The sequence below is a fragment of the Luteimonas huabeiensis HB2 genome, assembly GCF_000559025.1.
GTDB lineage: Bacteria > Pseudomonadota > Gammaproteobacteria > Xanthomonadales > Xanthomonadaceae > Luteimonas > Luteimonas huabeiensis.
Genome location: NZ_JAAN01000022.1, coordinates 1 through 56,664, shown reverse-complemented (window position 1 = coordinate 56,664; position 56,664 = coordinate 1). Strand labels below are relative to the sequence as shown.

Sequence of the window (56,664 nt, the reverse complement as noted above, 5' to 3'; positions counted from 1 at the left end):
GAAGCCAGCGCCGGGCAGCTGCGGCTGCCCGCCGGCGCCACCCTGGTGCGCGAAGGCACCCCCAGGCGCGAGGTCTACACCATGACCCACGGCATGATGCGGCGGGTGCGCCTGCTGCCCGACGGCCGCCGCCTGGTGGCCGGCTTCCTGATGCCCGGCGATTTCATCGGCCTGACCGGCGATTCCCACCACCGGCATACGCTGGAGGCGGTGACCGACTGCGCGATGTGCGTGTTCTCGCTGACGGACATGCGCGCACTGTGCGAGCGTCACCCCGAGCTGGAATCCGGCCTGCTGGGCCAGGCCTGCAGCGAGCTCGACGCCGCGCGCTCCTCGCTGATGAGCCTGGCGCGGATGACGCCGCTCGAGCGCCTGGCCGGGTTCCTGCTGGACATGTCGCAGCGGCAGCGCCAGCGCGGCGGCGAGCCGTCGCGGGTCGAGCTGCCGATGACGCGCGCCGACATCGCCGATCACCTGGGCCTGACGGTGGAGACCGTCAGCCGCAGCTTCACCCGGCTCAAGCGCGAGGACGTGGTGCGCTTCGAGGACCCGCACCATATCGAGCTGCACGCCCCGGACCGGCTGCGGCTGCTGGCGGGTTTCGCCGCCGCCTGATCCATCCGTGCCGCGGCGCCGGCCGCCGCGCGAGCGCCTATTCCTCCGCGAGCCGGCCGTCGCGCAGGCGGTAGCGCGCGTGCACCAGGCCCGGCGGCAGCGCGTCGTGGCTGATCAATAGCAGGCTGCGGCCTTCGGCCAGGCGCGCGACGTCGCGCAGCAGCGCGTGCGCGGTATCGACGTCCAGGCCCTCGGTGGGCTCGTCCAGCAGCAGGATCGGCGCATCGCGCAACAGCGCGCGCGCCAGCGCCAGGCGCCGCGCCTGGCCGCCGGACAGGCTGGCGCCGCTCTCGCCGATCCAGCCGTCGAGGCCGCCGGGCAGGGCGCGCACCGTATCCGCCAGCCGCACGGCCTCCAGCACCGCCCACAGCCGCGCGTCGTCGGCGGCCGGATCGCCCAGGCGCAGGTTCTCGCGCACGCTGCCGGCGAACACCGGCGCATCCTGCGGCAGCCAGGCCAGGCGCCGGTGCCAGTCGGCGCTGGCCGCCTCGCGCAGGTCCACGCCGCCGAAGGCGATGCGGCCGCCGTCCGGGTCGCGCAGGCGCAGCAGCAGCGCCAGCAGCGAGGACTTGCCGGCGCCGCTGTCGCCGGCGATGGCGATCCGGCGGCCGGGCGGCAGCGCCAGGTCGATGCCGTCGAGCACCGCGCGCGGCGCCGCGCCGCCCCAGTCGAAGCGCACGCCCGACAGTGCCAGCGTGCCGTCGGCCGGCAGCGCGACCGGGGCCTCCGGCTCGGCCGCGGCCGGCGCGCGCAGGGCGATGTCGTCGAGCCGGCGCAGCGATGCACGCGCCGAACGCAGCGACTGCCAGGCCAGGCCGGCGCCGGCGGCGGCTTCCAGCAGCGCGATGCCGGCGAACAGCACCGCGGCCGCGGCCGGCGCGCCGATCGCGCCGGCGTGGTGGGCGTCGAACAGCAGCCACAGCAGGAGCGGCAGCGTCGCGGCGGCGACCAGGCCATGCACCAGGCCCGCCCAGGACAGCCGCCGCTGCAACCGCGATTCGCACCCGGCCAGGGCGCCCGAATCCGCGTCCAGGCGCGCCAGCCGGTCGCCCACGGCGTCCAGCGCGAGGAGGTCGGCCGCGCCGTCGAGATCCTCCTGCAGGCCCTGGCGGAAGACCGAGCGCGCCCGCGCCCGCGCGCGCTCGGCCCCGCGCGCGCCCCAACCGATGGCCAGCGGCACGCCGGCGCCGATCGCCAGCGCCGCGAGCGCCAAGCACAGCGCGGCGGCCGGCAGCACGAAGGCGATCGCGACCAGCGTGCCGGCGGCGAGCAGCATCAGCGCCAGCAGCGGGCCCAGGGCGCGTACCAGCAGGCCATCGGCGGCCTCGATGTCGGCGACCAGCCGCGCCAGCAGGTCGCCGGTGCGCTCGCGGCCCAGGCCGAGCGGGGCCAGCGGCAGCGCGCGGGCGAAGAACCACGCGCGCAGGTCGCGCGCCACCCGCAGGGTCACGTCGTGGCCGAACAGCTTCTCGCCGTAGCGCGAGGCGATGCGGGCGAAGGTCAGTGCGCGGATGCCGGCCGAAGGGCCGAAGAAGTCGAAGCCGGCCAGCCCCGCCGCCAGCGCCGCGGCGGTCAGGAAGTGGCCCGACAGCGCGAGCAGGCCGCTGCCGGCGGCGAGCGTCAGGCACAGCAGCGCCACCGCCAGCGCGATCGCGCCGCGGTGCCGTGCGAACACGCCGAGGGCGCCCGTCGCGGCGCGGCTCATGGCGGCGCTCCGTGCGCAGTCGCCGCCGGCAACGTCGCCACGCGCGTGGCGATGGCGAGCGCCGCCGCGCTGTGGGTCGCCATCAGCACCGTGCGCCCGCGCGCGAACGCGGCCAGCGCCTCCAGCACGCACCGCTCGGTCTCCGGATCGAGGAAGGCGGTCGGCTCGTCGAGCAGCAACAGCGCGGGATCGCGCAGGAACACGCGCGCCAGCGCGATGCGTCGCGCCTCGCCGCCGGACAGGCCGAAGCCGCGCTCGCCGACCACGGTGTCGAGGCCGGCCGGCAGGCGCTCGGCGAAGCGCATGACCTGCGCGGCCTCGGCGGCGGCGCGCACCGCCGCGTCGTCGGCATCGGGCCGGGCGAGGCGCAGGTTGTCGGCGATGCTGCCGTGGAACAGGAACGGCCGCTGCGGCACGTAGCCGATCCGCGCGTCGGCCGGCGCGATCTCGATGCGCCCGCTCCGCGGCGGCAGCCAGCCGGCGATGGCTTCCAGTAGCGTGCTCTTGCCGCAGCCGCTGGGGCCGACCAGGGCGACGCACTCGCCGGCGGCGATGTCGAGCGACAGGCCGGCCACCGCATCGCGTTCGGCGCCGGCGTGGCGCAGCGACAGCCCGTCGATGCGCACCGCCGGCGCCGCGCGGCCGGCGCCTTGCGCGCGCGCGGCGTCCTGGGCCCCGGCGTCGTCGCCGGCCTCCAGTGCGGCGTCGATCTCCTCCAGCGCCGCCAGCGCCGCGGCGCGGTCGTGGTAGTGCGCGGCCAGGCGCCGCAGCGGCGCGTGGACCTCCGGCGCGAGCAGCAGCAGGAACAGCCCGGCGCCCAGCGTGGGCGGCGCGTCGCGCAGCGCGATCATGCCCAGGTACGACAGGCCCAGGTACAGCGCGACCACGGCCACGCTGACCGAGGCGAAGAACTCCAGCACCGTCGACGACAGGAAGGCGATCCGCAGCACCTTCATGCTGCGCTCGCGCAGCCCTTCGGCGGCTTCGCGCACGCCGGCCAGCTCGGCGTCGCCGCGGCCGTAGACGCGGATCAGGCCCAGGCCGCGCAGGCGGTCGGCGAAATGCCCGCCCATGCGCGACAGCGCGCGCAGCTGGCGCCGGCTGGCGGCCTCGGCGCTCCAGCCCACCAGCATCATGAACAGCGGGATCAGCGGCAGCGTCAGCAGCAGTACCAGGCCGACGATCGGGTCCACCCAGAACGCGGCCAGCAGCATCGCCGGCGGCACCAGCAGCGTTTCCGCGCGCGCCAGCCGGTAGCCGCCGAAGTAGCCGTCGAGCGCATCGACGTGGGCGCCGGTGAGTTCGCCGAGCGCACCGCTGCGCTGGCGCCGCAGCCAGGGCGCGCCGGCGGCGAACAGGCGGCGCGCGATCCGGCGCCGCAGCGCGTCGCGCAGCGCGGTCGTGGCGGCATCCGCAGCGCGGCGCGCCGCGAACGCGAGACCCGCGCGCAGCGTGCCCACCGCCGCGAGCGCGGCCAGCGCCGGCAGCGCGAGCGCGGGATCGGCGCCGTCCGCCAGCACCCGCTGCACCGCCCAGGCGATCGCGCCGGCCTGCGCGATCAGCAGCCAGCCGGCGACCGCGGTGCAGGCGCCGGCCAGGCGCAACCGCCCGCGCACCGGCGCGGCCAGCGCGTCGAGCCGGCGCAGGCGCACCGCGCGCGGCGCGGCGGGGGGCGGCAGCGAATCGGCCGCGACGGAAGAGGACATGGCGATCGGGCGGGCAGGCGGGGCGCGGCGGGCTCGCGAACGCCGCATTGTAGGCCGCGCCGGCCGCTCGCGGCCGCGCACGGCCGTGCGCGCGCGGCGTTCCTCACGCGGTGCCCGCACGCGGGGCGGCACTGTGCGGCCAGTTTCCGCAGGAGGCCATCGACATGGGCAAGCATCCGCCCCCCGCGCCGGCGCGCGGCCCGCTGGAGAAGACGCGTGCGCCGGACGTGCCGCGCGCACCGGGCGAATATCCCGGCAAGCGCGATCAGGACGAGCGCAACGATCCCGAGGCGCAGCCGGGCGCGGCGGAAGGCAACCCGGCCCGGCGCGGCACCGACGATGCGAGCGGCCGCGCGCCGCCGGAGACCTGATCGCCGACGCAGTCGCGCATCGCGCCCGCCGGCGCGCACGCGGCGGGCGACGGCCGCGACGCCGGCACCGATCGGCCGGCCGTCCCGATGCATCGCAACGCCGGCGCCAAACGAAAAAACCCCGCCTGAGCGGGGTTCTTCGTGTTGCCGGCAGTTGCGTGAACCGCCTTCGTATCGCGTGGTGCCCAGGAGAGGACTCGAACCTCCACGGAGTTGCCCCCGCTAGCACCTGAAGCTAGTGCGTCTACCAATTCCGCCACCTGGGCATCGGGGCAGGCGCGTATGTTGCGTTGCGTCCCGGACCTTGTCAACGCTTTTTTACGCCGCGCACGACAACCGCATCACTCCGATGCGCGCGGCCGACCTGTACCATCTGCGGCCATGGCGAAAACACCCAGCAAGCGCGGCGGTCGCCGCGACCAGGCGCCGGCCAAGCCCGGCAAGTCTTCCACCCCTCAACGCGCATCGAAGGCATCGGCCGGCAAGGCGCGCGGCCGCGGCGATGCGCCGCCGCCGTGGATGCCGGAGCCGCCGCGCGCGGCCGGCCGCGGCGCGGCCGAGCACGAGGCGCCGCGGCGCTCGCGCAAGTCCGCGGCGCCCGTCTTCCACGATCCGCAGGCCGAGCGCGAGGCCGACCGCTACGCCAATCCGATCGCCAGCCGCGAGGCGATCCTGTTGTGGCTGGCCGAGAGCGACGGCCCGCAGACCGCCGAGGCGATCGCCGACCACTTCGGGCTTACCGCCCCGGACCGCTTCGACGCGCTGGGCAAGCGCCTGGGCGCGATGGTGCGCGACGGCCAACTGCTGCAGAACCGCCGCGGCGGTTTCGTGCCGGTCGAGCGCGCGGACCTGATCGCCGGCACGGTGATCGCCAATCCCGACGGCTTCGGCTTCCTGCGCCCGGACACCGGCGCCGGCGACGACCTGTTCCTGCCGCCGAGCGAGATGCGCAAGGTCATGCACGGCGACCGCGCGATGGCCAGCGTGACCGGGCTGGACCGCCGCGGCCGCCGCGAGGGCGCGATCGTCGAGGTGCTGGAGCGGCGCCTCAACCGCCTGATCGGCCGCTACACGGTCGAGTCGGGGATCAGCTTCGTGGTGCCCGACGACCGCCGCATCCAGCGCAACATCCAGGTGCCGCAGGACGCGCGCAACGGCGCCGAGCACGGGCAGCTGGTGGTCTGCGAGATCGCCCAGCCCGGCGACGCGCGCCGGCCGCCGATCGGCCGCGTGCTGGCGGTGCTGGGCGATGCGCTGACGCCGTCGCTGGTGGTCGAGGCGGCCATCCACGGCCACGAGCTGCCGCACGAGTTCCCGCAGGCGGTGCTCGACCAGGCCACCGCGATCCCGCTGGAGGTCGACGCCAGGGCCGCCGCCGGCCGCCGCGACCTGCGCGCGCTGCCGCTGGTGACCATCGACGGCGAGGACGCCAAGGACTTCGACGACGCGGTGTGGTGCGAGCCCAACCGCGACGGCTTCCGGCTGATCGTGGCGATCGCCGACGTCTCGCACTACGTGCAGCCGGGCACGCCGCCCGACGACGAGGCGCAACTGCGCGCGACCAGCGTGTACTTCCCCGGCTTCGTGGTGCCGATGCTGCCGGAGACGCTGTCCAACGGCATCTGCTCGCTGCGGCCGAAGGTGGACCGGCTGTGCTTCGTGTGCGACATGCAGGTCGGTCGCGACGGCACCGTGCGCGAGGCCGAGTTCTACGAGGCGGTGATGCACTCGCACGCGCGCCTGACCTACACCCAGGTCTGGCAGGCGGTGGGCGAGGGCGACCCCGAGGCGCAGGCCCAGGTCGGCGCGCTGATGCCGCAGCTGCGGCACCTGCACCAGCTCTACAAGGTGCTGGCCAAGGCCCGCGCCAAGCGCGGCGCGATCGAGTTCGAGACCTCGGAGGTGCGCTTCGTCCTGGACAACCGCGGCGAGGTGGTGCAGGCCGGCATGCTGCTGCGCAACGACGCCCACAAGCTGATCGAGGAATGCATGATCGCGGCCAACGTGGAGGCGGCCAGGTTCCTGCTCGCCTCCGGCGTGCCGGGTCTGTACCGCATCCACGACAAGCCGCCGGAGTCCAAGTACGCCGACCTGCTGGAGTTCCTGAAGGAGTTCAACCTGCGCATGCCGGCCTGGGGCCGGGTGCGGCCGAAGGACTTCACCCAGTTGCTGGCCAAGGTGCGCGAGCGGCCCGATGCCGCGCTGCTGGAATCGGTCCTGCTGCGCAGCCAGAGCCTGGCGGTGTACTCGGCCGAGAACATCGGCCACTTCGGGCTGGCGCTGGAGGCGTATTCGCACTTCACCTCGCCGATCCGCCGCTACCCGGACCTGCTGGTGCACCGCGCGATCAAGCACGCGCTGGCGCGCGGCAAGCCGGGCGCGTTCCGCTACTCGGCCAACGACATGGCCGCGCTCGCCCTGCAGTGCTCCGAGCGCGAGCGGCGCGCCGACGAGGCCGAGCGCGAGGTGGACGAGCGCTACCGCGCGGCGTGGATGGAGCAGCACGTCGGCGGCGAATTCGAGGGCGTGATCAGCGGCGTGACCAGCTTCGGTCTGTTCGTGGAGCTCGACCAGTCCAAGGTCAACGGGCTGATCCACGTGACCCAGCTGCCGCGCGATTTCTACCGCTTCGATCCGGTGCGCAAGACCCTGGCCGGCGAGCGCGGCGGGCGCGAGTTCCGGCTCGGCGACCGCCTGCGCGTGCGCGTGCTCAAGGCCAGCCTCGAGGAGCGCAAGATCGATTTCGGCCTGGCCGAGGAGGCGCGCGGACCGAAGCCGCCGCCGCCGCGCGGGCGCCCGGCGAAGCGGGACAAGCGGGCGTACTGAAGAGAGCGGTCGGCGCCGGCCTACAATGGTCGGCCCCGCCCGAGTCCCGTCCGGCCCCGATGAGCAAGCAGACTTCCTGGATCGCCGGCATCAACGCCGTCGCCGCCGCCGTCGAGCACGACGCCGACAACGTGCGCGAGGTGCTGCTGGAAGCCGGGGCGCGCAATCCGCGCCTGGCCGCGATCGAGACCGAGGCCAGGCGCCGCGGCATCGACGTGCGCCGGGTCGCCCAGCAGGCGCTGGACGGCGTGGCCGGCGGCCTGCGCCACCAGGGCGCCGCCGCGCGTTACGCCGCGGCCAAGACCTGGGGCGAGCACGATCTCGCGCCGCTGATCGAGGCCGCCGGCGGCCGTGCGCTGGTGCTGGTGCTCGACGGCGTGCAGGACCCGCACAACCTCGGCGCCTGCCTGCGCAGCGCCGCCGCCGCCGGCGCCACCGCGGTGGTGATCCCGAAGGACAAGGCCGTGCAGGTCAACGCCACCGTGCGCAAGACCTCCGCCGGCGCCGCTGATACCGTGCCGGTGATCCGCGCCACCAATCTCGCCCGCACCCTGCGCGAACTGCAGAAGCAGGGCGTCTGGATCTACGGCCTGGCCGGCGATGCGACGGGTTCGCTGTACGGCCTGGACCTGGCCGGCAACGTCGCCCTGGTGCTCGGCGGCGAGGCCGACGGCCTGCGCCGGCTCACGCGCGAGCACTGCGACGGGCTCGCGCGCATCCCGATGCCTGGCGGCTTCGAGAGCCTCAACGTGTCCGTCGCCGCCGGCGTTGCGCTGTTCGAGGCGGTCCGCCAGCGCCAGGCGTCCTGACCGCAGGCCGCGGCGGCCATGTTCGCGCCCTGGATCGCGAAGCACGCGACCCGCCGGCGTGCCGCGTTCCGGCGGCGCGCCGCCGCCGCGGCTGCGCCCGCGCGGCCGGCCGGCCGGCTCCGGACGCCGCGCCCGCGTGCCTACGTCGACTGGCTGGGCCGCCATCTGCTGTACGGCCTGCTGTTGGCGCTGGGCGGGCTGGCGGACGCCTGGGCCGCGGCGCCGCCGCTGCGCGACTACGCGATCGACCGCTGGACCACCCGCGACGGCCTGCCGCACAACTCCCTGCGCGACATCGCGCAGACGCCGGACGGCTACCTGTGGTTCGCGACCTGGGAGGGCCTGGTCCGCTACAGCGGCCTGGACTTCACCGTCTACGACCGCGGCACCCGCGATCCGGCGTTGCCCGACAACGGCGTCGGCGCGCTGTACGTCGATCGCGAGGGCGCGCTGTGGACCAGCGACTCGCGCGGCAACCTGGGCCGGCGCGGCGCGGACGGCGCGTGGCGTTTCTGGGAGTCCGCCGGCCGCTGGCCGGAGGTGCTGATCCATGCCATGGCGATGGACGGGGAAGGGCGGATGTGGCTGCTGTTCGAGGGCCGCGGGCTCGGCTGCCTGCATCCCGACGACCGCTTCGAGTACTTCGAGGCGCCCGAGGGCGTGCCGCTGGCGCTGAGCTACCCGCGCATGGCCATCGACGCCCGGTCGCGGATCTGGATCGGCGGCATGGACGGGCTGATCGTGCGCGAGGCCGACGGCACGCTGCGCCGCGCGCCCGAATCCTTCGGGCTGGCGCCCGGGTTGGCGTGGCCGTACCAGGGGCCGGACGGCGGGATCTGGCTGGTCTCGGGCGAGCGCATCCACCGCCTGCAGGGCGATCGCGCGCCGGTCGCCCACCACGCGCCCGGCCAGGGCGACTTCACCGCCATGCTGCAGGACCGCCACGGCGACCTGTGGCTGGGCAGCGAGAACCGCGGCCTGCTGCGCCTCGGGCCGCATGGCCTGGAGCACCCGCCGGCAGGCGAGGTACGTCCGCCCGGGCGCATCGTGCAACTGCTGGAGGACGCCGAGGGCAGCATCTGGGCGGGCGCCAACGGCGGCCTGTTCCGCCTGCGCGAGACGCTGTTCACCCGCTGGACCGAGCGCGACGGGCTCAGCAGCGACTACGTCCGCGCGCTGCTGGAGGACCGCCGCGGTGCGCTGTGGATCGGCGGCGCGGGCGGGCTCGACCGGCTCGGCGACGACGGCGTTCCGGCGCCGGTCGCGCTGCAGCCGGGCGTGCCGCCGTCGGTGCTCAGCCTGGCCGAGGACGTCGCCGGCGACCTCTGGGTCGGCGCCTTCGGCGGCCGGGTGTTCCAGTTGCGCGACGGCCGCGTGCTGCGGCGCTACGACGGCGACGACGGCCTGCCCCCCGGCCACGTGCGCGCGATCGCGCCGGACCCGGCGGGCGGCGTCTGGGTCGCCACCCATCGCGGTCCGGCGCGGATCCTCGACGGGCGCATCTCCGTGCCGCGCATCGAGGGGCTGCCCGAGGCGCTGGTCACCGCGCTGGCGAACATCGACGGTGCGCTGTGGGTGGGTTCGGTGGCCGGCGTCAGCGTGGTGCGCGACGGCCGCGCGCGACGGCTGCCGCTGGAGCGGCTGAGCGGCGCGCGCTCGGTGTTCGGCTTCGAGCGCGTCGGCGGCGACGTCTGGATCGCCACCGACCGCGGGCTCTACCGCGAGCGCGGCGGCGCGCTCGCGCGGGTGGGGCTGGAGCAGGGCCTGCCGGTGGACACCGTGTTCCAGCTCGTGCGCGACCGCCTCGGCAACGCCTGGATCGGCAGCAATCGCGGCATGCTGCGCGCGCGCATGGACGCGCTGAACGCGGTGGCCGACGGGCGCGAGGAGCGGCTCGCGCTGGAGCGCTACGACGAGACCGACGGCATGTCCAGTTCGCAGGGCAACGGCAGTTCCTCGCCCTCGTCGATCCTGCGCGCCGACGGCAGCGTGTGGATGGCCACCGCCGGCGGCATCAGCGTGGTCGATCCGCGCCGCTGGCAGGGGTTTCGCCGCCGCCCGCCGCCGCTGCCGCGGATCGAGTCGGTGCGCCTGGACGGCCATCCGCTGGCCTGGCGCGACGGCGCCCGCGTGCCGGGCGGCGCGCGCATCTCGGTGTCCTACGTCGGGCTGAGCTTCCTGCTCTCCGAGCGCATCCGGTTCCGGACCCGGCTGGACGGCTACGACGAACGCTGGATCGACCACGGCCGCCAGCGCAGCGTCGATTTCGTCGGCCTGCCGCCCGGCGACTACACCCTGCGCGTGTCGGCGGCGCACCCGGAGGGCGGCTGGAGCGCGCAGGAGGCGCGCTGGCGCTTCACGGTGGCGCCGTCCTGGTGGCAGCATCGCGGCGTGCAGGCGGCCATGGCGGCGTTCGCGCTGCTGGCGATGCTGTTGCTCTATCGCCTGCGCATCCGCCGCTACGAGGCCGCCCATGCGCGCCTGGCCCGCCTGGTGGACGAGCGCACCCGCGCGCTGCAGCGGCAGACCGACCAGTTGCTGCGCGCCGACAACGAGAAGACGGAGCTGCTGCAGCGGTTGCGCCGGCAGGCCGAGACCTTCGAGCGCCAGGCCTACGAGGACGCGCTGACCGGGCTGCCGAACCGGCGCAGCTTCGACGAGGCCCTGCAGCGCGAGTTCGCGCGCGCCTGGCGCAAGGGCCACCCGCTGTGCCTGGTGGTGCTCGACCTGGATCGCTTCAAGGCGATCAACGACGCCCACTCGCACGCCGTCGGCGATGCGGTGCTGCGCCAGGTCGGCGGCTTGCTGGCCTCGGTGTGCCGCGGCTCGGACATCGCCGCGCGCATCGGCGGCGAGGAGTTCGCGCTGATCCTCGTCGATGCCGGCCTGGACGACGCCGAGGCGCTCTATGCGCGCCTGCGCGCGCGCTTCGCCGCGCAGACGACCTGGGGCGGGCTGCCCGAACTGCGCGTCACCATCAGCGCCGGCGCCACCCTGCGCGATCCCGGCGACGCTTCCCCGGCGCAGATGCTGCGGCGCGCCGACGACGCGCTGTATCGCGCCAAGAACGAGGGCCGCGACCGCATCCGGACCGGCTGAGCCGCGGGTCTGCGGCGTCCAGCGGCGCCGCGGCGACCGCGGCCGGTCCGAGGCCCGGCCCGGCGGCGACGCGCCGTTCATCCGCCGGCGCGCCGCGGCCCTAGAATGCGCACCCAGGAAGCGGGGACGACCCCGCCGCTCCATTCCGCCCGGGGACGGCCCCATCGACTCCCTGGAGCGCATCATGCACTGGATCGTCCTGTTGTTCGCCGGCCTGTTCGAGGTCGTCTGGGCCGTCGGCCTGAAGTACACCGAGGGCTTCACCAGGCTGTGGCCCACGCTCGGCACCTTCGCCGCGATGGCGGTCAGCTTCTACCTGCTCAGCCGGGCGATGACCGCGCTGCCGCTGGGCACCGCCTACGCGGTCTGGGTCGGCATCGGCGCGGTCGGCACGGCGCTGGTCGGCATGGCCGTGCTGGGCGAGCCGGCCGGCGCGGGGCGGTTGATCAGCATCGGCCTGATCGTGGCCGGCGTGATCGGTCTCAAGCTCGCCTCCGGCTGACCATCGCGACCGCGGCGCGTGGCCGCGAGCGCTCGACGGCGCGCGGCCGCGCCGGTTCAGTCGCGGCCGTCGAACAGCTCGCGGCCGATCAGCATGCGGCGGATCTCGTTGGTGCCGGCGCCGATGGCGTAGAGCTTGGCGTCGCGCAGGATGCGGCCGGCGGGGTATTCGTTGATGTAGCCGTTGCCGCCCAGCGCCTGGATGCCTTCCAGTGCCACCTGCACGGCCGCTTCCGAGGCGTGCAGCAGGCAGCTGGCCGCATCCACCCGAGAGCGATGGCCGGCGTCGTAGTCGCGCGCGACCTGGTAGGCGAAGGCGCGCGAGGACTGCAGCGCGGTGTACATGTCCGCCAGCTTGGCCTGCATGATGCCGAAGGTGCCGATGGCGGCGTCGAACTGGCGGCGCTCGCGCACGTAGGGCAGGACGAGCTCCAGCGCGGCCTGCATCAGCCCCAGCGGTCCGCCGGTCAGCACCAGGCGCTCGGTGTTGAGGCCGCTCATCAGCACCTTGACGCCGTGGTTCACCTCGCCCAGCACGTTGGCGGCCGGGATCTCGCAATCCTCGAACACCAGCTCGCAGGTGTTGGAGCCGCGCATGCCCAGCTTGTCGAGCTTCTGCGCGGTGCGGAAGCCGGGCATGCCCTTCTCGACGATGAAGGCGGTGATGCAGCGGCTGCCGGCCTCGCGCCCGGCGGTGCGCATGTAGACGATCAGCACGTCGGCCTCGGGGCCGTTGGTGATCCACATCTTGTTGCCGTTGGCGACCCAGACGTCGCCGCGCAGCTCGGCGCGGCAGCTCATCGAGCCGACCACGTCGGAGCCGGCGCCGGGTTCGCTCATCGCCAGCGCGCCCTTCCATTCGCCGCTGCACAGCTTCGGCAGGTAGCGCTCGCGCTGGGCCGGGGTGGCGTTGGCGTACAGGTTGGAGACGCACAGGTTGGAGTGCGCGCCGTAGGACAGGCCGACCGAGCCGGAGGCGCGCGAGATCTCCTCCATCGCCACCAGGTGGGCGAGGTAGCCCATCGCGCTGCCGCCGTACTCGGCCGGCACCGTCATTCCCAGCAGGCCCATCTCGCCGAGCTTCGGCCACAGGTCCTGCGGGAAGGCGTTCTCGCGGTCGATCGCCTCCGCGCGCGGTGCGATCTCGGCCTCGGCGAAGCGCCGCACCGCATCGCGCAGCGCATCGAGTTCCTCACCCAGCGGAAAGGTACGCATGATCCGAATCTCCCGGGAAAGACGCCAAGGCAACGCCGGCAGGGGCGCGTTCGCGCGCGAAGCGCCCGTCCGGCGCGCCTGGTCGGCGCGAGCGCGCCGTCATGCGGCCGATCAGGCGCCGCGCACGCGGCCCTGGAAGCGCGGCCGCGCCCGGCCCAGGGGCAGCTTCAGCTTGCCGATGATCTCGATCCGCTCCTCGGCCAGGCGGTCGGCCGCCCGGTAGGTCGGGATGCCGTCGCGCTCGGCGATCTCGAAGATCCGGGTCAGGTTGTGGTAGATCGTGCGCATCATGCGCATGGCGCGTTCGCGGTTGTAGCCGTCGATCTCCAGCGACACGTTCATCACGCCGCCGGCGTTGACCGCGTAGTCGGGCGCGTAAAGGATGCCGCGCTTCTCCACCTCGTCGCCGATCTCGTTGGTGGCCAGCTGGTTGTTGGCCGCGCCGCAGATGATCTTGGCCTTGAGCCGGGGCAGGGTGTCCTCGTTGACGGTGCCGCCGAGCGCGCAGGGCGAGTAGACGTCGGCATCGACGTCGTAGATCTCGTCCAGGCCCACGGCCTCGGCGCCGAACTCGCTGACCGCGCGGTCCACGCGCTCCTTGTTGATGTCGGTGACGAAGATCTTCGCGCCGCGCTCCTTGAGCAGCTTCACGAACTCGAGGCCGACGTGGCCCAGGCCCTGCACCGCGTAGCGGTAGTTGCCCACTTCCTCGTTGCCGAACTTGCGGTTCAGCGCCGCCAGCAGGCCCTGCATGGTGCCGTAGGCGGTGAACGGCGACGGGTCGCCGGAGCCGCCGTGGACCTGGTGCACGCCGGTCACGTACTCGGTCTCGCGGTAGACGAACTCCATGTCGTTGACGTCGATGCCCACGTCCTCGGCGGTGATGTAGCGCCCGCCCAGCGATTCGACGAACTGGCCGAAGGCCCGGAACAGCGCCTCGGACTTGTCGGTGGCCGGATCGCCGATGATGACCGCCTTGCCGCCGCCGATGTTCAGGCCGGCCACCGCGTTCTTGTAGGTCATGCCGCGCGACAGGCGCAGCACGTCGTTGAGCGCGTCCTGCTCGCTCTTGTACGGCCACATGCGGGTGCCGCCCAGGGCCGGGCCGAGCACCGTGTTGTGGATCGCGATGATGGCCTTCAGGCCCGCGTCCTTGTTGTGGCAGAACACGACCTGTTCGTGGCCGTACCGGTCGAGGTGTTCGAAGATCATCGCAAACTCCGCTGCGGCGCTGTCGCGTTGGCGAGCACGCCCGTCGCTGTGTGGGTGGTGGTGGCTGCGGTGCGACGGCCAGGGGCCGCCGATGGGGGCAGCATTCTACGCAGGTCCGGCGGCAAAAGCCCGTCCGCCGGCGTGCGGTCCGGCGGGGCGGAGACGGCGCTGCGATGCAGCAAAATCAAGCACATGGCGCCGCTGGCCTGTTCAGCCTGGGCATGCGATCCTGCGCGGCCCGTCGCGCGAGTCTCCTCGATGCCGTCCGCACTCTCCAGCCAGGTCGTCCTCGTCACCGGCGGCGCGCGCGGCCTGGGCGCCGCCATCTCGCGCGCGTTCCTGCGCGAGGGCGCACGCGTGGCGGTCAACCATTGGCGCAGCGCCGAGGCCGCGCAGGCGCTGCAGCAGGCGTTCGGCGAGGCGCGCGTATGCCCGGTGCGCGCCGACGTGACCGATCCGCACCAGGTCGAGGCGATGTTCGCGCGGGCGCAGGCGCACTTCGGCGAAGCCGTCTCGACCGTCGTCAACAACGCGCTGGTCGATTTCGCGTTCGACGGCGACGCGCGGCCGCGGGGCGAATCGATCGGCTGGTCGCGCTTCGCCGCCCAGTTCGAGGGCAGCGTGCGCGGCGCGCTGAACACGATCCAGGCCGCGGTGCCGGCCATGCGCGCCGCCGGTTCCGGCCGCATCGTCAACATCGGCACCAACCTGTTCCAGAACCCGGTGGTGCCGTATCACGACTACACCGCGGCGAAGGCCGCGCTGCTGTCGCTGACCCGGACGATGGCCGCCGACCTCGGTCCGTACGGGATCACCGTCAACATGCTCTCCGGCGGCCTGCTGCGCACGACCGACGCCAGCGCCGCCACGCCGGAGGCGGTGTTCGACCTGATCGCCGCCGGCACCCCGCTGCGCCGCGTGACCACGCCGGAGGAGTTCGCCGATGCGGTGCTGTTCTTCGCTTCGCCGTGGGCGCGCGCGGTCACCGGGCAGAACCTCGTCGTCGACGGCGGCCTGGTCAAGGATTAGGTGCCCGCGAGCGGGGAGCATCCTGTTTTTTCCTTCCCCCGCAAGCGGGGAGCACTCTGTATTCCCTTCCCCCGCAAAGCGGGGGAAGGTGCCGAAGGCGGATGGGGGCACGCGCTTGCGGGAGAAGGAACGAAATAATCTTGCGGGCGGAGGACGGCTTCGGCGCTGCAGGTCGAATCTCGATGGCCGCACGCGCCGGCGGCTGCCGTCCGGTGCCGCGCGGCTACAGCTGGGATTCGATCGGCAGCCACGCCATCGCCCAGGCGAGGAAGCGCTGCCAGCGGCTGGCGCCGGGCTCGTTGCCCAGCACCTTCGGCGGGTCGACGGCCGCGTCCAGCCAGCGCAGGCGATCGCGCTCGTCCAGGAACACGTAGTAGCTCAGTGCCGGGCTGGACAGCTCCAGGTAGATGTCGCGCACCGCCGCGCCCAGCGCGGGGTCGTCGAAGAACACCCCCATCTCGGTGTTGAGGTCGATCGAGCGCGGGTCCATGTTGAACGAGCCCACGAAGCCGCGGCGGTCGTCCACCACGTAGGCCTTGGTGTGCAGGCTGGCGCCGCTGCTGCCGAACAGGCTGGATTCCGTGGCCACCTCGGCCCGGGTCTCGTACAGCACGATGCCGGTGCGCAGCATGCGCTGGCGGTAGCGGCTGTAGCCGCTGTGCACGGCCAGCACGTCGTTGGCCACCAGCGAGTTGGTCACCACGCCGGCGTGCACGCCGCGCCGGGTCACCTTGGCCATGTAGGTCACGCCCTCGTCGCCGGGCACGAAGTAGGGCGAGATCACCAGCGCCTTGTGCTGCGCGCTGTCCAGGTCCTCCAGGATCGGCTGGATCAGCCAGCCGTCGCGGCGGTCGCCGTCGCGCTTGATCGGCGGGTCGGAGACGATCCGCAGGCGGTCGCTCCAGTACGGCTCCAGCGTCTGCAGGAAGTAGCGCCGCACGCTGTCGGAACCGTCTACGCGCTCCAGGTAGGCCTCGGCCTCGGCGCTGTGGGCCTCCTGGCGGATGGAGGCCATCACCGCTTCCAGCCGCCGCTTCGACTTGCTGCTGAGCGCGGCGATCGGCACCACCGCCTCGCTGTTCCAGAACGCATCGAAGATGTCGCTGGCGCGCTGCACCTCCGGCCCGAACAGCACCAGGTCGAGGTCGCGGAAGTTCATGTCCTGCGAGGCGTCGAAGTACTCCAGGCCCACGTTGCGCCCGCCCACCACCGCCACCCGGCCGTCGGCGACCCAGGCCTTGTTGTGCATGCGGTGGGTGATGCTCCACATCCGCTGCACCATCTCCAGCAGCCGGCCCAGCCCGTCGCGGTTGCGGAACGGGTTGTAGACCCGGATCTCGATGTTGGGATGCTGGTCGAAGGCCAGCAGCGCGCCGTCCTTGCCGCGGGTGTTGATGTCGTCGAGCAGCATGCGCACCCGCACGCCGCGCTCGGCCGCCTGCCAGATCTCGTTGAGCAGCAGGTGGCCGGTGAGGTCGTCCTTCCAGATGTAGTACTGCAGGTCCAGGCTGCGCCCGGCCTGGCGGGCGGACAGCGCACGCGCGGCGAAGGCATCCAGGCCGTCGGGGACCAGGATGGCGCCGGTCATGCCGGGGTTGCGGTCGAGCAGCGGCATCAGTTCGCGGTCGAGCGCGGTCTGGTCGCGCTGCACGGGCAATGCGAAACCGGGCGCGCCGGTGGCCTTGGGGGTCAGGTGGTCGGCCAGCAGCAGGCCGCTGGCCAGCAGCACCAGCAGGGCCACCAGCCCCCAGGCGAAGAGTTTCTTCAAGCGCTTGCGCATCCCCGTTCCGCCGTGCCGCCGCGATTCCAGCCGCGATTGTAGCGATGCGCTCCTGCGCCGCGGCGCCGTGCCGGCGTTTGCGCCGCCGGTCGCGGACGGCGCGACGCTCCGCAGGCATGCTGCGGTTTCGGCCGGGCGTCCCGGCCGGCAGACCGCGCCATCACCAGGAGGGAACCGCCATGGCCACCCGCACCGTCCGCGAACGCGCCGCGCCGCCGCGCCTGCTCGACGCCCGCCCCGACACCGCCGACTTCCGCGACCGCATGTTCGAGCCCACCCTGGTCGACGTGCCGCTGCAGTTGCCGCTGGCCCGGCACCTGCGCCGCCGCGTGCCGGTGCTCGACCAGGGCGAGGAGGGCGCCTGCACCGCCTTCGCCCTGGTCACCGTGGCCCACACCTTGCTGCGGGTGCGGCGCCCGCGCCCGGACGCCACCCGCCTCAGCCCGCGCATGGCCTACGACATGGCGCGCCGCTACGACGAATGGGCGGGCGAGGCCTACGCCGGCTCCAGCTGCCGCGGCGCCATGAAGGGCTGGCACCGCCACGGCCTGTGCAGCGAGGCGGTCTGGCCCTGGCGGCCCGGGCCGGAACCCGATTGCTATACCGAGCGCCGCGCCCGCGACGCGCTGCGGCACCCGCTGGGCGCGTACTTCCGCGTCAACCACAAGGACCTGGTGGCCCTGCATGCCGCCATCGCCGAGGTCGGCGTGCTGTACGCCTCGGCGGCCGTGCACGACGGCTGGCGGGCGCCGCCGGCCAGCGGCGCGATCGCCTGGCGCCAGCAGCCGGTCGGCGGCTACCACGCCTTCGCCATCGTCGGCTACGACGCGCGCGGCTTCTGGATCCAGAACAGCTGGGGGACCGGCTGGGGCCGCAAGGGCTACGGCCACGTCGGCTACGACGAATGGCTCGAGCGCGGCACCGACGTCTGGGTGGCGCGGCTGGCGGTGCCGGTGCAGGTGCGGCGCCCGGCCACCAGCGCGGTGTTCAACTCCGCGCTCGCCGGGCAGTCGGCCGGCTACGCCCAGGCCGACCTGCGCCCGCACATCGTCAGCCTGGGCAACAACGGCCGCCTGCGCCGCAGCGGCCGCTTCGGCAACGGCCAGGACGACATCCGCAACCTGATCCGCCAGGACCTGCCGCGCGCGATGCGCGGCTGGAAGCGCAAGCGCATCATGCTCTACGCCCACGGCGGGCTGGTGCCCGAGCAAGCCGCCGTCCAGCGCATCGCCGACTACCGCGAGCAACTGCTCGGCCAGGAAATCTATCCGCTCGCCTTCGTCTGGAAGACCGACTTCTGGAGCACGCTGGGCAACATCCTGCGCGATGCCGCGCGCCCGCGCAGCGAGGGCCTGCTGGAGCGCACCCGCGACCTGCTGCTCGACCGCCTCGACGACACCCTGGAGCCGCTGGCCCGCGTGCTGGGCGGCAAGGCGCTGTGGGAGGAGATGAAGGAGAACGCGCTGCTGGCCACCACCGCCGTCGATCGCGGCGCCGACGGCGCCTTGCAGGAGGCCGGCGGCGCGGCGCAGGTCGCGCGGCTGCTGCACGCGTGGCAGCAGCGCGACGCCAGCGTCGAGATCCACCTCGTCGCGCACAGCGCGGGCGCGGTGCTGCTGGCGCCGCTGGTGCAACTGCTCACCACGCCCGGGCAGATCGCCGCCGGCCCGGCCGCCGGCATGCTGGGGCTGGGCGGGCGCATCGACAGCCTGCACCTGTGGGCGCCCGCGCTCACCACCGAATCGTTCCTGCAGACCTGCGGAGCGGCCCTGCGCGCCGGCCGCATCGGCCGCGCCAGCCTGTTCACCCTGACCGACCGCGCCGAGCAGGACGACCACTGCGTGCGCGTCTACAACAAGTCGCTGCTGTACCTGGTCGCGCACGCCTTCGAGGCCACCGCGCGCAGCTGGATCGACCGCAGCCGCCGCCACGGCACCCCGCTGGCCGGCATGGCGCGCTTCATCGAGGACCCCGTCCACGGCAGCGAGGACATGCGCGCGCTGATCCGCGACGGCCTGATCGACTGGATCCAGGCGCCCACCGTGGACCAGCCCAAGGGTTCGCCGCACGCCTCCGGCGCCAGCACCCACGGCGCCTTCGACGAGGACGCCGCCACCCTGTGCGCGACCGCGGCGCGCATCCTCGACCTGGGCGCCGGGCCCACCGACGTGGACCTGCACGCCTCCACCGCCCGCCTCGACGACCGCCGCCGGCGCCTCTACCGCGCCATCTGCGGCGAGTGAGCGTGCGAGCGGCGGGCTTGCGCTCGGCGGGTCGCACCGCGCTCGGGCGACCGCAGCGGCGTCTCCGGTCCTGGCCACGGTTCCCTCCGGGCATGCGCGCGCCGCAGCCCGCCGCCGGCGTGCCGACGAACGGTCGCCGCGCGGCGCCCGGGCAGGACTAGGATCGGCCGAAGGGCGGCGCCCGCTGCGCTGGCATGCGGAGCGGCCGCCGGCTTCACGGGGGGGATTTCCGGCGGCACCGGGGATTGGCGCGCCGGGTTCCTCGGTCGGCGACGGGGACAGGGGGAAGGCCATGTCGATGAGGTGGATATCGGCGATCGTCGCTGCGGCGGCATTGGCAGGGTGCGCGACCTCGACGTCGGGCGGGGGCGGATTCGCGCCGCCGCCGCCTCCGCCTCCGAGCCCGGCGCAAGCGCCGGTGCCGGCGATGCGTTCCTTCGAGCTCGCGAGAAGCTTCGCCGGCCCCCGGACCTATCTGGCACCGCGGCCCACGGCGATCGCCCTGATCGACCGCGATTCGTCGCAGTCGCGCAGGGCCGCCTTGTGCGCAGGCTATCTGCGGTTGCCCGGATTGGACGAGGCGCTGGCGCGCTCGGTCGTGGAAGGCAATCTGATCGCGACCCGCATGCCCCTGGCGGTGGAGATGCTGCAAGCCGATCAGATGGAGAACTGCGACGATCTGATGAAGGTCTACGACGACACACGGGCCGAAAGGATCATTGCTCGCCTCGGGCTCGGTGGACGAAAAGGCCCCTTCCTGGTTGCGGTGTTTGCCGATGGGAATGCCGAGGGAGGGAGTCCGTTCGTGGTCGCGGACGCGTCGGACCTGGACACGGCCGAGATTCCAGGATTCGTCGAGGCGTGGGCGCGCTCGATGCGCTTGGCGTCCGAGCGCCTGCTGGAGGGCGAGGATTTCGACGGCGCGGGCCCGGCCACCGCCCCCGCGTGCGTGGAGGCGCCGCCGGATTCGTCCGCGACGTCGTGCCCCGCGCCGTCGGCCGGCGTGTGCGGGCAGGTCGAGGCGGCCGTGGGCGTCGCCGCGCCGGTCGTCATCGAGGTGGCGCGGGCGACGTTCGGCAGCACCCCGGGGGTGCGCCTGGTCCTGGGGTACCTGGACAGGAGCGGCCTGGAGGACGCTGCCGAACAGGTGTTCCAGATCGGTCGGGACGGCATGGTGAGCCGATTGACGAGCGGCGCCGGCATCGTATGCACCCGGATCAGGACGTGGCTGCAGCGATGGGTGGAAGGTCCCGGGATTGCTGGACAGACCCGCCGCTGAGCAAGGCGCACGGTTGCCGGCGAACGCGCGCCCCCAACGGTAGCGGGATCGCTTCGCTCGGCCGGCCCCCGGGGACGTCGATCGCCGGCCCCGTCGTACCGAGTTGCCCGCCGGCCATTCACGCGAGCAGGACGCCGGCCACGCCAGCATGCGGCATCGCCGGTTGCAGGCAAGGCGCACCGGGCCCGCCGAGGGGCGGGACGTGCGCCGCGCCTTCCCGGCCTCTCTCAGGAGTCCGACATGATCAAGTGGGCCATCATCTTCGCCATCATCGGCCTCATCGCCGGCGCCCTCGGCTTCACCGGCATCGCCGGCGCCTCGATGGGCATCGCCAAGTTCCTGTTCTGGGCCGCGATCATCATCGCCGTCATCCTGTTCGTCCTGGGCGTCACCATCTACAAGAAAGTGACGTAGCCCGCGACGTGCGCGGCCCGACGCCCCCGCCTGCGGGGGCGTCGTCGTTTCTGTGGCGGGGCAGGGCGCATCGCAGAAGCCGAAGCGTGTCTCGAGGCGATCGCCGGGAGAGCGGTGCGCGCGGGATGCTGCGCTGCAGCGCGCGGCTGCGGTGCGGGGCAGGGGACAATGCCTGATATCGCACAACGCCAGGAGCGCGCCCCATGAGCACGCCAGCCTCCCATCTTCCCGCCGCCCGGCCCGAGGCCTCGCCGCTGCGCTTCGTCACCGCCGCCAGCCTGTTCGACGGTCACGACGCCGCCATCAACATCATGCGCCGGCTGATCCAGGCCCAGGGCGCGGAGGTCATCCACCTCGGCCACAACCGCAGCGTCGAGGACGTCGTGCGCGCCGCGCTGCAGGAAGACGCCGACGCCATCGCCCTGTCGTCCTACCAGGGCGGGCATGTCGAGTACTTCAAGTACATGGTGGACATGCTCAGGCAGAAGGGCGCCGGCCACGTGCGCGTCTTCGGCGGCGGCGGCGGCACCATCACCCCCGAGGAAATCCGCGAGCTGCAGGACTACGGCGTCGAGCGCATCTACCACCCCAACGACGGCATGAAGATGGGACTGGTGGAGATGATCGAGGACGTCGTCGCGCGCGCGGCGCGACGCGAGGGGGATTCGGCCGCCGGCGACGGGGAGCCGGGAAGGCCGGTCCAGCCCGCGATCGACGACGAGATCGGCATCGGCCGCATGCTCAGCGCCATCGAAGACGGCGCGTTCTCCGAGTCGGAGCTCGCCTTGCTGCGCAAGGGCTGGGCCAGCGCCCGCGCCGAATCGCGAACCCGCAATGCCCCATCGCGCCCGATGCCCCCCGTCGTCGGCATTACCGGCACCGGCGGCGCCGGCAAGTCCAGCGTCACCGACGAACTGCTCAACCGCTTCCTGGCCAGCTTCCCGCAGATGCGCATCGCGGTGATCTCGGTCGATCCCACCCGCCGCCGCAGCGGCGGCGCGCTGCTGGGCGACCGCATCCGCATGAACGCGCTGCGCAGCCCGCGCGTCTACATGCGCTCCATGGCCACGCGCCGGCAGCACGTGGCCACCAACGCCGTGCTCAAGGACTGCATCGCCTTCCTCAAGGGCCTGGGCTTCGACCTGGTGATCGTGGAGACCGCCGGCATCGGCCAGTCGGACTCGGAGATCGTCGATCTGGTCGATTTCCCGATGTACGTCATGACCAGCGACTACGGCGCGCCCAGCCAGCTCGAGAAGATCGACATGATCGACTTCGCCGAGCTCATCGTGCTCAACAAGTACGACCGGCGCGGCGCCGAGGACGCGCTGCGCGACATCCGCAAGCAGTGGCGGCGCAACCGCAACGCCTTCCAGGTGCCCGACGAGGACATCCCCGTCTACCCGACCATCGCCAGCCAGTTCAACGACCCCGGCATCAGCTGGATGTTCGTGAACCTGTGCCGGTTGCTGCGCGACAAGCTGGGAACCGGGAGCGGGGAATCGGCAACCGGGCCGGCAGGCGCGCGCTGCGACTTTTCGCCGGACCTGGACACCACGCTGAAGGAACCCCGCGCCACGGTCCTGATCCCGGGCAACCGCGTGCGCTACCTCGCCGAGATCGCCGAACAGGGCAGGGCGATCAACGCCGGTATCGGCAAGCAGGCCGAGGCCGCCGACCGCGCCCAGGCGTTCTGGCAATCCCTGCAGGCGCTGGGCGATCCCCGCCTGCCGAAGGCGCTCGACCTCTACCATGCCGACGATCTCCTCGGGATGCGTGCGCCGGCCCCCGACGACCCGGCCGAAGCCGCCTCGGATCGCACCCTCCTGACCCTGCGCCAGCGCTACAACGACGCCGTGCAGGCGCTCACCAGCGAGCACCTCCGGCTGCTGCGCGAATGGCCCGCGCGGCTGGAATCCATCACCGACGAGGTCAACGAATACCAGGTCCGCGGCAAGACCATCCGGGTCGAGAACTATCGCGAATCGCTCAGCCACCAGAAGATCCCCAAGATCGCCGCGCCCGGATACAGGAGCTGGGGCGAGCTGCTGACCTTCCTCGGCAAGGAGAACCTGCCCGGCAGCTATCCCTACACCGGCGGCGTGTACCCGTACCGCCGCACCGGCGAGGACCCGATCCGCATGTTCGCCGGCGAAGGCACGCCCGAGCGTACCAACCGCCGCTTCCATTACCTGTCCGCCGGCCAGCCGGCCGCGCGCCTGTCCACCGCCTTCGACTCGGTCACCCTGTACGGCGAAGACCCCGCCGAACGCCCGGACATCTACGGCAAGATCGGCAACTCCGGCGTCAACATCCCCACGCTGGACGACATGAAGAAGCTCTATTCCGGCTTCGACCTGTGCGCGCCCACCACCAGCGTCTCGATGACCATCAACGGCCCGGCGCCGATGATGCTGGCGATGTTCATGAACACCGCCATCGACCAGCAGGTGGAGAAGTACCTGAGGGCCGATCCCGACCGCTGGGCCGAGGCCGAGAAGAAGATCGACGCCTTCTTCGCGGGCCGCGAACGCCCGCGCTACCACGGCGACCTGCCCAAGGGCCACGACGGCCTCGGCCTGGCGCTGCTGGGGGTGACCGGCGACCAGCTGCTCGACCCGGAGACCTACGCCAGCATCAAGGCCGACACGCTCGCCACCGTGCGCGGCACCGTGCAGGCCGACATCCTCAAGGAGGACCAGGCCCAGAACACCTGCATCTTCAGCACCGAGTTCGCGCTGCGGATGATGGGCGACATCCAGCAGTACTTCGTCGACCACAAGGTCCGCAACTTCTACTCGGTCTCCATCTCCGGCTACCACATCGCCGAGGCCGGCGCGAACCCGATCAGCCAGCTGGCTTTCACCCTCAGCAACGGCTTCACCATCGTCGAGTACTACCTGGCGCGCGGCATGAAGATCGACGACTTCGCGCCCAACCTGTCGTTCTTCTTCAGCAACGGCATGGACCCGGAGTACACCGTGATCGGCCGCGTCGCCCGGCGCATCTGGGCCCGCGCCATGCGCGAGCGCTACGGCGCCAACGAGCGCAGCCAGATGATGAAGTACCACGTCCAGACCAGCGGCCGCTCCCTGCACGCGCAGGAAATCCAGTTCAACGACATCCGCACCACGCTGCAGGCGCTGTACGCCCTGTTCGACAACTGCAATTCCCTGCACACCAACGCCTACGACGAGGCCATCACCACGCCCACCGAGGAAAGCGTGCGCCGCGCCGTGGCCATCCAGATGATCATCAACAAGGAGCTGGGGCTGAACTTCATCGAGAACCCCTGGCAGGGCAGCTTCGCCGTGGAATACCTGACCGACCTGGTGGAGGAGGCCGTGTACAAGGAGTTCGAGGCCATCAGCGAGCGCGGCGGCGTGCTGGGCGCGATGGACACCATGTACCAGCGCGGCAAGATCCAGGAAGAATCGATGTACTACGAGCAGAAGAAGCACGACGGCAGCCTGCCGCTGGTCGGCGTGAACACCTTCCTGCCGAAGGAAGGCGGCGGCGAAGTCGCCACCGAGATCGAGCTGATCCGCTCCACCCCCGAGGAAAAGGCCCAGCAGATCGCCAACGTGCAGGCGTGGCAGGCTGGGCGGAATGCCTTGGCGGTTGCCGCTCTTCCGCCAGCGGGAAAGGGCCGGGGTCAGGGAGCTCCTGCTTCGGCGGACACCGTCTCAAACGACCACCAACTGGTGTACCTTCAGCACACCGCCCGTGCACGCGAGAATGTGTTCGCGGCGCTGATGGACGCGGTGAAGACGCACAGCTTGGGGCAGATCAGTCGTGCGTTGTATGACGTAGGTGGGGAATATCGGCGGAATATGTGATTAAATCAAACAACATTTGTTAACAGGGGGTTCTGTGTCTGCTTCAGTATCTAAGATAGTTACTCTTTATAATCATAAAGGTGGGGTTTCCAAGACCACCACCACATTTAATCTAGCTTCCTATCTCGCCAGCAAAGGTAGTAAAGTTCTACTGGTAGATGCAGATCCTCAATGTAACCTGACTCAGATCGCTCTGGCTCCTCTCATCGATAGTGTTGATGAGGAAAGCGTTAAGAAAAGCGAGATTGTGGAGCTTCCAGGCACAAGTCTCCTAGACGTCCTGAATCAGAGAGTTCAGGGTGATAGTGCGTTCATCGACATCAATAAGATCGAGCTGTGCAATGTCAACAGAAGTATTGATCTTCTGCGCGGCTCCGTAGACTTAAGTTCGGTGGAAGACGATCTCGCGGAAGCGCATATGCAGAGATTAGCTCAGCGCACGAACCTGATGCGAACTTACGTTGCGATTGGAGATTTTTTGGTTCGATTAGGTAGTAAGAACAAGTATGATTACATATTTATCGATGTTGGGCCGAGTTCAGGGCCTTTGACGAGGGCTTTTTTTCTCGTATGTGACTACTTCTTTGTGCCCTCTGCTCCTGATAGATTTAACGTGGAAGCAGTCCGGACGCTTTCCACGATTCTTCAGCGCTGGATGTACGAACATGAGCTTATCTACAACTCATACAAGTCTCTGGGTTTGCCTGTTAGGCACGGTAAGCCAGCGTTCCTAGGTCTGATCATTCAAGCTTTTAAGATATATAAGGGAAAGCCAAAGCCGGCATTCAAACTGTGGCAACAGAGACTGCCTGCTGAAGTGAGGCGTGTCTTGAGGCCGGTTTTGCAGGCGCATAGCGAGAAAGATAGAGTGCTTTACTTGCCACAATCAGAAAAAAAGGTTGTGGCTGCGTCGATTTCTGATTTTGGACAATTGGCGCCCTTGATGCAGGAGGTTGGAAAGGCGGTTTTCTTGTTGGATCAGTCCGACACAGCGAGGATATCTGAGAGTGGCAAGCCGTGGCAGGGCAATAATTGGACGGATGCAAAGAAGCGGATGGAGAGGTTTGAGGCGAGCTTTGAACAGCTTGCTGATATCCTGAAGGAGGTGAACGTATGACCGTCGCGACAGCGCTCGTTTCTTTTGTAGAGTCGTATGTCGCGTATATAGACATATTGGGATTCTCTGAAATTGTCACTCGCGTTTCAAATAACCCTGACTCCGACGATCTGTCTAGGTTATTCAAGTGCCACCAAACTGGCGCTGGAATAATATCCGGAAACCCATCCTACGGATTAGTCCAGTTTTCTGATTCAATTGTGATAAGCAGGGCGTATGATCCTGTTAAGTTCTCTGAATTTGTTGGCATAGTGGCTAGCTATCAGAAAATGCTTTTGTCTGAAGGGTTTCTTTGTCGTGGGGGTGTATCTCGCGGGAGTCATTACAGCAATGGGACGTTTATGATGAGCGCGGGGTTGGTAAGCGCTCATTCTATAGAGGTTTCACAGGCTCGTTACCCAAGAATAGCAATTTCGACCGAGCTACTGAAACTTGTCGGTGAGGGTAACTTGGCTAAGTCTAATGTTCTTCAAGAGGATGATGGTGTATTTTTCGTGGATTATTTGAAAGGGTTGAAGTCAAGGGAGTTGAAAAGAATAAGTAAGAAGATTGAGATTTGCGTTGAGCAATGTAGGAGGCATAATAGTTCGTCTGTCAGGGAAAAAGGATTGTGGCTCGCGGAGTATTCAAATAGCAGAGTGGGATCTAGCTTCACGAGGCAGCAGTTCGGAAGCCCTGATTGGTCGGCTCTTGCTGGAATGGGTGAATGACATAAGTAAAAGGGGGCGGGTTTACTTACTGCCGATTTTGGCTGGGCGGTGCGCGGGTCGGATGCCGGCAAAGCACTGCGTCCTGGCTTCGACCATTGCGCGGACGTCATCGCGTCCCCAAGCGCGTTGTTGCTGGAGGTATTGCCTGATCGGATGAGGTCTTCGTCCGGAATCGATTCACATGCCAAAGCAGGTATGACGCTCTCCTGTGGGGATGCCTAGCGATTCATTCAAGCCGCCACATCGCGACGTGTGTTGATTCAAGTGTCAGGTTGCACATCAGGGGGAATTCCATGAACAAGACGCAAGCAGAAGCAATCACTCAGGCCATCCTCGAACCGGACGTCCGTGCACAGGAAGATATTCAGCGCAGACGTGCTGCGGAAGCTCTTAGCGTGGCGCGTAGACGCCAGGTGGCCTTGCTCATGCTCATTGGTTGCGCTATCGGGGGTGTGACTGCCCACTTCCTGGGAGTGCGTTTCACGCTGGGCATTATTTGGGGTGGCATCGCGGGTTCGGCATTCGGCTGGTTCGTCGTGTGGTTGCGCAGCAGGCCGCGTGCAACCTGATAGTTCATTGAAAAACGGGGTCAGGTCACTTATCGCCGCTTTTGGCTGGGCGATGCGCTGGGCGGATGCCGGCAAAGCGTTGCGTCCTGGCTTCGACCATCGCGCGAAAGTCGTCGCCTCCCCAGGTGCGTTGTTGCTGGAGGTATTGCCTGATCTGGATGAGGTCTTCGTCCGGAATCGATTCGTCGAGCAGCCGTCGTCATGTGCTTGCACGTGCCGCGGGATCGCTGTCCAGTGCCAGCCACGCCGGGTGTAGCGTCAGCAGGGAGTGTCTGCGTCTGCCGAGGTGGGCGGCTCAGCTCGGCCAGCGGTAGGCGACGGGGCGTCGGTCATGCGCGCCCGGACTGGGTTGAGTACGATGTACCGCTGGCAGGTGAGGACGTAGCGCTCGCTGTCGACAAGGCATAGAGCCGGCGTCGAGGCGCAGCTCCCTGCTTCCGCCGCAGTGGGCTCCATTGTCCGCGAGCCGATCACGGCGTAGCATCGCGCAGTGCTCCTCGGGAGGGATTCTGGATGCGTGCATTGGGGCTAATGGTGCTGCTGGGCCTTGCAGCGTGTGCCGAACAGAGCGCTGGGCACGTTGGCGTAGGAGAGGCGCCGCCGCGGGCCGTGCCGCAGGATGCATCGGTCGAGCCGACCGACGGTCCCTTCGCCGGTACCTGGGAAGCATGCGAGGGCACGGCGTCGCCGGAGGAATGCAGCCGCTACGTCCTGCTGCAACGCGGCGATCGTATCTGCGGCACGTGGTCATATTTCGCGTCCGGGCAAGCCTACGAGGGCAGGGTCATCGCACGCGCCACCTCCTCGACCGAAGCGCGGCGCACGCACGTGTGTGGCCGCCCAGGTTCCGAGACGGATACGGAATGCGATGACGGCTGGCAGCGCATCGACAAGCCCCTAAGGCTCTGCGACGGCAATCTCGGCGATCTGACCGGCGCAGACGGCGCCTGTTTCGCCGACTATCGGGCCGTGCCCACCCCTGAAGAAGAGCGCGATGCGCTGCATGCACGACTCTGGCTGCAGGACTGTTTGTCGCGCGATCCGTGACGGATGACCCATAAGGAGATGGATCATGACGAACCCGAATCCTCTGACCGAGAACGAACTGCGGGCTGCCGCCTATTTTGCCGTAGGAGTCACGTCGGAAGGCAGCATCGCAGGTCGTGATGTGGCCTACCGCCTGAGCTTCGCCGGCAACGTGGGCGCCGGCGGACGCATGGAGCCAGTTGCCAACAGCGGCTACTCGTTCGGCACGCTGCAGATCGATCTCGGGCAGCATCCGGACGTGGCCCGCGACCTTCTGGACCGCTATCAGGCCTGGGCGGCGACGCAGCCGGATCGGGCCGCGCTCGAACTCGGGCAGAACGACTACAGCGCCATGCTGACCTCCTTGCAGCGCACCGGGCGCGAGATGCGCGCCGACCAAGCGGTCGATATCGACCGCTCGGGCATCAACCGTTTCCTGGCGTCGGACGACGGGCGTTCGTTCGTGCACGGCCTCGACACGACGCACGTCAACCGTGTCACCGCCACGGACGCGGTCGTGGGCAATCGCGACTCGGCCCTGGAACGCCTGCAGCGCACGGACCTGTATCGCAACGCCACCGGTGATGAGCAGGCGGAACTGGCCGGCATGTTCATGAAGCTGCAAAACCAGGCCGGCCAGGGCCGCTGGCCCGGACTCCTGGATCGGGTCGAAGCAGGCACATTGACCTCGTCGGCCGACGTCAAGACAGCCATCGATGGCCTGTTGCCCAACCAGCGCAACGGCAGCCCCGACTATCTGCAGAGTGGCGCCGACAATACCTTGCGGGGTATCGAGGTCCTCAATGCCTTGCGCGGCGCACATGCGGGCAATCCGATCTCGCGGGCGTGGGCCAACGTGGTGACCGATCCACTCATCGGGCCAGTCGCCGCTCATCAACCGAATACGGCGAATCCCGATCTCGGCGTCCAGTACGACACGGTGCGCTCCCTGTTCCTCACCCCGGAAGCCTCGCGCAGGTTCATCGACGCACTCGACCGCGGCGCATCGCTGGCCGAGGGCAATCCCCAGCCGCAGGCCAACGGCAGCCGTCAGGCGGGCTTTTACGTCTCAGGCGACGATTTCGTGCATTGGAACCGCAACGGGCAGGGCCAAGCGTTCATCGGCGGGCAATGGCGCAGCATCGACCCCGACGACTTGACGCGTGTGCGCAATGCCGACGGGACCACCGAGTTGAAGATCAACCAGGACGGGCAGCATACGACGTTGTTGCGCGTCGATCCCAGTGCGCCGGTGTTGCGTGCCGACGCGGCAGCCGCGCCGGCGGAGCGCCACGGCGCCGTGCATATTCCAGGGCAGCCGTTCGAGAACCCCACTCTCAACCGAATGTTCGCCGCCATCGCGGCGGGAGACGACGTGGGCGCGAATCGTATCTTGCGGGAATATGCGCAGTCCTCCGAGGGCATGGCGTTTCTACAGCGAGGGGAGCAGCGGTTAGCGCAGCAACAAGCCGAGGAAGCGGTTCAACGACAATCCGTAGCTCAGGATAAGGGCGGCGGGTTTGAGAGGGCCTGATTCGAGTAAAACAGGGTCCGCGGAAAAAAGGGTCAGGTTTACTTAGCGGTCCAATTCGATGCGGTCTTCAGGCCGGAGACCTAAATCCGCACATGGCGCCCAGGCGCATGTGCCGGCTCTGGGGACAAGACATACCGCCACCCTCAAGGCCTTGCTCGCGATCGCCAGGACACAGGAGACGGTCGAACGCTTCCCTACCCGCAGGCGATGGCGCGGATGAATCGTCTTCAGCCCATCGCCGATCGACCACGATCCGCATGGCGGTTGCCGGCCGGTGGCTTCATCAGCTCCGCGGGGCTGACGCCCAGCGCGTGGGCGAGGCGATGGATGTTGAGCAGCGCGATGTTGCGCGTGCCGCGTTCGACGCCGCCGAGGTAGCTGCGGGCGAGGCCGCTCTCCAGCGCCAGGCGCTCCTGCGAGAACCCCTTGGCCTTGCGGAGTTCGGCAAGGCGCTGTCCGAAGAGCGTTCTGGGGTCTGCCGCCATTGAACTCGCCTCATGTGATGCGGTGAGGCTAGGTAGGCGGACGCTATCGGGCCACGCTCTATCGGTTCACCCTCTATGAGTGACAATGCCCGTTTCCGCTGGTACGCTGGGGCGATGGAAGCGACGCCGGGGAGGCGTGCGGGCGTCCGGGCGCGCTTCCCAGGGACAGGAGGGGTGAACGTCATGGAGTCGCCGGTATCGCACCGCGCTGTCGCGCAGCGTTTGAGGGCGCTGGGGGCCCAGGCGGGCGTGGAGCTGGAGCGCAGTCCATTGGACGAAGCGATCGGCGCCTTGCTCGGCGGTACCGGCGACCAGGATGCGGACGCGGGCATCGCCGGGTTCGATGCGGAGCGGCTGGACGCATTGCAACGGGCCGCGCAACGGGAATCGGAAGACTGCCTGAGCCGGCTGCGCTGCTTGCTGGAACTGCTCGACAGCAGCCTGGTCGTGGGCAGCCTGCCGCTGTCGCGCGATTCGCTGCATCGGCTGAGCTACCACCTGTTGCGTGCGCTGTCGGATCACGAGCGCTGGCACGCGCTGGCCGCGAACGCCGGCTACTACCGCGATCACCCCGAACTCGCCGAGCGGGTGGCGCAGGCGTTGCGAGGAGGCTAGGGCCGGGCGGCCACGCGCGCGCGATCACGCCGCCCCTCGACGGCGCGCTTCGTGTCGCGTGCCCATGCGGTGCCGTTGCATGCGCACGGACGATCCCCATATCCGCCGCGCCTCTTCCCCCACACCTCGCGGAGTCGTCGATGTACACCCATCTGCTGTCGCCGGTCGCCGTTGGCGCCGTCACGCTTCCCAATCGCGTGGTCATGGCGCCGCTGACGCGTTCGCGCGCGGGCCAGCCCGGCGACGTGCCGACCGAACTCAACGCCACCTACTACGCCCAGCGCGCCGGCGCGGGGCTGATCGTTTCCGAGGCCACCCAGATCTCCCAGCAGGGGCAGGGCTATGCCTGGACGCCCGGTCTCTACACCGATGCGCAGGAAGCCGGCTGGGCGCGGGTGACCGAGGCCGTGCATGCCAAGGGCGGGCGCATCGCCGCCCAGCTCTGGCACGTGGGCCGCATTTCCCACCCGCTGCTGCAACCTGATGGCGGCGCGCCGGTGGCGCCCTCTGCGCTCGTGGCCGAAGGCGCGAAGTGCTTCGTCGTGCAGGAAGACGGTACCCCCGCCAACGTCCCGACGGCGATGCCGCGCGCGCTGGAGACCGACGAGATCCCCGGCATCGTGGCCGACTACGCCAAGGCCGCGGCCCGCGCGGGGCGCGCGGGCTTCGATCTGGTGGAGGTGCACGCGGCCAACGGCTACCTGCTGCACCAGTTCCTGTCCACCAACAGCAACCAGCGCACCGACCGCTACGGCGGTTCGTTGGAGAACCGGTCGCGGATCGTGCTGGAGGCGGTGGATGCGGTGGTGGCCGAGCTGGGCGCCGACCGGGTCGGCGTGCGCCTGTCGCCGCACTTCACGGCCCACGGCATCGCCGACGACGAGGCCGAGGCCAGCGCGCTGTATCTGGCCGACGAATTCAGCAGGCGGCGCCTGGCCTACCTGCACATCGCCGAGCCCGACTGGGCGGGCGGGCCGAAGCTCAGCGACGATTTCCGCGCGGCGCTGCGGGCGCACTTCACGGGCGTGCTGATCTTCTGCGGCGGCTACACCGCCGACCGCGCCGAAGCGCTGATCGCGACCGGCGGCGCGGACGCGGTGGCCTTCGGCCGGCCGTTCATCGCCAATCCGGACCTGGTCGAACGCTTCCGCCGCGGGGCCGCGCTCAACGAGCCCGATCCGTCCACCTTCTACGGCGGCGCCGAACGCGGCTACACCGATTACCCCGCGCTCGATCCGGAAGGCTGAGCGCCCGGTCCGCGAACCGGGGCAGGTACGCCGGCCGGGCGATCCGGCGAAGCCCGCTCCCGCTGCCGGAGCGGGCAGGGCGCGCGCATCGGTCGCGAACGAACCGGACCTTTTTTCGGTCGCGGCCGGGCGCGTGGCGGACACCGCCCACCGGCATGCCACCAACGATAACGTGACCTATTCTCATTTGCGGAGTAGCATGCGCGCGGCCTCGTCCCCGCCGGCTGCCGCGCATGTCTTCCAACGCCGCCACCCTGACCGAATTGCTGATCCGCGAACGCCCGGCGCTGCTGCGCCGGGTGCAGCGCATCCTCGGCAGCCGGAGCGCGGCCGAGGACGTGGTGCAGGCGGTGTGGTTCAAGGCGCGCGGCGCCGACGACGGCACCGCCATCGACAACCCGCGCGCGTACCTCTACCGGCTGGCCACGAACCTGGCCACCGACCACGGCCGGGAATCCACCCGCCGCAGCCGCCTGCTGGCCGAGCACTACCTCTGGGGCCCGGACGAGGCGATCTCGGCCGAGGAGCAGGCGATGGCGCAGGACGAGCTGCAGCGGGTGCTGGATGCCGCCGGCCACCTGCCCGAGCCCACCCGCACCATCTTCCGGCTCAACCGCCTGCAGGGGGCGACCCAGGCCGAGATCGCGCGCCGACTGGGGGTCTCGGTGACCACCGTGGAGAACCACGTGCGCGCGGCGCTGCGGCGCCTGGCCTGGGCGCGCAGCGGCCGATGAGCGCGCGGGCTTGGGGGCGGCCTCCGCTGGGACGTCTTGATCCATGGGCCGCGATCCGGCCCGGTCCGTCCTCCGCCTGAACGCACCCACCCGCCAGCCGATGCGCCCGCCACCCACGCTCCCGCCGCCCGCCGACGACGAGGCCCTGGCCGAACAGGCACGGGGCTGGATCGCGTGGCTGGCCTCGGGCGACGTGGACGGCGCGGGCATGGCGGCGTTCGAGGCCTGGCTGGCGCGGCCGGGCCATCGGCGCGCGTTCGAGCACGAACGCGTGCTGTGGCGCAGCCTGGGCCCACGGCCGGCGCCCGTCGCGCGCACGGCGGGGCCGCGCCGGCGCCGCCTGCGCGCGGTGCTGGCCGCTGCGGCCGTGCTGGCGGCGCTGGCGGTCGCGCCCGGGGCCTGGCTGCGCCTGCAGGCCGACCACCGCAGCGAGCACCTCGTGCAGGAAGTCCGCCTGCCCGACGGCAGCCGCGCGGTGCTCGATGCCGACAGCGCCATCGCGGTGCGCTTCGATGCGCATGCGCGTCGCATCGAGCTGCTGCGCGGGCGCGCGTGGTTCGAGGTCCGCCCCGACGCGCAGCGCCGCTTCCGCGTGGTGGCCGGCGACGGCGTGGTCGAGGACATCGCCACCGCCTTCGCCGTGGCCCGCGCCGAGGCCACGGTGGAAACGCAGGTCGGGCAGGGCTGGGTCCGCGTGGCCAGCCCGGCCGGCGGTGGCTGGACCTACCTGCAGGCCGGCCAGCGTGCGGTCTACGACGGGCAGGGCGGGGTGGTGCGGCTGGCGGATGTCGCCGCCGACAGCGTCGGCGCCTGGCGCGAGGGCGAGCTGCTGCTGGAGCAGGCCAGCGTCGCCGAGGCGGTGCGCCGGCTGGCGCGCTACCGCGCCGGGCCCACGTTCGTGCGCGGGGATCTCTCGCATCTGCCGGCGGTCAGCGCCGCGCTGCGCATCGACCGCCCCGAGCAGGCGCTGGACGCGCTGGCGGCCACCGCCGGGCTGCGGGTGACCCGTCTGCCGCTGGGCGTGGCCGTGGTGCGCGCCGCCGCGCCGTGACCGGTGCGCGATCGCCCTTGGGGTTGGCGCCGCACCGTTCGTCTTAACCTGCGTACGTATCCAGCCGCCGCCACATACGTCGCCGTGCCCGCGCCCGCGGGCGACGCCGCCTCGGCGGCCCCGTACTTCCGACAGGTTCCTGCATGTTCAATTCCTTCCGCCCGGGCCGCGCGCCGCGCCCATCCCGCCTGTGCATCGCCCTGCTCGCCGCTGGCCTGGCCGGCGCCGCGCCCATCGCCTTCGCCCAGGCACCCGCCGGCAGCCACGCCGCGGTGCAGCGCTTCGACATCCCCGCGCAGCCGCTGGAGACGGCGCTGCGCGCCTACATGCGCCAGTCCGGCGTGCAGGTGGTCTACCCGGCGAGGCTGGCCGAGGGCGTGGCCGCGCCGGCGGTCGGCGGCGAGCTGACCGCGGAGGATGCGCTGTCGCGGTTGCTGCGGGGCAGCGGTCTGGTCGCCCGCCGCGTCGGCGCCGACGCGGTGACCCTGGAGGCGGGCGCCGCCGCCCAGGCCGAGGCCGGGGTGATCTTCACCGACGCGCTCAGGGTGGCCGGCGACGCCATCGGCGGCGGCAACGGCGACGAGGCGCGGCTGCTCGACGGCTATCGCGCAGCGGGCTCCACCACCACCATCGGCCGCGAGACCCTGGAGCGCTTCCGCGGCACCTCCAATGCCGATATCGTCAAGGGCGTGGCCGGCGTCACCGCCGGCGATCCGCGCGTGGGCAACGGCTTCGACGTCAACATCCGCGGCATCCAGGGCCAGAGCCGGGTGCCGGTGATCATCGACGGCGGCCAGTCCACCCTGGACACCTATCGCGGCTATGCCGGCCAGTCGCAGCGCACCTACCTGGACCCGGACCTGATCTCCCGGCTGACCATCACCAAGGGCCCGAGCCTGCAGGCCAACGCCTCGGGCGGCATCGGCGGCGTGGTCGAGATGGAGACGCTCAATACCGGCGACGTGCTGCGCGAGGGCCAGGACACGGGCCTGCGCGTGCGCGCCGGGCTGGCCAACGCCAGCGCCAACAACCTGCCGGCCTACGACGCGGTGCCGCGCACCGACCGCGATGCCACCGGCAGCCAGTTCTTCAACATCGCCGCCGCCCGCCACTGGGACCGCTTCGACCTGCTGGCCGCCTACGCCTGGCGCGACAACGGCAACTACTTCGCCGGCAACCACGGCTACGACAACTTCCCGCAGACCCGCCGCAGCCTGGCCGCGCTGAACCCGCCGGGCACCGAGGTGTTCAACACCTCCTCGCGCTCGCGCTCGGCCCTGCTCAAGGGCACCTGGCGCATCGACGAGGCGCAGACGCTGGAGGCCGGCTACCGCCGCTACGAGGGCACCGCCGGCGAGATCATGGCCTCGCAGATCATCCGCGTGGACCGCGACCGGGTGCCGCAGTGGGAGCCCGGCCGCATCGACATGGACAGCTACACCCTGCGTTATCGGTTCAACCCGGACAGCGACCTCGTCGATCTGCGCGCCAACGCCTGGTACACCGATGCCGACAGCGTGATGTACAACGGCCTCACCGGCATCACGCCCTGGTACTTCGACCGCCGCACCGAGTGGTACGACGCGCCCAGCTTCAGCGGCAACCCCGGCTACAAGGATGCCTACCGCAGCCCGCTGCGGCAGGAGCGCTTCGGCCTGGACGTCAGCAACACGTCGAGGTTCGAGACCGGCGCCGGCCGGTTCACCGTGGACTACGGCCTGGCCTACAGCGACGAGGACATCGGCCCCGGGCGCTCGGCGCCGGTCATGCACGACGACCTGGTCAACAACCGCTTCCTGCGCAACGCCAAGCGCCAGGAAACCAGCGCCGTGGCCTCGCTGACCTGGGTGCCGGACGAGCACTGGGAACTGCAGGTGGGCGGGCGCTGGAACCGGGTGGACGTGCGCGATCGCAACCGCCTGGCCACGCCCGATGCGTACGAAGTGCAGGGCCAGTACCGCTACACCGAGCTGCTCGCCGGCGACCCGTCGCTGCCGTCGTGGCAGGCCGACCGCATCGCGCTGCTGAACTGGTACCCGGATGCCAGCGGCGCCTTCACCCTGGAATCGCTGCTGGCCTCGCCGTACAAGAAGGGCACCGTGGCCGACCTGACCGGCTGGAACTTCTACGACGCCGACGATCCGGAAGACTACGAGGTGCCGGTGAGCTGGACCTGGTCGCAGCCGATCCGCCGCCGCGACAACGCCTTCTCGCCGACGGCCAGCGTCGCTTACCGCTTCGGCGACGACAGCATGGTCTACCTGAAATACGCCGAGGGCACCAAGCTGCCGAGCCTGTTCGAGACCACGCTGGGGCTGTTCACCGCCGCCAAGCCGGTGGGCGAGCTGGCGCCGGAAACCGCGCACACCTGGGAAGCGGGCGCCAGCACCATCGCCTACGATCTGTTCGTCCCCGGCGATCGCCTGGCGCTGAAGCTGGCCTACTTCGACACCCGCATCGACGACCTGATCACCCGCGACTACCGTACGCTCTCGGCCGGCCTGATCCGCAACGTCGACCGGTTCAAGGTCTCGGGGCTGGAATTCCAGTCCAGCTACGACAGCGGCGCGCTGTTCGCCGACCTGTCGGCGCACTATTACTTCCGTGCCAAGACCTGCGCGCCCGACATCGCCGCCGAGCGCCGCGCCTACGGGGAGGATCGCGACATCGACGAGCTCAAGGGCACGCCCGATTGCGTGGACGGCGGCTTCGAAGGGTCCTACACCAACACCCAGAACCCGCCGCGCTACACGGTCAACCTGACCCTGGGTTCGCGCCTGTTCGACGAGCGCCTGGTGTTCGGCGCGCGGATGATCCACAACGCCGGGCCGATCAGCACCCTGGACAAGGAATGGAACGTCGGCCTGTCGGCGATCCAGCAGCTCTATCGCGCCAACACCCTGGTGGACCTGTTCGCCAGTTGGCGGTTCAACGACCGCTGGTCGGTGGAGGCCAACCTGGACAACGCCACCGATCGCTATTACCTCGACCCGCTGGCGCTGGGGGTGATGCCGGCGCCGGGCCGCACCGCGCGCCTGGCGCTGACGTGGCGGTACTGACCGGTGCTCCGCCCGTGCCTACCGTGCCCATGAACGCCGATCTCGAGACCGCCGACAGCCGCGCCCAGCGGCTCAAGGCCGCCACCCGCGCCAGCCACGATGCGCTCGACAAGCGCATCATGGCCGGCGGCATCTTCGCCGACCGGGATCGGTTCGCCCGCTTCCTGCGGGTGCAGTACCGCTTCCACCGCAGCATCGACGCGCTCTACGCCAGCCCCGCGTTGCAGGCCCTGCTGCCGGACCTGGCCGAGCGGCGCCGCCTGCCGCAGGTCGCCTCCGATCTGCAGGACCTGGGGCAGGCGCTGCCGGAGGCGGACATCGCGCCGCTGCCGGCGGATCTGCCGCTGCCGGCGGCGCTGGGCTGGCTGTACGTGGCCGAAGGTTCCAACCTGGGCGGCACCGTGCTGTACAAGCTCGCCGCCGGGCTCGGCCTGGACCGCGACTTCGGCGCCCGCCACCTGGCCGCGCATCCCGACGGCGCGGCGCGGCACTGGCGCGCGTTCACCGCGGCGCTCGATGCGGTGGCGTTGTCGCCGGCGCAGGAGCAGCAGGCGATCGACGCCGCCGACGACGCCTTCCGCAGCGTGCACGCCCACGTCGAGCGGGAGTTCGCCTGATGCCGGTGGCGGCGCTGCGGACGCGGGCCTGATGCGCTGGCTTTGGTTCGCGCTGGGCTGGGCGATGGTCGGCCTCGGCGCGATCGGCGCGCTGTTGCCGGTGATGCCCACGACCATCTTCCTGATCCTGGCGGTGGGCTGCTTCGCGCGCAGCTCGCCCCGGCTGGAGCAGCGCCTGCTGGCGCATCCGCGCTACGGACCGGCGTTGCGCCTGTGGCGCGAGCAGGGCGCGGTCTCGCGCAAGGGCAAGGCCCTGGCCTGCGCGGGCATGGCGGTGGGCTTCGCGCTGTTCTGCTGGGGCGCGCAGCCGTCGTGGCGCCTGCTGCTGGGCGTGGGCCTGTGCTTCGCCGCCAGCGCCGGCTACGTGCTCAGCCGGCCGGGGCCGTTGCCCCGGGCGGCGTCCGCCGCCGGCCCGCGCGCCGCCCGCGCGCCTCGCCTCGCCGAGGCCGGCGCACATCCCGACGACGCCGCCTGCTGATTCGGTCGCGCGGCCGAGGCCAGCGTCGGGCAGGCCGCTGGCGACCCGGCCGAAACGCTGATGCCGGGTCGGCTCCACCGCACGTGCGGATGGCCGGCCACGCGCATGGGCCGGGTGCCGGCGCGGATCGTTCGCCCCCGGATGGCAGGCGCGGATCCGGCCTGGCCGCTCGCCGCATGGGGCCGGCGCCGGTGGCGTTGACCCAGGTCATGGCCGCTCGCGCCGGCGCGGTGGATCATCGAGCCAGCGGAATCGACGGAGCCCGCCGTGCGCCAGGACATTCCCGTGCGACTCGAACACCGGCCGGAGCTGGAGATCGACGGTGCGCGGGTGGCGCGAGGCCTCGGCCTCGACACGACCGAGTTCCGGCGACTGATGGCGCGCGGCAAGATCGCGGTGCTGTGCGAGCGCGGCACCGGAGAGGACGCCGGGCTGTTGCGCGCGAGTTTCTACTACGCCGGCCGACGCACACGGTTCGTGATCGACGGACGGAACGGCATGCCGGTCAGGGTGGAGGATTAGCCGCGCGCGGATCCCGGTCCGCGCCGTACAGCCGCTGGCAGGTGTCGCACCAGAAGGCCCGCCGCTGCGCCCGGCCCAGGCGCCTGCGGGCGCTCAGCGGCGTGCCGTCGCGGGGGCACGTGCGCTGGGCGTGCACCTGCCAGTGCTGCTTCAGCACGAGATCCTGCTTCCAGCGGTAGAAGTCGAAGCTGTACGCGCGCGCCTGGGCGACCAGTTCCGACAGCTTGCGCGGGGGCAGCGCGCCGACGGGGCTTTCCGGGTGCACGCGGATCCGGTGCAGGACCTCGTTCTTGATGATGTTGCCCACGCCGGCGAACACGGTCTGGTCCAGCAGGGCGTCGGCAACGATGGCCTGCGGCATGGCCCGCAGCTTGCGCCGCGCCGCCGCCGCATCCCAGGCGTCGCCCATGACGTCGGCGCTCCAGTCGTAGGCCCGGTCGAGCTCGCCCTCGATGAACTTCACCGAGCAGGCGTAGAAGTTCAGTGCCTCGCCGCGGCCGAATCCGAGCGAGAGCCGCGGCGGCGTGGCCTTGGCCTCGCCGATGCGCCAGCTGCCGAACAGCATGAAGTGGATGCGCAGGCCGAAGCCGTCGAACTGCAGCAGGAAGTGCTTGCCCCAGCTGCGCACCGCAAGCACCCTGCGGCCCCGCATGCGGCCGATGTCCTGGGTGCTGTTGCCGGCCACGCGCAGCACCTTGCGGCCGGCGAAGCGCGCGGCGGCTTCGCGCAGGATGACGATCGACGGGCCTTCGGGCATGAGCGGGAGTATCCGCGCAGCCGATGAGGCGGGCGTCAACCGTGGCCCGGCCGTCGGCGATCCGTCACCTCGCGGCCGCCTGGGCCGGTAGGGCGTGCGGCCGCCGCACAGGCGCTGTCCGCGCGGTCGCGTCGCCGCGTCCACGGCCGGCGTGTTATCCAGGGCGCTCCCTGCCTGGATCGTCCCGCATGCCCGGCTTCGGCTCATCCTGTCGTCTGGCCGGTCTCGTCGCTTCGATGCGGCAGGCCCCCGACCGCGATCGGCTGCGCGGGGATCGCCGGCCATGAGCGCGCCGCGCCCCGATGCGCAGGTGCGGTTTCGCGTCGGCTGTGCGGGGTGGTCGATCCCATCGATGCACGCGGGCCTGTTCGCGGACGGCGACAGCCATCTGGCGCGGTACGCCACGCGCTTCTGCGTGGCGGAGATCGACTCCACGTTCTATCGCGCGCATCGCGCGGCCACCTTCGAGCGATGGGCGGCGACGGTCCCGGCGGATTTCCGCTTCTCGGCGAAGCTGCCGAAGGCGATCACCCACGACGCCCGGCTGCGCGGCGTGGGCGACGCGCTGTCGGCGTTCCTGGAGCCGCTGGCCGCGCTGGGCCCGAAGCTGGGCGGCTTGCTCGTGCAGCTGCCGCCGGGGCTGCGCTTCGATGCGCGCACGGCGCAGACGTTCTTCGCGATGCTGCGCCGGCGCACGGCGGTGCCGGTGGCCTGCGAGCCGCGCAACGCGAGCTGGTTCGAGCCCGCGGCCGATGCGCTGTGGTCGCGCTACGCGATCGCGCGGGTGGCGGCGGATCCGGCGCGACTGCCGGCGGCGGCCGTGCCGGCGGGCGCCGTGACGCAGTGGCGCTACTGGCGCTGGCACGGTTCGCCCCGGACCTACTACAGCCGCTACGACGATGCGGCGCTCGCGTCCCTGGCCGCGGCGATGCGCCAGGCCACGGACGACGCGCCGGCGTGGTGCATCCTCGACAACACCGCGGCCGGGCATGCGGTGGGCGATGCGGCGCGCCTGCAGCAGTTGCTCGGCATCGCCGACGATTGAGCCGGATCGAAGAGGGCGATGCCTGCGCGGGGCGGATTCTCCGCGTTCGCTCGATCCCGCGGCTTCCGTCCCGAGTGGCGCTCGGCGGACGGTTGCGTACCGTCGGGCGCGAGTCGCAGCGCCGTCGCCATGCCGGCCGGCGCAGGGCAGGGCCGCACGCATCCGCGCGGCGCGAGCACGCTTGCGATGCGCTGCCGCCTGTGCGGTGACGACCCGGACGATCCGCGATCAGGGGGGCGTTGGAACCTCCACAAACGCGAAAAGCCCGGCGCGGGCCGGGCTTTTCGTCGACAGGCGGTGGCCTGGGGTCAGAGCACGCGGACCTGATCGGCCTGCATGCCCTTCTGGCCCTGGGTGGCCACGAAGGACACCCGCTGGCCTTCCTGCAGGCTCTTGAAGCCCGAGGACTGGATCGAATTGAAATGCACGAAGAGGTCGGGGCCGCTTTCGGGCGTGATGAAGCCGAAGCCCTTGGCGTCGTTGAACCACTTCACGGTACCGGTCTGAGTATCGGACATCGTATTTCTCCTTGGAACGAAAGATTGAAAGCCGCATGGCGGCAGAAGCTGGCTGCAAGGAGGAAGCGATAACCGGTGTAGTGGAAACGACATCTACAGGATCAGGCCACGATTCGATGGTGACCTTGTAACTCAGCGCGGTCAGGCTAAACCCGCCGGGCATCGAGCGCAAGCATCGATCCCGCCATCGTTCAGTCCGCAGGACGCGTTCGGCGCGGCGAACGCGCAGGATGCGCGCCGCCGCGACCCGCGCACGGCGGTCAGGCGGCGCCCATGCCGCCGTCGATGCGGTACTGCGCGCCGGTGATGAAGCGGCTCTCGTCGGAGGCGAGGAACAGCACCAGGCTGGCGATCTCGTCGGACTCGCCGTAGCGGCCCAGCGGGATGTTGGCGGCCATGCCGGCGCGGGCGGCCTCGGCATCCGACGGGTCGAAGCCGGCCTCGAGCGAGCGCATCATCCGCGTGTTGACCGGCGAAGGATGGATCGAGTTGACGCGCACTTCGTACTTGGCCGCTTCCAGCGCCGCGACCTTGGTCATGCCGCTGAGCGCGTGCTTGGAGGTGACGTAGGGCAGCACGCCGGCGCTGCCGCGCAGCCCGGCCACCGACGAGGTGTTGATCACGCTGCCCGAACGCCGCTCGTACATGCGCGGCAGCACTTCGCGCAGGCCCAGATAGGCGCCGCGCACGTTGACCGCGAGCACCTTGTCGAACATCGCCAGCTCCTGCGACTCCAGCGGCGCCACCTTGCCCTCGATGCCGGCGTTGTTGAAGAACACGTCGATGCGCCCGTGGCGCTCCAGCGTGGCCGAGACGTAGCCGCGGACGTCTTCCTCGCGGCTGACGTCCGCGCGCACGGTCAGTACGCGGTCGCCGCCGTCCAGCTCGCGCGCCGCCGCGCCCAGCGCGTCGTCGTCCAGGTCCACCAGCACCACGTGCGCGCCCTCGGCGAGGAACCGCTGCGCGGTGGCCTTGCCGATGCCGCCCGAGCCGCCGGTGATGATCGCGATCTTGTCTTCCAGCCGTCCCATTGGGTTCTCCAGATGCGTGCGAAGTCCCCACACTGTAGCGGCTTTGCGATCGGAGCGATCCGGCGCGGGCTTCGCTCGCCGCCCGCGCAGGCGATGGGCGAAGCCCGCGCACCGCGGCACGCCGGCGGGCCGGGGTACCGCGATGCCCGGGCCATCGACCGCTCAGTTGGTGACCAGGGTCAGGCCATAGGAGCTCAGCATGGGATTGAGCCGCTGGTAGAAGGAGCGGCGCTGGTTCTGCGGGATCCCGCAGTTGGTGCCGTCGCTGCCGAGCGCGCCGCCGGAGGTCACGCCCTGCGCATGGCCGCCCGGGGTGATCCAGGAACCGCCGGAATCGCCCTGGCCGGCGCAGGCGTTGGATTCGCGCAGGCCGGTCACCGTGCCCTGGGGATAGTTCACGCTGACGTTGGTGCGGGTGATCTCGCCGCAGCGCCAGCCGGTACGGAAGCCGGAGCGGCAGATGGCCGCACCGACCGAGGCCTCGGTGCGCCCGACCACCGGGGTGGTGCTGCTGCCGCTGTACAGCCACACGCGGCCGAACAGGGTGTCCTGCTGGCGCACGTTGGCCCAGGCGGCGTCGGAGCCGGGGAAGTTGCTGGCCTGGAACGCGCCGACCGTGGTGCCGCCGATGCTGACCGAGGTGCCGACGTTGCCGCAGTGGCCGGCGGTGACGAAGCCCTTGGTGGCGTTGCGGGTCACCGGGAAGCCGATCGAGCAGCTGTTGTAGCGGATGCCGCCGTAGACGCTGACCAGCGTGGTCGGCACCTGCTCGGACACCTCGAAGTGCAGGATGCCGGTATCGACGTCGCTGCGGGCCAGGAAGTCCAGCACGGACCCGGCGCGCCCGGCGCCGGGTGAGAGCGTGACGACCACGCGGTTGTTCGGCAGGTCGATGCCCCAGGAGTGCACGCCGTCGAGCCGGCGCGCCACGCGCGAGGTGGCCGAGAGGTCGAGCGCGCGCACCGCCTGGTCGAGCTGGTCCAGGCTGTAGGTCACCTGGCGCGTCTGCGCGCCCTCCACGGCCGGCAGCCGCTTGGCGCCCTGGGCGGCCGTGGCCACCACCACGTGCGGGTTGCCGGCGGCGTCGCGCTCGATCCAGGTGCCGGCGAAGCCGTCGCCATACAGCCGGCGCGCCGCGGCTTCCACCTCCGGCACGCGACGTTCGGCGTCGAGGGTCGCGAGGTACTGCGGCTGCGTCATGCCCAGGTCGCGCTCCAGCGCGGCCACCATGCCCGGGTCCAGGTCCGGCCGTTCCGGTTCGGCGGCGAGCGCGCTGGCGCTCGCGGCGACGGCCGAGAGCAGGGCGAGGGCGAGACCGCGGCGTGCCGCTGCGTGCAGTGTGTGCATGGGTGCTTCCTCCTTGTCGCATTCGGGATGGGCCGTGCCAGGGCGGCCGGCCGGCGTCCGATGCGGGGTGCAGCACGCAGTGCCTGCGGTCGACGACCGTGTCGAACCGGTCACGCCGGCCGTGCGGTGCGCAGCGGCCGGCGATGGCGGATGCCGCGAGCGAGGGCCGGAACGTCGGCGCTGCAGGCGGACGGGCTCGAACACTGCGGCTGCCGCCCCGGTTTCCGACGACCGGCGCGACCTTGCTGGATACGACGCGCTGCGGCCGCGGGCACGTGGTCCGGTCGGCCTGCCGCGCGTGCCGAACGTAGGCCGCGCGTTTCTCGCCGGTCAAGTGCGCACGCGCAACATAAACGCTACGCAGCGCTCCTTTTCGCAACGCCGCCGGAAATCGGCGCTCTGCGGCGCAGATGAACTGTGCGCGCGGTCGTGACGGGGCGTCGTCGTCGCGGATGGCGCTCGCCTTGACAGCCCCGCGGCGGGGGTGATTACCTCGCGTGGGGCGCCAGAGGAATCGGAACGTTCGACGGGTCGTGGACCGGCGTTTCTCCGTTTCTCCCGGTCATGGCTCGGACGCTCGCTGCAAGGCGTCCCGTCGTTGGGTTGTCTTCGGTCCTCTCAAGGAGATTGAGCCATGAAGATGAAGCACGCGTTGCGCCTGGCCGCGGGGTGCATGCTGGCCCTGGCCGGCGGATTCGGGGTTACCGCCTGGGCGCAGTCGAACTGGTGCGAGACCTGTCACATGGGATGCGGCGAGAACTACAGCCAGTGCATGGCGAGCGGTCGGTTCACCCCGTCGCAGTGCGCGCAGTCGTATCAGAGCTGCATCATCTACGACTGCAACAACTGCCTCGTGCCCTGACGCCCGTCGCAGGGGGCGCATCCGACCGGGTGCGCCCCATCGCGGATCGATGCCTGGAGCGGCGCATGAAATGGTTGCGGATGGGAATGGTCGGTCTGTTCGCGCTGGCCGGCGCGGGACTGGCGCATTGGTACTCGGGGCCCCGGGAGCGCACGGCACTGCCGCCGGTACAGGTGCAGCTCGGCGACTACTCGGCGTTCCACGATCCGGGCGGCGCGCGCGTCGTGCTCTATACGCTGGCGAGCTGCCCGGTCTGCGGCGTGGCGAAGCAGGCGCTGGACGCCCATGGCGTGGCCTACGCCGAGCGCCGTCTCGATGACGCGCCTTCGCTGCGCGAGGACCTGCGTGCGCTGGGCGCGAGATCGGTCCCGTTGATGATCGTAGGTCGCCACAAGGTCGAGGGATTCGACCGCGAGGTGTTCCGCGAGACCCTCGAGGCCGAATCGCTCCTGCCGTCCGACCGTCGCTGATCGCAGGCGCGGTGCACGGCATGCGCGAACAGTGACCGGGTGCGCGGAGTCATCCAGGTTTCATCGGGGTTTAACACCGCGATCGCGCGAGGCTGGCACGGTGCGCGCACCGACCCGAAACATGGAGCGTGCGATGAAGAAGTGGCGTCTTTCCGTTTCCGCCTTCCTGCTGGCCGCCGTGTCCAGCCCGGCCGCGCTCGCGGCCGTCCACTACTTCGAGGTGATCGGCGAAGCCTACGGCCACACCCGCGAGGAGGCGATCGACAACGCCCTGCGCTATGCGAACGACGAGTGCTACCGCCGCTGGGGCCGCGCCGACCAGGAGTTCACCGTCCTGGCCGAATGGGTCGATCCGGCCTCGGGCTACCCCTACGCGCGCGTGTCGCTGGGCTGCCGCAGCGAGGACTGAGGGGGGGCCTTCTTCCTGCGCGATCGCGCCGGCGAGCATCCGGCGCGTTGGTCGCAACGGTGGTTGCGCGTGTCGTGCGATCCACGGCGCGTGGCCGCGGCCCGCGCCGATCTGCGCATTACCGGGCATCCGCCGTCGCAGTCGTAGACCTGGGCGAGGTGGCGGGGCGCCGGGTTCCGCCAGCCGAAAATCCCACAGCGTCCCCGATTCCGGCGGCGTCGACGCCCTGCGTCGGCGCTTTCACATGCATCCGGTCGCTGGCGGATTACGGTGGGCGGCCTGCCGCCGGAGACTGTCGCCGCCGTGAGCCCCGAAGCGATCGATGTTCGAGCTTTTGCCGCGACGGCCCCGCGCGCCGGTCGCCGCGCCTGTCGGCAATCCCGGTTCGGCGAAGGAGCGCGCGACGGCGCGCCACGCTGACGGAGCCGGGCGATGCCGCGCAAGCCGAAGACCCTCAAGCTGGCGACCTTCAACGTCAATGGCATCGGCACGCGCCTGCCGCACCTGTTGGCATGGCTGGACAAGGCGCGGCCCGACGTGGTAGCGCTGCAGGAACTCAAGGCCGTCGACCAGGCCTTTCCCGCGGCGGAGCTGGAGGCGGCCGGCTACGGGGCGATCTGGCACGGCCAGCGCTCCTGGAACGGGGTGGCGCTGCTCGGCCGCGGCACGGTGCCGGTGGAAAGCCGGCGCGGCCTGCCGGGCGATCCCGCCGATACGCAGAGCCGCTACATCGAGGCCGCGGTGCACAGCGTGGTGGTGGCGGGGATCTACCTGCCCAACGGCAATCCGCAGCCGGGGCCGAAGTTCGACTACAAGCTGGCGTGGATGGAGCGGCTGTTGCGGCGCGCGCAGGCGCTGGTGGCGCAGCCGCACCCGGTGGCGATCCTGGGCGACTTCAACGTGATCCCGACCGACGAGGACGTGTACGACCCGAAGGCCTGGCGCAAGGATGCGTTGATGCAGCCGGAGGTGCGCGAGGCCTTCGAGCGGTTGCTCGCGCAGGGCTGGACCGACGCCCTGCGCCAGGTCCACGGCGACCGGCGCATCTACACGTTCTGGGATTACTTTCGCCAGCACGCCGAGCGCGACCGCGGGCTCCGCATCGACCACGTGCTGCTGAATCCGCCGCTGGCCCGGCGCCTGGTGGACGCCGGCGTGGACCGCTGGGTGCGGTTGCAGGAAAAGGCCAGCGACCATGCGCCGACCTGGGTGGAGGTCCGCGCGCCGTAGGACGGGCGGGCGCTCACGACGAGGCGACGCCGGCGCCGGCATGGTCGGGGCTCCCCCGAGCAGGAGACACCGAGATGGCCGACGACAAGCGCAAGACCGGCGCCCCGGATCGCGATCGCATCAACCTCAACGAGGACTACGAGGTCCGGTATTGGACGCAGGCGCTGGGCGTGACGGCCGAGCAGTTGCGCGAGGCGGTGAAGGCGGTCGGCCCCACCGCCGATGCGGTGCGCCGTCACCTGGGCAAGTAGCCCGGTCCCATGAGCCTGGCCGACTACCGCCGCAAGCGGCGCTTCGACAGGACGCGGGAGCCGGAGCCGGGCAAGCCGATCCCCGAGGGACAGCGCGCCATCTTCGTGGTGCAGCTGCACCATGCCAGCCGTCGCCACTACGACTTCCGCCTGCAGGTGGGCGATGCGCTCAAGAGCTGGGCGGTACCCAAGGGCCCGAGCTACGACCCGGCGGTCAAGCGCATGGCCGTGGAGGTGGAGGACCACCCGGTGGACTACGCCGGCTTCGAGGGCGAGATCCCCAAGGGCGAGTACGGCGGCGGCCACGTCGCCCAGTTCGACCGGGGCGTCTGGACCACCCGCGGCGATCCGGAGGCGCAGCTGGCCAAGGGCCATCTGCGCTTCGAGCTGTTCGGCGAGAAGCTCAAGGGCGGCTGGCACCTGGTGCGCTCGGGCAAGCCGGCGCGGCAGCCGCAATGGCTGCTGTTCAAGGACCGCGACGCCTATGCCGGCCCGCTGGAAGCCGACGACCTGCTGGCCGGGGTGACCCCGGCGCCTGCGGAGGATCGCAAGCGCGCGGGCGCGGGCAAGGCCGAGCGCAAGCGGCTGGCCGCGGTGCCGGTACGTAAGCGGCGTCGCAGGGACTGGGCCAGGCGCGCGCTGGCGCTGCCGAACGCGAGACGCGCCGCCGCGCCGGACGGGCCGTTCGCGCCGGCGCTGGCCAAGCTCGGCGAGGCGCCGCCGCGCGGCGAGCAGTGGCTGCACGAGCTGAAGTGGGACGGCTACCGGATCCTGGCGACCGTGCGTGCAGGCGAGGTGCGGCTGTGGTCGCGCAACGCGCTGGAATGGACGCAGAAGCTGCCGGATGTGCGCGCCGCCATCGAGTCCCTCGGCCTGGAATCGGCGGCGCTCGATGGCGAGCTGATCGCCGGTTCCGGCGCCAAGGCGGATTTCAACCTGCTGCAGGCCACGCTCTCGGGCGAGCGGCAGAGCGCGCTGGCCTACGCGCTGTTCGACCTGCTCCACCTGGACGGGGTGGACGTGAGCGCAGCGCCGCTGCGCGCGCGCAAGGCGCTGTTGCAGTCGTTGCTGGAAGGCAGCGCCGCGCAGCTGGCGTTCAGCGCGCACATCGAGGGCGATGGCGAGGACGCCTTCCGCCTCGCGGCCGAGCGCGGTTTCGAGGGCATCGTCTCCAAGCGGGCCGACCGCCCGTACCGCGGCGGGCGCGGCGACGACTGGCGCAAGACCAAGCTGCTGGCCAGCGACGAGTTCGCGGTGGTCGGCTACACCGCGCCCAAGGGCAGCCGCACGGGCTTCGGTTCCCTGTTGCTGGCGCGGCCCGATCCCGAGCACGGCTGGCGCTATGCCGGCCGCGTGGGCTCCGGCTTCGACGATGCGCGCATGCGCGAGGCCGCGGCGCTGCTGGCCGGGGGCGGCGTGCGCAAGCCCACCGTCCACGTGGAGACGATGGATACGGAATTGCGCCGCGCCACCTGGTTCGCGCCGCGCTTCGTGGTGGAGGTGTTCTACCGCGGCATCGGCGGGCAGGCGCTGCTGCGGCAACCGTCGCTCAAGGCCGTGCGCGCCGACAAGGCGGTGGCCGATCTGGCCGACGGCGACCGTGCGCCGCCCGGGCCCGCGCGGCGCGCGGGTAGACAGCGAGCGTCCGCGCCGGCAGCCGGGCGCGCGCCGCCGCGCCTGTCGAGCCCGACCAAGGTGCTGTTTCCGGACATCCGCGCCACCAAGCTGGACGTGTGGAACTACTACACCGCGGTGATGGACCACCTGTTGCCGGAGATCGCAGGCAGGCCGCTGTCGATCATCCGCTGCCCCGCCGGCGCCGATAAACCGTGCTTCTTCCAGAAGCACCACACGGCCGGGCTGGCGCTCGCCGCCTCGGCGCGGCTCAAGGAGGAGGGCGGCCGCAACGCCCACTACCTGGTGGTGGAGGATGCGGCCGGGCTGATGGAGCTGGTGCAGTTCAACGCGATCGAGTTCCACCCCTGGGGCGCGCGCGCGGCCGAACCGGACGTCGCCGACCGCGTGGTGTTCGACCTGGACCCGGGCCCGGACGTCCCCTTCGCCGAGGTCAAGCGGGCGGCGATGGACATCCGCAAGCTGCTGGAGCGGCTGGAACTGGTCTCGTTCCTGCGCGCCTCGGGCGGCAAGGGCCTGCACGTGGTGGTGCCGTTGAACCCGGGCTGCGACTGGGACCTCACCAAGCGTTTCGCGCACGGCTTCGCCGATGCGCTGGCGCGTTCGCAGCCGCAGCGCTTCCTGGCCACGGCGACCAAGAGCCGGCGCAACAAGCGCATCTTCGTGGACTACCTGCGCAACGGGCGCGGCGCGACGGCGGTCGCCTCGTACTCGCTGCGCGCGCGGCCCGGTGCGCCGGTGGCCATGCCGCTGGCCTGGAGCGCGCTGTCCCGGCTTGCCGCCGCGAACGTCTTCACGATGGCCGAGGTGCCGGGCCAGCTCAGGCGGCGGCGCAAGGACCCGTGGGAAGGGATCGACCAGGTGCGCCAGAATCTCGCCCGCTGGGCCGAGGGCATTTGACCCGAGAGCGGACCTGCGCGGGCGGCCGCGACCGCCATCCGTTGCGGCTCGCCGTGCGGTGCCGGCAGCGGGACGGACGATGATGCTGTTTTTCCCTTCCCCGCAAGCGGGGAGCACTCGGTTTTTTCCTTCCCCCGCAAGCGGGGAGCATCTTGTTCTTGCCTTCCCCCGCGAGCGGGGGAAGGTGCCGAAGGCGGATGGGGGCATGCCGCAGGCGTGCAAAGCGGCCCTCATCCGAAGGAACGACATGAGCCCGCTCGCGGGAGAAGGAACGACATGCGCCCGCTTGCGGGAGAAGGAACGACATGGCCCCCGCTCGCGGAAGAAGGGACTGCATCGGCGCTGCAGATCGAATGCCGATTCACTCGGCGTCATTGGCTGGGGCGGGATCGAGCGCATCGACGAACGCGGCCAGGTCGCGATCGAAGCGGTCGGTCTCCTCCAGGAACGGGGCATGGCCCGAGTCCGGGTACACGAGGCTGCTGGCGCGCGGGTTCAGCGCCCGCGCGCGGGCGATGGCCGGCTCCGCGCGCACCAGGGCGTCCTGCGCGCCATAGATGAGCAGCAGGGGCTTGCGCATCGCGCCCAGGCCGGCCGGCGCATCGACCGACATGCCGTGCACCGCGCGCTGCATCGTCGCGGAGGCGAGCGCGGCGTTGGCGAGCAGGCGCTGGAATACGACGGAGCCGGGCGGCGTGCGGAAGCACAGGGCGAGAAAGGCGCGCTCGGCGTCGAGGTGCGTCTTCAGGTCGGTCGAGGCGAGATCGCGGTAGAGGTCAGGATGCGGGGCGATCTGGTCCGGGTCGAGCTCGATCACGCCGCCCACGTACACGGCGCCGTCGATCCACTCGTCGCCGTGCGTCGCGAGGTATTGGGTGATCGCCGCGGCGCCGAGCGACCAGCCCACCAGCACCGCGCCGCGGGCATCCGCGGCGACGAGGACCGCGGCGAGGTCGTCCGCCCAGCGGCGGCCGTCGGTGTAGGCGGCCGGGTCTTGCGGCTGGCCGGACTGGCCGTGGCCGCGCAGGTCGTAGGCGATCAGGCGGTAGCGCTGCAGCGCGGGGTCGCTCAGTTGCGCGTCCCAGCTCAGGTGGCTGCCGAGCAGTCCGTGGACGAAGACCAGCGGGCGGCCGGCGGGATCGCCGGACTCCTGCACGGCGAGCACGACGCCGTCGGCGGCGGTGGCGGTGTAGTGCCTGACGTCGGCGAACGCGGTCGCGGAGGCGAGCAGCAGGGTGGCGGAGACGAGCAGCGGAAACAGGCGGGACAGGGCGGGAACGGTACGCATCGGCGAACCTCGGGCGGATGAGGCGCGCAGTCTCGAACCTCACGCCAATGTCAGGGTCAAGCGCCCGGGCAGTGCTACGCTGCCGGCATGAAGAAGGCCGTGCCTGCGGACCCGATGCCGATCGGCGCGCTCGCCCGCGAGACGGGAGCCAGTGTGCGCGCCATCCGCCACTACGATGCGCACGGGCTGCTCGCCTCCGCGCGCGCGGCGAACGGCTATCGCGTCTTCCCCGCCGAGGCGGTCGCGCAGGTGCGGCAGATCCGGCGGCTGATCGCGGCCGGCTTCAGCCTCGCGGAGATCCGCGGCTTCCCGGACTGCATGCGCATGATCGAGGGCGCGGCCTCGTGCCCGCAGACCGCCGAGGTGCAGCGCAGGCGGCTGGCCTCGCTGGACCGGCAGATCGCCGACCTCGAGCGCCGCCGCGCGCGATTGCGGGCGATGCTGGAAGGCCGCGCTTGCTGATGCGAGCGGGCGCTGTCGCGCCGGTCTGACCGTCACATTTTCGAAGGCGGGTGCGCTCGCGCGACATCGCCGCGCGCCGCCATCCGCGGTGCGGATCGGACTCCCTCGCCGCGTCGAGCGGGGCGGCCCGCCCGCCGGCATCGCGCGCCTGGCCGCGGGCGCTGGTTCAGGGCGCCGCCAGCGCGGCCCGCGTGCGGGCGAGGTCGCCGTCGTGCTCGGCCGGGGCGATGCCCAGCAGATGCGCGGCCAGCGGGTACACGTCGACGTTGTCGATGGCGGGGATGACGAGGCCGCGGCGGAAGGCGGGGCCGTGGGCGACGAAGGGCGACTGCATGTCGGGGTGGCGGTGGTCGTAGCCGTGCTCGCCCCTGAGCCGGTGCCCCTTGCGCTGCATCGCGTCGCGGGTGGTCACCTGCCAGCCGTGCTCGGCTCGGCAGAAGTAGGCCGGCACGCGGCGATGGGTGCCGTAGCGATACTCGGCCGGGATGCGCTCGCGGGTCATGCACTCGAAGCGCGGGTGCCGGCCGAGCAGGGCGCGCGCGGCGTCCTCTCCGCCGGGGCGGACATCGAAGGCGGCGAAGGCGCCGGTCCACAGGAAGTCCAGGCCTTCGGTGTCCACGAAGTCGTCGAGATAGATCTCGCGCTCGGGCCCGGTGGCGGCCATGCCGTGGTCGGAGACCACGATGAGGTTGGCGCGCTCGTCGAGGTTCAGCGTGCGCAGGCCCGCCATCAGCCGGGCCAGGGCGGCGTCCACCTCGGCCAGGGCGGCGTCGAGCTGGGGCGAGTCGGGGCCGTGCAGGTGGCCCTGGGTATCGACGACATCGAAGTACAGGGTGACGAAGTGCGGGCGCCGCTCGGGCGGCAGCGCCAGCCATTCCAGCACCTGATCGACGCGCGCGGCGGAATCCACGGCGATGTCGAACGGCCGCCAGTACTCGGGCCGCGCGCCGTGCACCGGCGCCTCCGAGCCGACCCAGAACATCGTGGCGGCGCGCCCGCCGTGCTCGCGCACGCCGGTCCACAGGGGCTTGCCGCCGTTCCACCAGCGCGCGTCTGCGACGGTGTCGCGATCGAACATGCTGAAGCGCACCCCGGGGATCTCGGGATCGGTCATGAAGTTGGCGATCGCGCCGTGGCGGTCCGGGCGCAGGCCGGTGACCAGGGTGTAGTGGTTCGGGAAGGTGATCGAGGGATACGAGGGCCGCATGGACTCGGCGCGCACGCCGTCGTCGGCGAGCGCCCGCAGGGTGGGGGTCCGGCCGCGGTCGAGATAGTCGTTGCGGAAGCCGTCGATGGAGACCAGGATCAGCGGGGCATCGGCATGCGCGGGCATGCGCGCCACGGTCGCGTCCGCGGCCTCGCGTGGCGGCGTGGCGCAGGCACACAACAGGAGCGCGCAGCTCGACAGGAACAGGGCCAGGCGCAGCATCGGGAGTCCTGGATTGGTGGGCGGGCGCGCATTGTCGCCGAGGCGGATCGCGGCCGTCACCGCAAGCGCGGCCGCGGCGCCGCAGCGGCGCGCTGCCGGCCTGCGGCGCCACCCCGGCCGCGCGACGGCGCAGGGAAGCGCCAAGCCCGGGGCGGCCGGCATGGTCGGCGCGGTGTCGTGCCGGAACGAACATGCGGGCGCCGCACCGGGGCCGTTGGCGGCGGTACGTGCCGGCGGCTGCCGATCGGCCTGCCCCGTGGGGCACGGCGGAGGGGCCCTGAGGCGCCGTCGCCACGGCCGGCGCGTTGCTACACTCCGGCTCCCTTCCGCAGGCGGCACAGGCATGGCGATCCGGGCGTTGGCGATCTCGATGGCGTTCTGGGGCGGCATCGCCGCCGCCGGCGAGCCGGTCTTCGACGTGCACGTGCACCTGCGCGACGGCCAGGCCTCGGTCGGCGAGTACGCGGCGGACGTGGCCGCTGCGGGCGTGGAACTCGCGGGCTACGGGGCGATGTGGTTCGGCGGCCCGCAGCAGGCGCCGGCGGGCGACCCGGCCGACATCGCCCGGCGCAACGACGCGCTGATCGCGCTGGCGGCCGCCAACCCCGGTCTGCTGCCCATCGCCACCGTGCATCCCTACGACGGACAGCCCGCGCTGGACGAGCTGGCGCGGGTGGCGGAGCAGGGCGTGCGGATGCTGAAGCTGCATCCGCACACGCAGCGCTTCGACGCCGACGATCCGCGGGTGCTGGCGCTGGTGCGGCGCGCGGGCGAGCTGGGCGTGACCGTGCTGCTCGACAACGCCAACATCCTGCCCGGCGACAGCGAGCGCCTGTTCAACCTGGCGCTGCAGGCGCCGAGGACGCAGTTCCTGTTCGCCCATATGGGCGGCATGAACTTCCGCTTCTGGAACATGCTCGCCGCCGCGCGCACCGCCGACGACCTGTTCATGGAGAACATCCACTTCGACATCTCGGCGATGGTGGTGCTGCTGGCCGATTCGCCGATCGAGGCGGAGTTCGTGTGGACGCTGCGCAACGTGGGCATCGAGCATGTCCTGCTGGGATCGGATTACCCGCAGTTCGCGCTCGGGTCCACGGTGGATGCGCTGGAACGGCTGGACCTGTCCGACGAGGAGAAGGCGAAGATCCGCAGCGGCAACGCGCTGCGCCTGTTCGGCGACGGGCTCCGGCCGGCCGCCGGCGCCCGCTGACGGCGCGCACGGCGGGTCGCGGGGCCCTGCGCATTCGCGCATGGCGTCGCGTACTGAGCGGGTTGCGCGCCGTCGCGTCGCCGCGCGTGTTCGAATGCGCGCGTGCGCGTGCGCGTGCGCGTGCGTGGCGTCCCGTCGGAGGCGCAGCATGGAGCCGCCCATGATCGTCGCCGTGGCGGCGCTGCTGGCGCTCCCGGGCCTCGCGCTCGCGGCCGTGGAAGACCTTTCGGCTCGAAGAACACGGCAACGCCTGCGGCGTGCCCCCAGGGAAGGGAAAAACAAGATGCTCCCCGCTTGCGGGGGCAGGCAAAGATAGCGTGCCTCCAAGAGAGGGCCTTTCGCGCGCTGAATGTCGATACAGCCTAGAGCGCGCGGCTCGCGCAGGAATACGGGCCGGACTGGGCGCGCGCCTTCACCACCGCGCACGAGGGCGTGCCGGGCAACGGGCCGACCGCGAGGCGATGGACCTCTACAACAACTCGATCGGCATCGGGGATCGGACGCCTCGCCGCAGGCATTGGCCGGGATCGTCCAGCGCGCGGTCGAGCAGGGCAAGCTGGTCGTCATCGATCGCCACGGACAACTGGCCTCGATGCTTGGGCGCTGCGCCGCGCGACAGTCCGGGCTCAATGCCGCCGGCAGGCGGCGAGCCAACGGTCGAGCTGGCCGGCGAAGGCCTGGCGGTCGCGCGCGTGCAGCGCGGCGGGGCCGCCGGTCTGCACGCCGGCGCCGCGCAGCTCTTCCATGAAGCCGCGCATCGACAGGCGCTCGGCGATGTCGTCGGTGCTGTAGCGGCCGCCGCGCGGATCGATCGCATCCGCGCCGCGTTCGAGGACCCGCGCGGCCAGCGGGATGTCCTGGGTGACGACGAGGTCTCCCGCGCGGACCCGCTCGACGATGGCGTCGTCGGCCGCGTCGTAGCCGCCCTGCACCTGCAGGGCGCGGACGTAGCGCGAGGGCGGGGTGCGCAGCCATTGGTTGGCCACCAGGACGACCGCGACCCGGGCGCGCTCGGCGGCGCGGAACAGGATGTCCTTGACCGCGCCCGGGCAGGCATCGGCGTCTACCCAGATCCTCGGCGCGTCCGGGCCGGCCGCGTTCACTCGGGCGTGGCGGGCGCGTCGGCCTTGGCCGCCTCGCGCTCGGCGCGCTTCTTCGCGTCCTTCTCGTCTTTCTTCTTCTTCTTGGCCAGCTCGCGCTGGCGTTTCTCGAACGAATAATTGGGCTTGGCCATGGGAACTCGTCGGTGGATGGACGGCCAGTGTACGGAAACCGGGCCGGAAAGGCGTTTTCGCCCCCGGCGCGAAGTGTGCGGACCGGTCCTTCGACAGGCGCACGCGCAACGCTGCGCAGGCCACCGGCCGCGGGCGCGCGGCTCAGATCGGCGCACCGTCCTCGCGCCAGCGCCGCGCGGCCTCGCTGGGCGGATGGCCGAACAGGCGCTTGAACTCGCGGCTGAACTGCGACGCGCTTTCGTAGCCCACGGCATAGGCCACCGTGGTGGCGTCGCCCCGTTCGGCGATCAGGCGCTCGCGCGCGGCCTGCAGGCGCACCTGCTTCTGGTACTGCAGCGGGCTGAGCCGGGTGGCAGCCTTGAAGTGGCGGTGCAGCGATGAGCTGCTCAGGGCCACGTGCGCGGCCAACGCATCGATGCGCAGCGGGCGGTCGTAGTGCTCGCGGATCCAGGCGATGGCCTGCTGCACCTGGCCCAGGCGGCCTTCGCCGCGCGCGATCTGCCGCAGCATCGGGCCTTGCGGCCCGCGCAGCAGGCGGTAGAGCAGCTCGCGGCGGAACAGCGGCGCGAGGACGGGGATGTCCTCGGGCGTGTCGAGCAGGCGCGCCAGCCGCAGGCAGGCATCGGCGAGCGGCGCCTCGATCGCCGCGACCTCCAGCCCGCGCGGTGGCGTCTCGCGGTCGCGCGCGGGCGGCATCCGCATCAGCAGCGCGGCGAGATCGGTGCGATCGAGCCGCATGGAAACCGCGAGGTACGGCGCCTGCGCCGAGGCTTCGCGCACCGCGCCCACGACCGGCAGATCGAGCGAGACCACCAGGCAGTGCGCGGGGTCGTAGTCGCGCACGGTGTCGCCGAAGACGACCCGCTTGCGGCCCTGCACGACGATGCACAGCATCGGCTCGTACACCACCGCGATCGGTTGCGTGGGGGCATCGGCGCGGTGCAGGCCGAGCCCGGGCACGCACGTGTCCGGGCGGCCGGCGGCCGCGTGCCGCGAGACCAGCTCGCGCAGTGCGGGCAGGGCGGGGACGGCGAGGGGGGCGGGCATGGCGGCGACGTTAGCAGAGCGGCGGGCCGATTCCGCCGCGCCCGGCAGGATCGGGCAAGCTTCGTGCAGGATCGGGATCGTGGCCGGGGCGGCGCGCGGGCAGGCTGTGGTTCCCCCCAAGAACACCGAGGAATCCCATGACCACCCGGACCTGGTTCATTACCGGCGCCAGCCGCGGCATCGGCCTGGAGCTGGCCCGCGCGGCCCTGGCCGCCGGGCAGCGCGTGGCCGCCACCGCGCGGCGCGGCGCGACGGTCGCGCAGGCGCTGGGCGACCACGAGGCGCTGCTGCCGCTCGATCTCGACGTCACCGACCGCGAACAGATCGCCGCCGCCGTGGCCACCGCGCACGAACGCTTCGGCGGCATCGACGTGCTGGTCAACAATGCCGGCTACGGGCAACTGGGCCTGTTCGAGGAAACGACCGAGGCCGAGGTCCGCGCGCAGTTCGACACCAACGTGTTCGGACTGTTCGAGGTCACCCGTGCGGTGCTGCCGTCGATGCGCGCCCGGCGCCGCGGTCACGTGATCAACGTGTCCTCGATCGGCGGCATCGTCGGTGCCGCTTCGGGCAGCGTCTACTGCGCCAGCAAGTTCGCGGTGGAGGGCTTCTCGGCCTCGCTCGCCGACGAAGTGCGCGAGCTCGGCATCCAGGTGACCGTCGTCGGCCCCGGTTTCATCCGGACCGATTTCCTCGACCCGCGCTCGGTGCGCTTCGCGCAGGCCGGGATCGCCGACTACGCCGCGCTTTCGGCGCGGCTGCGCGACTACTACGGCGAACGCAACCACCGGCAGGCCGGCGATCCCGCGCGGCTGGCGGAGGCGATCCTGACGCTGGCCGCCGCAGCGCAGCCGCCGCAGCGCTTCTGCGCCGGCAGCGACGCGGTGGCGATGCTGGAAGCGCGGCTGGCACAGCTGCGCGAGGAACTCGACGACTGGCGCGATCTGTCGCTATCGGTCGACGGCGAATGGGAGGACGCGGCCCGCTAGGCGCCAGGCCCCAGCCTGTGTCGACATCCAGGGCGCGCAAGGCCGCGCTGTCTTTCCCTTCTCCCGCAAACGGGGGCCATCCTGTTTTTCCCTTCCCCACGCAAGCGGGGAGCACCCTGTTTTCCTTCCCCCGCAAGCG

Annotated in this window: 49 protein-coding genes and 1 tRNA gene (1 of these 50 only partly in view); 34 read left to right on the top strand and 16 right to left on the bottom strand. The window is 71.2% G+C overall.

Annotation, left to right across the window (positions count from 1 at the left end):
- A protein-coding gene (locus Z164_RS0109445) for a Crp/Fnr family transcriptional regulator (protein WP_024890455.1) crosses the window boundary here: on the top strand, positions 1-615 show its 3' portion. It extends 144 nt beyond the left edge of the window; only the last 615 of its 759 coding nucleotides appear in the window; its start codon lies beyond the left edge, outside the window; the stop codon is at positions 613-615.
- A gap of 37 nt (positions 616-652) precedes the next feature.
- On the opposite strand, the gene cydC is transcribed toward Z164_RS0109445, so the two are convergent.
- Entirely contained in the window at positions 653-2,320 is a 1,668-nt protein-coding gene (gene cydC, locus Z164_RS0109440) for a thiol reductant ABC exporter subunit CydC (protein WP_024890454.1), read from the bottom strand.
- Positions 2,317-4,026 carry a thiol reductant ABC exporter subunit CydD gene (gene cydD / locus Z164_RS0109435; protein WP_024890453.1) on the bottom strand — a complete coding sequence of 570 codons (1,710 nt, stop codon included), beginning with the start codon at positions 4,024-4,026 and terminating at the stop codon, positions 2,317-2,319. The genes cydC and cydD overlap by 4 nt, the downstream gene beginning before the upstream one ends.
- Before the next feature lie 164 nt (positions 4,027-4,190).
- Between cydD and Z164_RS0109430 the strand changes: the two genes are divergently transcribed.
- The gene (locus Z164_RS0109430) at positions 4,191-4,397 is read left to right on the top strand and encodes a hypothetical protein (protein WP_024890452.1); all 207 of its coding nucleotides are present in this window, start codon (positions 4,191-4,193) and stop codon (positions 4,395-4,397) included.
- A gap of 179 nt (positions 4,398-4,576) precedes the next feature.
- Here the strand turns inward: Z164_RS0109430 and Z164_RS0109425 are convergent.
- Positions 4,577-4,663, bottom strand: a tRNA-Leu gene (locus tag Z164_RS0109425).
- A 115-nt stretch (positions 4,664-4,778) separates the two neighbouring features.
- Here Z164_RS0109425 and rnr point away from each other — a divergent pair.
- The 4 genes from rnr to sugE all read left to right on the top strand — a co-directional run bounded on the left by rnr (position 4,779) and on the right by sugE (position 11,633).
- Complete coding sequence (gene rnr / locus Z164_RS0109420; RefSeq protein ID WP_024890451.1) at positions 4,779-7,223, top strand: ribonuclease R; 2,445 nt, start codon at positions 4,779-4,781, stop codon at positions 7,221-7,223.
- Positions 7,224-7,282: 59 nt separating this feature from the next.
- A complete protein-coding gene (gene rlmB / locus Z164_RS0109415) occupies positions 7,283-8,032 on the top strand; it encodes a 23S rRNA (guanosine(2251)-2'-O)-methyltransferase RlmB (RefSeq protein WP_024890450.1) in 750 nt (249 codons plus the stop codon).
- Between the two features lie 18 nt (positions 8,033-8,050).
- On the top strand, positions 8,051-11,131 hold the full coding sequence (locus tag Z164_RS20275; protein ID WP_081770137.1) for a diguanylate cyclase: 3,081 nt from the start codon (positions 8,051-8,053) through the stop codon (positions 11,129-11,131).
- A 184-nt stretch (positions 11,132-11,315) separates the two neighbouring features.
- Positions 11,316-11,633: a quaternary ammonium compound efflux SMR transporter SugE gene (gene sugE / locus Z164_RS0109405; protein WP_024890449.1), complete on the top strand. Its 318-nt coding sequence runs from the start codon at positions 11,316-11,318 to the stop codon at positions 11,631-11,633.
- 56 nt (positions 11,634-11,689) lie between these two features.
- Here the strand turns inward: sugE and Z164_RS0109400 are convergent, their stop codons facing one another.
- Positions 11,690-12,847 carry an isovaleryl-CoA dehydrogenase gene (locus Z164_RS0109400; protein ID WP_024890448.1) on the bottom strand — a complete coding sequence of 386 codons (1,158 nt, stop codon included), beginning with the start codon at positions 12,845-12,847 and terminating at the stop codon, positions 11,690-11,692.
- A gap of 111 nt (positions 12,848-12,958) precedes the next feature.
- Entirely contained in the window at positions 12,959-14,059 is a 1,101-nt protein-coding gene (locus Z164_RS0109395) for a Glu/Leu/Phe/Val dehydrogenase dimerization domain-containing protein (RefSeq protein ID WP_024890447.1), read from the bottom strand.
- A 258-nt stretch (positions 14,060-14,317) separates the two neighbouring features.
- Between Z164_RS0109395 and Z164_RS0109390 the strand changes: the two genes are divergently transcribed.
- Positions 14,318-15,088: a 3-oxoacyl-ACP reductase gene (locus tag Z164_RS0109390; RefSeq protein WP_024890446.1), complete on the top strand. Its 771-nt coding sequence runs from the start codon at positions 14,318-14,320 to the stop codon at positions 15,086-15,088.
- Between the two features lie 223 nt (positions 15,089-15,311).
- On the opposite strand, the gene Z164_RS0109385 is transcribed toward Z164_RS0109390, so the two are convergent.
- The gene (locus Z164_RS0109385) at positions 15,312-16,868 is read right to left on the bottom strand and encodes a phospholipase D family protein (RefSeq protein WP_024890445.1); all 1,557 of its coding nucleotides are present in this window, start codon (positions 16,866-16,868) and stop codon (positions 15,312-15,314) included.
- Positions 16,869-17,047: 179 nt separating this feature from the next.
- Here Z164_RS0109385 and Z164_RS0109380 point away from each other — a divergent pair, with 179 nt between their 5' ends.
- The 9 genes from Z164_RS0109380 (at position 17,048) to Z164_RS0109350 (ending at position 29,599) form a co-directional block, all read left to right on the top strand.
- Entirely contained in the window at positions 17,048-19,111 is a 2,064-nt protein-coding gene (locus tag Z164_RS0109380; RefSeq protein ID WP_024890444.1) for a C1 family peptidase, read from the top strand.
- Between the two features lie 427 nt (positions 19,112-19,538).
- On the top strand, positions 19,539-20,390 hold the full coding sequence (locus Z164_RS0109375; protein WP_024890443.1) for a hypothetical protein: 852 nt from the start codon (positions 19,539-19,541) through the stop codon (positions 20,388-20,390).
- Between the two features lie 240 nt (positions 20,391-20,630).
- Entirely contained in the window at positions 20,631-20,804 is a 174-nt protein-coding gene (locus tag Z164_RS21910; RefSeq protein WP_024890442.1) for a DUF1328 domain-containing protein, read from the top strand.
- Positions 20,805-21,007: 203 nt separating this feature from the next.
- Entirely contained in the window at positions 21,008-24,643 is a 3,636-nt protein-coding gene (locus Z164_RS0109365) for a methylmalonyl-CoA mutase family protein (RefSeq protein WP_024890441.1), read from the top strand.
- Between the two features lie 34 nt (positions 24,644-24,677).
- Positions 24,678-25,760, top strand: coding sequence for a ParA family protein (locus Z164_RS20270; RefSeq protein ID WP_043689698.1), 1,083 nt, complete (start codon positions 24,678-24,680; stop codon positions 25,758-25,760).
- On the top strand, positions 25,757-26,470 hold the full coding sequence (locus tag Z164_RS22420; RefSeq protein WP_152540906.1) for a hypothetical protein: 714 nt from the start codon (positions 25,757-25,759) through the stop codon (positions 26,468-26,470). Before Z164_RS20270 ends, Z164_RS22420 begins: the two co-directional genes overlap by 4 nt.
- A 293-nt stretch (positions 26,471-26,763) precedes the next feature.
- Positions 26,764-27,039, top strand: coding sequence for a hypothetical protein (locus Z164_RS21905; RefSeq protein WP_081770136.1), 276 nt, complete (start codon positions 26,764-26,766; stop codon positions 27,037-27,039).
- 531 nt (positions 27,040-27,570) lie between these two features.
- A complete protein-coding gene (locus Z164_RS0109355; protein ID WP_152540905.1) occupies positions 27,571-28,086 on the top strand; it encodes a hypothetical protein in 516 nt (171 codons plus the stop codon).
- A gap of 25 nt (positions 28,087-28,111) precedes the next feature.
- Positions 28,112-29,599, top strand: coding sequence for a hypothetical protein (locus tag Z164_RS0109350; RefSeq protein WP_024890439.1), 1,488 nt, complete (start codon positions 28,112-28,114; stop codon positions 29,597-29,599).
- 227 nt (positions 29,600-29,826) lie between these two features.
- On the opposite strand, the gene Z164_RS0109345 is transcribed toward Z164_RS0109350, so the two are convergent.
- The gene (locus tag Z164_RS0109345) at positions 29,827-30,084 is read right to left on the bottom strand and encodes a helix-turn-helix domain-containing protein (protein ID WP_024890438.1); all 258 of its coding nucleotides are present in this window, start codon (positions 30,082-30,084) and stop codon (positions 29,827-29,829) included.
- 183 nt (positions 30,085-30,267) lie between these two features.
- Between Z164_RS0109345 and Z164_RS0109340 the strand changes: the two genes are divergently transcribed.
- The 8 genes from Z164_RS0109340 (at position 30,268) to Z164_RS0109305 (ending at position 38,407) form a co-directional block, all read left to right on the top strand.
- Positions 30,268-30,699 (top strand): hypothetical protein, encoded by a 432-nt coding sequence (locus Z164_RS0109340; protein ID WP_152540904.1) that lies wholly within the window; start codon positions 30,268-30,270, stop codon positions 30,697-30,699.
- 140 nt (positions 30,700-30,839) lie between these two features.
- Positions 30,840-31,946, top strand: coding sequence for an alkene reductase (locus tag Z164_RS0109335; RefSeq protein WP_024890436.1), 1,107 nt, complete (start codon positions 30,840-30,842; stop codon positions 31,944-31,946).
- 233 nt (positions 31,947-32,179) lie between these two features.
- A complete protein-coding gene (locus Z164_RS0109330; RefSeq protein ID WP_024890435.1) occupies positions 32,180-32,680 on the top strand; it encodes an RNA polymerase sigma factor in 501 nt (166 codons plus the stop codon).
- A gap of 100 nt (positions 32,681-32,780) precedes the next feature.
- Entirely contained in the window at positions 32,781-33,731 is a 951-nt protein-coding gene (locus tag Z164_RS0109325; protein ID WP_024890434.1) for a FecR family protein, read from the top strand.
- Between the two features lie 143 nt (positions 33,732-33,874).
- Positions 33,875-36,790 carry a TonB-dependent receptor gene (locus Z164_RS0109320; RefSeq protein WP_024890433.1) on the top strand — a complete coding sequence of 972 codons (2,916 nt, stop codon included), beginning with the start codon at positions 33,875-33,877 and terminating at the stop codon, positions 36,788-36,790.
- Positions 36,791-36,819: 29 nt separating this feature from the next.
- On the top strand, positions 36,820-37,407 hold the full coding sequence (locus tag Z164_RS0109315; RefSeq protein WP_024890432.1) for a biliverdin-producing heme oxygenase: 588 nt from the start codon (positions 36,820-36,822) through the stop codon (positions 37,405-37,407).
- Positions 37,408-37,438: 31 nt separating this feature from the next.
- Positions 37,439-37,885, top strand: coding sequence for a YbaN family protein (locus Z164_RS0109310; RefSeq protein WP_024890431.1), 447 nt, complete (start codon positions 37,439-37,441; stop codon positions 37,883-37,885).
- Positions 37,886-38,152: 267 nt separating this feature from the next.
- Complete coding sequence (locus tag Z164_RS0109305) at positions 38,153-38,407, top strand: DUF6522 family protein (RefSeq protein WP_024890430.1); 255 nt, start codon at positions 38,153-38,155, stop codon at positions 38,405-38,407.
- Here Z164_RS0109305 and Z164_RS0109300 read toward each other — a convergent pair.
- Positions 38,391-39,164, bottom strand: a complete 774-nt coding sequence (locus tag Z164_RS0109300) for a DNA-formamidopyrimidine glycosylase family protein (RefSeq protein WP_024890429.1) — start codon at positions 39,162-39,164, stop codon at positions 38,391-38,393. The two genes, Z164_RS0109305 and Z164_RS0109300, sit on opposite strands and share 17 nt — an antisense overlap.
- A 283-nt stretch (positions 39,165-39,447) precedes the next feature.
- Between Z164_RS0109300 and Z164_RS0109295 the strand changes: the two genes are divergently transcribed.
- Positions 39,448-40,209 (top strand): DUF72 domain-containing protein, encoded by a 762-nt coding sequence (locus Z164_RS0109295; protein ID WP_024890428.1) that lies wholly within the window; start codon positions 39,448-39,450, stop codon positions 40,207-40,209.
- Positions 40,210-40,517: 308 nt separating this feature from the next.
- Here Z164_RS0109295 and Z164_RS0109290 read toward each other — a convergent pair whose 3' ends face one another.
- The 3 genes from Z164_RS0109290 to Z164_RS20260 form a co-directional block, all read right to left on the bottom strand.
- Positions 40,518-40,727 (bottom strand): cold-shock protein, encoded by a 210-nt coding sequence (locus Z164_RS0109290; RefSeq protein ID WP_024890427.1) that lies wholly within the window; start codon positions 40,725-40,727, stop codon positions 40,518-40,520.
- A gap of 260 nt (positions 40,728-40,987) precedes the next feature.
- Complete coding sequence (locus tag Z164_RS20265) at positions 40,988-41,758, bottom strand: SDR family NAD(P)-dependent oxidoreductase (protein ID WP_043689696.1); 771 nt, start codon at positions 41,756-41,758, stop codon at positions 40,988-40,990.
- Positions 41,759-41,920: 162 nt separating this feature from the next.
- Positions 41,921-43,105 carry a S1 family peptidase gene (locus Z164_RS20260; protein WP_043689702.1) on the bottom strand — a complete coding sequence of 395 codons (1,185 nt, stop codon included), beginning with the start codon at positions 43,103-43,105 and terminating at the stop codon, positions 41,921-41,923.
- A gap of 634 nt (positions 43,106-43,739) precedes the next feature.
- Between Z164_RS20260 and Z164_RS22795 the strand changes: the two genes are divergently transcribed.
- The 6 genes from Z164_RS22795 to ligD all read left to right on the top strand — a co-directional run bounded on the left by Z164_RS22795 (position 43,740) and on the right by ligD (position 48,862).
- Positions 43,740-43,967, top strand: coding sequence for a hypothetical protein (locus Z164_RS22795; protein ID WP_024890426.1), 228 nt, complete (start codon positions 43,740-43,742; stop codon positions 43,965-43,967).
- Between the two features lie 65 nt (positions 43,968-44,032).
- Entirely contained in the window at positions 44,033-44,437 is a 405-nt protein-coding gene (locus Z164_RS22790) for a glutaredoxin family protein (RefSeq protein WP_160170687.1), read from the top strand.
- Between the two features lie 133 nt (positions 44,438-44,570).
- Complete coding sequence (locus tag Z164_RS0109265) at positions 44,571-44,846, top strand: hypothetical protein (protein WP_024890424.1); 276 nt, start codon at positions 44,571-44,573, stop codon at positions 44,844-44,846.
- 432 nt (positions 44,847-45,278) lie between these two features.
- A complete protein-coding gene (gene xth, locus Z164_RS0109260; protein WP_024890423.1) occupies positions 45,279-46,076 on the top strand; it encodes an exodeoxyribonuclease III in 798 nt (265 codons plus the stop codon).
- A gap of 74 nt (positions 46,077-46,150) precedes the next feature.
- The gene (locus tag Z164_RS21895; RefSeq protein WP_081770134.1) at positions 46,151-46,327 is read left to right on the top strand and encodes a DUF3606 domain-containing protein; all 177 of its coding nucleotides are present in this window, start codon (positions 46,151-46,153) and stop codon (positions 46,325-46,327) included.
- A gap of 9 nt (positions 46,328-46,336) precedes the next feature.
- Positions 46,337-48,862, top strand: a complete 2,526-nt coding sequence (ligD, locus tag Z164_RS0109250; RefSeq protein WP_024890422.1) for a DNA ligase D — start codon at positions 46,337-46,339, stop codon at positions 48,860-48,862.
- Positions 48,863-49,223: 361 nt separating this feature from the next.
- On the opposite strand, the gene Z164_RS0109245 is transcribed toward ligD, so the two are convergent.
- Positions 49,224-50,150: an alpha/beta fold hydrolase gene (locus tag Z164_RS0109245; RefSeq protein ID WP_024890421.1), complete on the bottom strand. Its 927-nt coding sequence runs from the start codon at positions 50,148-50,150 to the stop codon at positions 49,224-49,226.
- Positions 50,151-50,264: 114 nt separating this feature from the next.
- Between Z164_RS0109245 and Z164_RS0109240 the strand changes: the two genes are divergently transcribed.
- Positions 50,265-50,612 carry a MerR family transcriptional regulator gene (locus Z164_RS0109240; protein WP_201769590.1) on the top strand — a complete coding sequence of 116 codons (348 nt, stop codon included), beginning with the start codon at positions 50,265-50,267 and terminating at the stop codon, positions 50,610-50,612.
- 166 nt (positions 50,613-50,778) lie between these two features.
- Here Z164_RS0109240 and Z164_RS0109235 read toward each other — a convergent pair whose 3' ends face one another.
- Positions 50,779-52,041 (bottom strand): alkaline phosphatase family protein, encoded by a 1,263-nt coding sequence (locus Z164_RS0109235; RefSeq protein ID WP_024890419.1) that lies wholly within the window; start codon positions 52,039-52,041, stop codon positions 50,779-50,781.
- A gap of 343 nt (positions 52,042-52,384) precedes the next feature.
- Here Z164_RS0109235 and Z164_RS0109230 point away from each other — a divergent pair, with 343 nt between their 5' ends.
- Positions 52,385-53,254 (top strand): amidohydrolase family protein, encoded by an 870-nt coding sequence (locus Z164_RS0109230; RefSeq protein ID WP_024890418.1) that lies wholly within the window; start codon positions 52,385-52,387, stop codon positions 53,252-53,254.
- A gap of 626 nt (positions 53,255-53,880) precedes the next feature.
- Here the strand turns inward: Z164_RS0109230 and Z164_RS0109220 are convergent.
- From Z164_RS0109220 to Z164_RS0109210, 3 genes are all read right to left on the bottom strand, one after another.
- Positions 53,881-54,357 carry a YaiI/YqxD family protein gene (locus Z164_RS0109220; RefSeq protein WP_024890417.1) on the bottom strand — a complete coding sequence of 159 codons (477 nt, stop codon included), beginning with the start codon at positions 54,355-54,357 and terminating at the stop codon, positions 53,881-53,883.
- Positions 54,354-54,488, bottom strand: a complete 135-nt coding sequence (locus Z164_RS23550; RefSeq protein ID WP_269079011.1) for a hypothetical protein — start codon at positions 54,486-54,488, stop codon at positions 54,354-54,356. The genes Z164_RS0109220 and Z164_RS23550 overlap by 4 nt, the downstream gene beginning before the upstream one ends.
- A 142-nt stretch (positions 54,489-54,630) precedes the next feature.
- Positions 54,631-55,536, bottom strand: coding sequence for an AraC family transcriptional regulator (locus Z164_RS0109210; protein WP_024890416.1), 906 nt, complete (start codon positions 55,534-55,536; stop codon positions 54,631-54,633).
- Between the two features lie 137 nt (positions 55,537-55,673).
- Between Z164_RS0109210 and Z164_RS0109205 the strand changes: the two genes are divergently transcribed.
- Positions 55,674-56,525 (top strand): oxidoreductase, encoded by an 852-nt coding sequence (locus Z164_RS0109205; RefSeq protein ID WP_024890415.1) that lies wholly within the window; start codon positions 55,674-55,676, stop codon positions 56,523-56,525.
- Positions 56,526-56,664: the final 139 nt, after the last annotated feature.

Bases quoted from the DNA above. Each gene is read 5' to 3' on its own strand.
- Z164_RS22790 (WP_160170687.1), top strand. From the start codon at position 44,033: ATGAAATGGTTGCGGATGGGAATGGTCGGTCTGTTCGCGCTGGCCGGC.
- Z164_RS0109265 (WP_024890424.1), top strand. From the start codon at position 44,571: ATGAAGAAGTGGCGTCTTTCCGTTTCCGCCTTCCTGCTGGCCGCCGTG.
- Z164_RS0109340 (WP_152540904.1), top strand. From the start codon at position 30,268: ATGGAGTCGCCGGTATCGCACCGCGCTGTCGCGCAGCGTTTGAGGGCG.
- Z164_RS0109365 (WP_024890441.1), top strand. From the start codon at position 21,008: ATGAGCACGCCAGCCTCCCATCTTCCCGCCGCCCGGCCCGAGGCCTCG.
- Z164_RS0109230 (WP_024890418.1), top strand. From the start codon at position 52,385: ATGGCGATCCGGGCGTTGGCGATCTCGATGGCGTTCTGGGGCGGCATC.
- Z164_RS0109240 (WP_201769590.1), top strand. From the start codon at position 50,265: ATGCCGATCGGCGCGCTCGCCCGCGAGACGGGAGCCAGTGTGCGCGCC.
- Z164_RS0109430 (WP_024890452.1), top strand. From the start codon at position 4,191: ATGGGCAAGCATCCGCCCCCCGCGCCGGCGCGCGGCCCGCTGGAGAAG.
- Z164_RS0109355 (WP_152540905.1), top strand. From the start codon at position 27,571: ATGGTGCTGCTGGGCCTTGCAGCGTGTGCCGAACAGAGCGCTGGGCAC.
- Z164_RS0109300 (WP_024890429.1), bottom strand. From the start codon at position 39,164: ATGCCCGAAGGCCCGTCGATCGTCATCCTGCGCGAAGCCGCCGCGCGC.
- Z164_RS0109400 (WP_024890448.1), bottom strand. From the start codon at position 12,847: ATGCGTACCTTTCCGCTGGGTGAGGAACTCGATGCGCTGCGCGATGCG.
- Z164_RS0109320 (WP_024890433.1), top strand. From the start codon at position 33,875: ATGTTCAATTCCTTCCGCCCGGGCCGCGCGCCGCGCCCATCCCGCCTG.
- rlmB (WP_024890450.1), top strand. From the start codon at position 7,283: ATGAGCAAGCAGACTTCCTGGATCGCCGGCATCAACGCCGTCGCCGCC.
- Z164_RS0109375 (WP_024890443.1), top strand. From the start codon at position 19,539: ATGCGTTCCTTCGAGCTCGCGAGAAGCTTCGCCGGCCCCCGGACCTAT.
- Z164_RS23550 (WP_269079011.1), bottom strand. From the start codon at position 54,488: ATGGCCAAGCCCAATTATTCGTTCGAGAAACGCCAGCGCGAGCTGGCC.
- Z164_RS0109210 (WP_024890416.1), bottom strand. From the start codon at position 55,536: ATGCCCGCCCCCCTCGCCGTCCCCGCCCTGCCCGCACTGCGCGAGCTG.
- Z164_RS0109395 (WP_024890447.1), bottom strand. From the start codon at position 14,059: ATGATCTTCGAACACCTCGACCGGTACGGCCACGAACAGGTCGTGTTC.
- Z164_RS0109235 (WP_024890419.1), bottom strand. From the start codon at position 52,041: ATGCTGCGCCTGGCCCTGTTCCTGTCGAGCTGCGCGCTCCTGTTGTGT.
- Z164_RS21895 (WP_081770134.1), top strand. From the start codon at position 46,151: ATGGCCGACGACAAGCGCAAGACCGGCGCCCCGGATCGCGATCGCATC.
- Z164_RS0109290 (WP_024890427.1), bottom strand. From the start codon at position 40,727: ATGTCCGATACTCAGACCGGTACCGTGAAGTGGTTCAACGACGCCAAG.
- Z164_RS0109330 (WP_024890435.1), top strand. From the start codon at position 32,180: ATGTCTTCCAACGCCGCCACCCTGACCGAATTGCTGATCCGCGAACGC.
- Z164_RS20265 (WP_043689696.1), bottom strand. From the start codon at position 41,758: ATGGGACGGCTGGAAGACAAGATCGCGATCATCACCGGCGGCTCGGGC.
- cydD (WP_024890453.1), bottom strand. From the start codon at position 4,026: ATGTCCTCTTCCGTCGCGGCCGATTCGCTGCCGCCCCCCGCCGCGCCG.
- Z164_RS0109205 (WP_024890415.1), top strand. From the start codon at position 55,674: ATGACCACCCGGACCTGGTTCATTACCGGCGCCAGCCGCGGCATCGGC.
- Z164_RS0109315 (WP_024890432.1), top strand. From the start codon at position 36,820: ATGAACGCCGATCTCGAGACCGCCGACAGCCGCGCCCAGCGGCTCAAG.
- rnr (WP_024890451.1), top strand. From the start codon at position 4,779: ATGGCGAAAACACCCAGCAAGCGCGGCGGTCGCCGCGACCAGGCGCCG.
- xth (WP_024890423.1), top strand. From the start codon at position 45,279: ATGCCGCGCAAGCCGAAGACCCTCAAGCTGGCGACCTTCAACGTCAAT.
- Z164_RS21910 (WP_024890442.1), top strand. From the start codon at position 20,631: ATGATCAAGTGGGCCATCATCTTCGCCATCATCGGCCTCATCGCCGGC.
- cydC (WP_024890454.1), bottom strand. From the start codon at position 2,320: ATGAGCCGCGCCGCGACGGGCGCCCTCGGCGTGTTCGCACGGCACCGC.
- Z164_RS0109350 (WP_024890439.1), top strand. From the start codon at position 28,112: ATGACGAACCCGAATCCTCTGACCGAGAACGAACTGCGGGCTGCCGCC.
- Z164_RS0109245 (WP_024890421.1), bottom strand. From the start codon at position 50,150: ATGCGTACCGTTCCCGCCCTGTCCCGCCTGTTTCCGCTGCTCGTCTCC.
- Z164_RS22795 (WP_024890426.1), top strand. From the start codon at position 43,740: ATGAAGATGAAGCACGCGTTGCGCCTGGCCGCGGGGTGCATGCTGGCC.
- Z164_RS20260 (WP_043689702.1), bottom strand. From the start codon at position 43,105: ATGCACACACTGCACGCAGCGGCACGCCGCGGTCTCGCCCTCGCCCTG.
- Z164_RS0109345 (WP_024890438.1), bottom strand. From the start codon at position 30,084: ATGGCGGCAGACCCCAGAACGCTCTTCGGACAGCGCCTTGCCGAACTC.
- sugE (WP_024890449.1), top strand. From the start codon at position 11,316: ATGCACTGGATCGTCCTGTTGTTCGCCGGCCTGTTCGAGGTCGTCTGG.
- Z164_RS0109335 (WP_024890436.1), top strand. From the start codon at position 30,840: ATGTACACCCATCTGCTGTCGCCGGTCGCCGTTGGCGCCGTCACGCTT.
- Z164_RS21905 (WP_081770136.1), top strand. From the start codon at position 26,764: ATGAACAAGACGCAAGCAGAAGCAATCACTCAGGCCATCCTCGAACCG.
- Z164_RS0109390 (WP_024890446.1), top strand. From the start codon at position 14,318: ATGCCGTCCGCACTCTCCAGCCAGGTCGTCCTCGTCACCGGCGGCGCG.
- ligD (WP_024890422.1), top strand. From the start codon at position 46,337: ATGAGCCTGGCCGACTACCGCCGCAAGCGGCGCTTCGACAGGACGCGG.
- Z164_RS0109325 (WP_024890434.1), top strand. From the start codon at position 32,781: ATGCGCCCGCCACCCACGCTCCCGCCGCCCGCCGACGACGAGGCCCTG.
- Z164_RS0109310 (WP_024890431.1), top strand. From the start codon at position 37,439: ATGCGCTGGCTTTGGTTCGCGCTGGGCTGGGCGATGGTCGGCCTCGGC.
- Z164_RS0109385 (WP_024890445.1), bottom strand. From the start codon at position 16,868: ATGCGCAAGCGCTTGAAGAAACTCTTCGCCTGGGGGCTGGTGGCCCTG.
- Z164_RS20275 (WP_081770137.1), top strand. From the start codon at position 8,051: ATGTTCGCGCCCTGGATCGCGAAGCACGCGACCCGCCGGCGTGCCGCG.
- Z164_RS0109295 (WP_024890428.1), top strand. From the start codon at position 39,448: ATGAGCGCGCCGCGCCCCGATGCGCAGGTGCGGTTTCGCGTCGGCTGT.
- Z164_RS22420 (WP_152540906.1), top strand. From the start codon at position 25,757: ATGACCGTCGCGACAGCGCTCGTTTCTTTTGTAGAGTCGTATGTCGCG.
- Z164_RS0109380 (WP_024890444.1), top strand. From the start codon at position 17,048: ATGGCCACCCGCACCGTCCGCGAACGCGCCGCGCCGCCGCGCCTGCTC.